This window comes from Kocuria sp. HSID17590 (assembly GCF_003989485.1).
Taxonomy (GTDB): Bacteria; Actinomycetota; Actinomycetes; order Actinomycetales; family Micrococcaceae; genus Kocuria; species Kocuria salsicia.
In genome coordinates this window covers 1-54164 of sequence record NZ_RBMB01000024.1, presented here as the reverse complement: position 1 = coordinate 54164, position 54164 = coordinate 1, and the positions used below count along the sequence as shown (strand labels likewise).

Sequence of the window (54164 nt, the reverse complement as noted above, 5' to 3'; positions counted from 1 at the left end):
CAACGGGCGACTCGAACACCTCCGCGGCTCCGCCCTCGGCTTCCGCAACCTCACCCACTACATCGCTCGGTCGCTGCTCGAAGCCGGAGGGTTCAGACCCGCGCTACACCCTCGTTCGTGAAGAGCCCTCAAATGCTGCGATTTTCTGGCCCAGTACGATGTTACCGAAATCGCAATGATTGCTGTAGCTATTAACAGGACCACAAACGGCCCCCCATTTGAAAGCGTCAGAGCCAAGGCGAGGGCAACGCTGACCCAAGCTGCGATGATTGCATACATGCCAGTTCTTTGCTGGTTCACTTGCAGTCCTTCCAGGTCATCAGCAGGATGCAGCAGCGCCCACAGCGCCCACAGCGCCACCGCTGACGGCCCCGCCAATGGCGGTGCCAGTGGCCCATCCTGCAGCAGTTCCGACCCCGGGTACGACGCTACCGATGGTAGCCCCGGCAGTGCCACCTGCGATGTCCCCGGTCCCAGCACCCCCGCCGGTGCCGAGTGCGCACTTCCAGCCTCCGCTCACGGCGGCAGTCGCCATCGGATTATTGGTTGCCCTCGTCTTGGGATTCCACTGCAGGACGTTGATTGTCACAACGCCGTCTCTTTCCGCGTACTTCAAGGCGACGGTCTTGCCATTCTCGTCCTTCTCCTGAGAGGGAAGCGCCTGCTTGGTACCGTCCTTGGCGACCACAGCAGAGCCATCCTGGGCAGGCTTGTCGCCCTTGGAAAGACGGAACGCCATGTTGGAGTCATCAACCTTCTTGATGTTCCCCTGAACCTTTGCCACGTCGGCCTGGCTCGCTTGCTGTGCCTGAGGGACAGGTGCTTCGGCCGCCATTGACGCAGCGGCCATACCGCCAAGTAGTCCCAAGGAGAGAGCCGCTCCTGGTGGCGCGGTGATTAGTGTGCATCACGAGAACTTACGGAGGAGGCCGTGGTGATCGCAAACACAGGAGGGTCACCGCTGCCAAATAGTTACATAAATTGGCCGTTTGGCTAGACTTCAGAAATTTTGAAATGACCAACCGGTTTGACTTCATCCTCAAACGGGCTTACAGCTTGCAAAGCCGATACATCTTTGGTGGTGGCACGATAGCCATCATCTCGCGGGATGAGGGTGGGTGGAGGGGGAGCGGAAAAACGCTCATAACAGACATGATGTTAAATATGGGGCGTGAGGTGCAGCTCCACACCCCCCGGAATGGCCGATAATCGGGGCAGAACCTCTCCTCATGCGCTGCGTACGCGCCCGGCGGCGCCCCCTCACGCCCCCGTCAACGCGTCCACGAACACCTTCTGGATGTCCTGCGGCGTACGCGCCACATGGGACGAGCCACCGGTGGCTTCCGCGATCTGCTGCAGCACCGTGGCGTCCGCGTCCTTCGAGACCCCCACGGTGATGATCCGCACCGGGTTCTCGGTGTCCTGCTCGGCCTTCAGCGTGCTCAGCAGCTCGTCCAGCGCAATGGAACCGGGGTCGTGGTTCATGCCGTCGGAGAGCACGATCACCGTGCGCAGGTGATCTGGGGCGTCGTCGTGGAGTACCTGGCGGTAGGCAGCCAGGGTGGTGTCGTACAGCCCCGTGTAGCCGTCCGGGGAGAACGTCAGGGACTGCGCGTCCCGGGAGAGCTGGTCCCGCTGGGTACCGCCGCCCACCGGTGCGGAGAGCTCGCGCACGGGGGTCACCGACCGGTAGTCCTTGTCTCTGTCCAGGTGCCGCTCGAACGTCCAGAGCCCAAGCGCATCGTGCTCGGGGAACAGTCCCACGGCAGTGGCGGCTGCGGCCTTGGTGAGGTCCATGCGCGTGGAGCCGTCGGGCAGTGCCGTGGTGCCCATGGAACCTGAGATGTCGATGGCCACGAGCGCGTGGAAAGGCTCCGCGAGGTGCTGCCACTGCTCCAGGGCATGCGTGAGAGCGGCGTCATCCGCGGTGGGAGCCTCCGAGACGGGGCGGCTGCCCGGGGTGCTGGCCACGAGCGAGGTGTCCGCGTGCTGGGCGCGGTAGTCCTGCCACTCGCCGCGCGTGACCACGGTGGCCGAGGGGTGCTCTGCACCCGCGGCGTAGGCGGGGGCGCTCGGGTCTGCAGGCGCCGGAGAGCTCGGTGCAGGGTCCTCCGCGATCTGCTGCAGGCGCTGTGCTGCGTCCTGGACGGGGGCGGCATCCCCCTCGGAGCGGGCCCGCCGTTTCAGTGCCTGCTCGGTGACCGACCGGTCCGCCTGGCCGACCTGCACCTCGCCCAGCGCGCGCGAGATCAGCTCGCGGGTCCCGGTGTCCTCGCCCGGGGCGCCCAGCTCCACGGCAGGGTCCTGCAGCACGGCGGACCAGGTCTTCGCGTCCGTCTCGGAGCCGGCGACGACGACGGGCTCGTCACCGCCCCCACTCGTCTCCCCGGAGGCGCCGGACGCCGTCGGAGAGCCGCCGTCCGTGGGATCGCCGCTCGCGTCGTTGTCCCCCCGTGGGATCAAGAAGATCGCGGCGAGCAGGAGCAGCACGGCCACCACCCCGAGGGCCAGCCAGATCAGAAGTGTGCGGCTCAGCCCCCGGCGTTCGGCGCGGTGCGCCCCGCGGTCTCGGTGCATTCCAGGCTCGGTCATCGTCTCGGTCCCCCATCCCAGGCGGCAGGCCTGCGCCGAGGCGCTACCGGGCCCCGACACCCACTCGGAAACCACACTACGTGGCCGGGACCCGGTGCGGGGTCATCCGGGTATCGGCACAGATGGGGACAACGCGTCGGCCACCTGCGGTCCCGGGTCCGCGAGACGGATCAGCTCCGTCATGAGCCGTGACCCGATGCCCTTCCACTGCCGCTCGGGTGCGACCGAGACCGGTCCGATCCCGCACACGGGGGTTTGTCCGCACGTCCCCCCGTGGTCTTGAGGCGGCCCACGAATTCCGGGCCGTCGTCGTCGGGGAGCACACGGCGGATGTCGAGGTTCATGGCGCCACTGCGCGCAGGGTGGCGAAGGGTTCGCCCAACCTTCATTCGAGGGTGCGATGAGAATCGTTCACAGCGCGTTGGAGAATGGTTCTCACGGAGGCGGCCGTTCCGACGAATGCTGGCGCTCTCCTTGGCTCTTTGCGAGTATTAGCGCGGTGCTACCGATTGGCGGCACCGTCACCTATGGCCCGCGCGCTCCACGATGCGGCGGGCCCAAAGGAGCGAAGACGATGGCAAATGGCAATCGCGCAGTAGTGTTCCACGGCACCGGCAACATGCAGGTGGACACGGTGGATTACCCAAAGCTCGTCATGCCGAACGGGAAGAAGGCCCCGCACGGCGTCATCCTCAGGATCGTGGCCACGAACATTTGCGGTAGCGACCTGCACATCTACCGCGGCTCGTTCCCCGTGCCTGAGGGCATGCGCATGGGCCACGAGATGACCGGGGAGGTCGTGGAAGTAGGCTCGGACGTCGAGTTCTTGAGCGAGGGAGACCTCGTCTCCGTGCCGTTCAACGTGGCGTGCGGCCGTTGCCGTAACTGTCGTGCCGGACGCACCGAAGTGTGCGAGACCACCAACCCGGACACCGCGTGCGCCGCGTACGGGTTCAACCTGGGCAACTGGGACGGCGGACAGTCTGAGTACATGTTCGTGCCGTACGCGGACTTCCAGCTGCTGCGCTTCCCGGACCGGGACCAGGCCATGGAGAAGATCCGGGACCTCGCTCTCCTCTCCGACATCCTGCCCACCGCATTCCACGGCCTCATGGAGGCGGGCGCCAAGCCCGGTTCTACGGTCTACATCGCGGGCGCCGGGCCCGTGGGCCGCTGCGGGGCCGCCGCGGCACGGCTGCTCGGGGCGTCCTGCATCATTGTGGGCGACTACAGCAAGGAGCGGCTGGATCTCGTGCGGCAGAACGGCTGCGAGACCATCGACCTCTCCGAAGACGTCCCGCTGACCGAGCAGATCGAGGCGATCCTGGGCGAGCCCATGGTCGACTGCGCGGTGGACTACGTGGGCACCGAGGCCCACGGCATCGGCTCCGAGGCGGAGAAGACGGATCCCGCGTATGCCGTGAACCAGGTCCTGGACGCCACCCGCGCGGGCGGTGCCACGGGTATCATCGGCGTCTACGGCCCGGATCCGCTGGCGTCCTCGAAGGCGGAGCAGGAGGGTACGTACCCCATCGACTTCGGCAAGGCATGGATCAAGTCCCCGCGCATCTCTGCTGGCCAGGCGCCCATCATGCACTACAACCGTGAGCTCATGATGTCGATCCTCTGGGACCGCATGCCGTACCTGAGCAAGATGCTCAACACCAAGGTCATCAGCCTCGACGAGGTGCCTGAGGCCTACGCGGCCTTCGACGCGGGCTCGGATGACAAGTACATCATCGACCCGCACGGCATGATCAAGGCCTGAGCAGCCACCGTCTGACCGGACCGAGTCCGGACAGACGGAGGAACCGCGGACGACGACGAGCCCCACCGTACGGCACTCACGGTGGGGCTCGTCGCTGCTTGAGAAGGTCTCCGTCAAGCCATGACGGCCTTCAGGTACGGTGCCGTGGCGCTGTCCGCGTGCGCGGCGACGTCGTGCGGCGTGCCCGCCGCGACCACATGGCCGCCGTCGGCTCCCGCACCGGGGCCCATGTCCACCACGTGGTCCGCCTGGGCGACCATGCGCATGTCCAGCTCGGCCATGACCACCGTGTTGCCCGCGTCCGCGAGCCCCTGCAGATGGTTCATGAGCCGGTCGCTGTCCGAGGGATGCAACCCGGCGGTGGGCTCGTCCAGCACGTAGAGGGTGTCCCCGCGCGAGGCCCGCTGCAGCTCGGAGGCGAGCTTGACCCGCTGCGCCTCACCGCCGGAGAGCTCCGTGGCGGGCTGGCCCAGCCGGAGGTAGCCGAGTCCCACGTCCCGAAGCACGCCCAGGGTGTGGTGGATGGCGTCCTCGCCCTCGAAGAACGTGTGCGCCTCGTCCACGCTCATGGCCAGCACATCCGCCACGGAGCGCTCCCGCCACAGCACCTCCAGAGTCTCGGCCTTGTAGCGGGTGCCGTGGCAGTCCGGGCAGGGTGCGTAGATGCTCGGCAGGAACAGCAGCTCCACCATCACGCTGCCCTCGCCCTCGCACGTGGGGCAGCGACCGCCGGCCACGTTGAACGAGAACCGCCCGGCCTTGTAGCCGCGCCGTTTCGCCTCGTCGGTTGCCGCGTAGAGCTTGCGGACGGCGTCGAACAGCCCGGTGTAGGTGGCCACGTTGGAGCGCGGGGTGCGCCCGATGGGCTTCTGGTCGATCACGACGACGCGCCGCACGCTCCCCGGCAGGGAGACGACGTGCCCGCGCACCTCGTCCGCGGCGTCGTCGGCGGTCAGCAGGTCCGCCTCCGGGTCCCCGGTGATCTCCGTGTCCTCCTGGCCGCCGTGGCCCAGCCGCTCGCGCACCAGCACCGGCAGCGCCTGACTGACCAGGCTGGACTTGCCCGAGCCGGAGATGCCGGTGACGGCGGTGAGGCACCCAGCGGGGAGGCTCACGTCCAGGCCGCGCAGGTTGTTGCGCGTGACGCCTTCGAGCTGCAGCCACCCCTGCGGCGTGCGGGGCTCGCGCGCCTCGGCCGACGGCGCATGCTCGGCGAAGAGGTAGCGGCGTGTCGCGGACTCGGGAACGTCCGCGAGACCGCTCGGCTTACCGCTGTAGAGCACCCGCCCGCCGCGCTCGCCGGCGTCCGGGCCGATGTCCACGAGCCAGTCCGCCTCGTGGATCACGGTCAGGGAGTGCTCCACCACGAACAGACTGTTGCCGCGATCCTTGAGCCCGTGCAGGATCCCGATGAGCGCGTCCAGATCCCGGGGGTGCAGGCCCGCGGAGGGCTCGTCGAGCACGTAGACCACCCCGAAGAGCTGGGAGGAGAGCTGGGTGGCCAGCCGCAACCGCTGCCGCTCACCACCGGAGAGTGTGGGCGTGGTGCGGTCCAGGGAGAGGTAGCCCAGGCCCAGGTCGATCATGGGCTCCAGCCGCGCCACGAGGTCCGCCGCGAGGCGCTGCGCGGCGGCACGTTTCTCCACCGAGAGGTTCGGGGTGCGCCGGACGTCCGGTGCGGCGTCGTGCGAGGCACCTCCCTCCGCGACCCGCGAGGCGGTGGAGGCGGCGCGGGCCTCGGCGTCGAGCAGGTGGTCCTCCAGGTGCTGGGCCTCACCCGGGGTCCAGTCCTCCGCGGTCACCGAGCGCGCGATCTCCGCCACGCGTGCGAGCGGCAGGTGCGAGAACTCCGCGATGTCCAGGCCCTCGAACGTCACGGACAGGGACTCGTGCTTGATCTTCTTGCCGTGGCACTCCGGGCACAGTTCGCTCGTGAGGTACTGGGCCGCGCGCTTCTTGGTGCTCGGGCTCTTCGCGTTGGCGAAGGTGTCCAGCACGTAGCGCCGCGCCCCGATGAACGTGCCCTGGTACGTGGCCTCCGCACCTTCCTCCTGGGCCTTGCGCGTCTGGTTCGGGGTGAGCCCGCGGTACACGCCCACCGTGGGACGGTCCTCGGTGTAGAGGATCCAGTCCCGGTCCTTCTTCGGCAGGTCCTTCCAGGGAGTGTCCACGTCGTAGCCCAGGGAGACCAGGATGTCCCGCTGGTTCTGCCCCGCCCACGCCACGGGCCAGGAGGCGACAGCGCGCTCGCGGATGGTCAGCGACGGGTCCGGGACCATGGTGTCCTCGGTAACCTCGTAGACCCGCCCGATCCCGTGGCAGGTGGGGCAGGCGCCCTGCACGGTGTTCGCGGAGAAGTCCTCCGCGTAGAGCATGGCCTGATCCGGCGGGTACCAGCCGGCGCGAGAGTACAGCATCCGGACCAGGCTCGACAGCGTGGTCACCGTGGCCACGTCCGAGCGCGCTCCACCCCCGCCGCGCTGCTGCTGGAGCGCGACGGCGGGCGGCAGCCCCTCAATCACGTCAACGTCCGGGACACCCGCCTGGTCGATCAGCCGGCGCGCGTACGGCGCCACGGACTCCAGGTAGCGTCGCTGCGACTCCGCGAACAGCGTGCCGAAGGCGAGGGAGGACTTCCCCGAGCCGGACACCCCCGTGAACACCACGATGGCGTCCCGGGGCAGGTCCAGGGAGACGTCCCGGAGGTTGTTCTGGCGCGCGCCGCGCACCACCACGCTGTGCTGCCAGGATGCGGTGTCGTTCTGTTCAATAGTCACCTGATCCACGCTACCCGGGGGTTCCGTCAGGCGGAGCGGGCCTGCCCTTCGGCGGTGTCCGGCATGGGGGACAACCAGCCATACAGCGTCCTCAACACCGTCGACATCCCCGCGGGCGCCGCACGACCGCCGACCACGGGGCGCAGTCGAGTGCTGCTCGAACACACCGCAGAGCGGCCCGGACCGCGGGCGCGCTCGCCCCGATTGAGCACCATGGGAAGGACGTGGAATTCGAGCGCACGGGTAATCTCAACCTGGCCGCGGAGCCTCACCAGGTGCGGTGGCTGAACGAGCCCACTGCCGAGGACGGTTCCAGCGTCTTCCTGGATGAGCGCGCAGTGCGTGGGCAGGTTCGCCCCCACGCACCCCGCCGGCGGTGGAGGAAGCGAACGTGTGCCATGGTCCAACCCCGCCAAACTGGCCCGGGTGGTCACGGAGCTGGGTGGCGAGATCCACGAATACAGCCGCGCGACCGACCTGGACACCTCGGTGACGGCGTGGTGGCCCACACCGACGCCGGGCTCGTGCGGGCGCCTCGCGCCGTGCTGGCCACCAACGTGTTCTCGTCCTGCTCAAGCACAACAGGCTCAAGTCCGCACCGGTCTACGACTACGCGCTGATGACCGAGCCGCTCACCGACGGGCAGCTGGACCCGATCGGGTGGCGCAACAGGCAGAGCCTGGCGGATCTGGCCAACCAACCGGCTCGGCGGGGGTCGGCGGTCCTACCGTGGTCAGAACAGCAGCACCAGCACCACGATGACCGCCACGATCACTGCGAACACGATGGCCCAGTTGCGGGCCACGTGGCGGTCCTCGGCCCGGGTCTGCTCGCTGTCCGGGTCCCGGTCCGCGTACCGGTCGCTGCCCACCCCGTAGTACAGCTCGTTGGTGGACGGCTCGCGCGGGGGTACCGGCGGTCCGTGGCGGTCGGGTGAGCCCGCAGGACCGGCCGGGCGGGCGGCGTCGTCCCCGTCCCGGGACTCGCCGTCCGCGGGACGTCCCGAGAGGCTGCCCGGCTCCCAGGTCTGCAGCGGTGCGTTGGCGCCAGGGCCTGCGATCGAGTCGCGCACGGGCACGCCCTCACCCGGGTAGCGGTGTCCGGGCCGGGAGGGCTCGTCCAGCTCGTCCTCGCCCAGCATCTCGGAGGCCGGGATGCCGGTGGTCGTGACCGCGGGGCCCTGCGAGCCGACGGGAGCCTGCGGCGTCGGCATCGAACCGGGCGCGGACGCCGCCGCCCCACCGTCCCGGGGGTTGTGCGCCGCCGCGCGCAGCACCTCCGAGAAACGGGCCAGTGGCTCCCGCTGTGCGGGTGCCACGTCGTGGGCGACCTGGTCCGCGCGATCCGCGACGGAACGCAGCACTGCGACGTCGGACAGCCCGAGATCCCGGGCCGCCATGGCGAGTTCGAGGGGCGGGTGAGAAGGGTCCGCGGTGGTGGCCCACTCCAGCAGGCCGGTGCGGACGGGGGAGGACAGGGATTCCCGCAGGGCGGGCTGGAGCGCCGGGACGTCCGCGAGCGCGAGCAGTTCGAGTGGCGGGGTGCTGCCGTAGCCGTGGGCGGCCTGGTCCAGCGGGCCGCGGTGGCCGAAGAGGGCGGCGAGCATGGCGGCCGCCGCGTACCGGTCCTCCACAGTGCGCACGTCCGAAACGCGGCGCATCAGTTCCGCCTGGGCAGGGGAACCCGCCTGGCGGACCGTGTCCAGCAGTGCAGGGTCCGTGCGCACCAGCCGCGCCGGTTCCTGCAGGGCCCGGGCGAGCTCCGGATCCAGTGAGTCACTCATGACGTCCGCCTTTCTCAGTCGTGGGGAAAGCCTACGGGAGGTCGAGGGCGCGGTGCGGGTCTAGGGTGATCGACTGTGACCCGCACCCCATCCGCGCCGACGCGCACGGCCCCCGGAATCCTGCTGGCGGTGCTCATGGCCGCAATGGCCGCAATGGCCGCCGGGCCGGTGTTCAACTACGGGGTGGGTGCGCTGAGCGCCACCATCGTGGAGAGCTACGGGATCACCGAGGGGCAGTATGGGTTCATCATCACGGCGGTGTTCGTGGTAGCGGGTCTCGCGGCGCCACTGCTGGGAGTGCTCGCGGACCGCATCGACACCCGCGTGCAGCTCACCCTGATCTTCGGGGGTGTGCTGGTGGCGTTCCTGCTCAGCGCCACGTGGCAGTCCTACGCCATGCTGCTGGTCGCGGGCCTCACGTTCCCGGTGGCGGGCGCGGCGTTCGGCTGGCGGGGTGCCGCGCTGTTCGGCGCGCTGCTGTGCGTTCCCCTGCTCGTCACGGGGTGGACCGTGGTCACCCGGCTGCAGCGCCGCGCCCGCGAGAACACCCCGACGACGCCGCCCGCTCCCTCTCCCGCCGCACCCTCCGCCGCGGGGCGCGCTCCCGCACCACCGCGCGACCGCCCTTCCGCCGGTCTGCCCGGGCCGACCCATGGGGGACCGTTCGAGTCCGCCCACGTGGAACTGTCCGACGCCGCGGCCGACGGCGTGAACCCGGGCCCCGGCCAGGTCTCTCAGGAACGAACGGGGGAAAGGTCCGGGCTGCGCGCGGCGGGTGCGGGAGCCCCGGGAAGGGGTGCCGCGGCGTCGTCGGGCGCGCTGCCGACGGCGGTGTGGCTGCTGACGCTGACGTCCTTCCTCAACGCGGTGGGTACGCAGGGCGTGAACGTGTACGCGTCCCTGTTCGCGGTGCGGGCCATGGGGTACACCGTCACGGTGGCCGGGCTGCTGCTGGGCGTGATGGGTGTGATCGGGATCGGAAGCCGGATCGGGTGGGGTCGGGTGACCGGCAGACTGGGCAGGCCCGCGCCGCTGATCCAGGTCATGAGCGTGGGCGGGGTCGTGGGGCTCGGGCTGCTCGTGCTCGCGGAGACCACGCAGCAGCACTGGCTCATGTGGCTGGGCGTCGCCTTCCACGCAGCACTGCCTCTGGCTGCGAACGTGGTGATCAACTCGGGCATCGTGGCCGCCGTGCCCAAGGAACGGATCGGTGTGGCGTCCGGACTGGTGGCCACCGGGATGTACCTGGGCTTCGCGCTGGGGCCCGTGGTGGTGGGCCAGCTCGTGGACCTCACGGAGGCGTTCACCGCCGGATGGGCCGCCGTCGCTGGGGCATACGTGCTGTGCTTTGTGGCCGCGCTGGTGCTCGGGCGGGTGCAGGCACGCAGAGCCTGAGATGTGAACGGGGCCCGGGGCGCGCAGCGCTCGCTTGGGCCTGGTCCCCCGGCCCGTTGCTTGTGGGAAACCGCACGGGGAGGCGGCCCTGCCGCGTGCCCCGGCCCTCGCACATGTGGTGCGATGGACCCATGAGCACACCGCGCACGGACCTCGCCCAGACCCTCCGCCGCCTGGACGGCGGCAGCTACGGCGCCTACAAGCAGCTCAAGGGCTCGTGGCGGCTGGGTGATGCGGAGCTGATCGTGGACCGGGTGCAGTCGGACCCGTACGCCCCGCCGTCCCTGGCCCGGATCCGGCTCTCCCTGTCCGACACCGGGATCCCCCGCGATCTGATCGCCACCCGGGACGCCCGCGTGGCCGCCGGGGACTTCCTCACCCGTGAGTTCGCCCGGGCCGCCCGGGACCTGGGCCCGCGCGGCGGCAAGGACTCCGGTGGCATCTCGATCCAGCGCACGGGCCAGGAGATCCTCGAGCGCTCCTCCGTGATCGTGCCGGATCCAGGGAGCGCGGTGGATCCCGCCCCGGCACGCGAGTCCGGGATGCACCGGGCGGGGGACGCCGGGGCGGTGGACCGGGGGCGCGGAGCCGGCCGTCCGGCGTCGTCGACCGCTGAGGCGGGAGCCGTGGAGGTGCGCTGCGAGATCGCCCTGCCCGCCGCAGGGCGGCGCATCAAGGGCCACGCCGCGCACCGGCTGCTCACGGAGGTGCTGCCGGGCATCGTCGAGCGCTCGCTGCGCTGGGAGAACCTGGACCCCGCCGCGTTCGAGGCGCACGTGATCTCCCACCTGGACGCCCAGCACCTGCGCGCGCAGCTGCCCCAGCGCGGCCTCGTGGCGTTCGTGGCCGACGGCGCCGTGCTGCCCCGCGCCTCCGGTCACCGGGACGAGCCGCTCGCCCGCGGGGCGGTGCCGTTCGAGACCCCGCCGCGGCTGCGGGTGGAGCTGGAGCTCGAGGACGGCTCCACCGTGAGCGGCATGGGCGTGCCGGAGGGCGTCACGGTGGTCGTGGGCGGCGGCTACCACGGCAAGTCCACGCTGCTGCAGGCCCTGGAGCGCGGGGTCTACAGCCACGTGCCCGGGGACGGCCGCGAGCGCGTGGTCACCCTGCCGAGTGCCGTGTCCGTGCGCGCGGAGGACGGTCGGGCGGTGTCCCACACGGACGTCTCCCCGTTCATCACCAACCTGCCCACCGGCGCCGACACCCGCGACTTCAGCACGTCCAACGCGTCCGGCTCCACGTCCCAGGCGGCCGCCACGGTCGAGGCGGTCGAGGCGGAGGCCGGAGTGCTGCTGCTCGACGAGGACACGTGCGCCACCAACCTCATGGTCCGGGACGAGCGCATGCGCGCCATGGTTCCGGGCGAGCGCGAGCCCATCACGCCGTTCGTGGACCGGGTGGGCGCCCTCTACGCCGAGCGCGGGGTGTCCTCGATCCTGGTCACGGGCGGCTCCGGGGCGTTCCTGGACGTCGCGGACCTGGTGATCGCGATGTACGCCTACCGCGCCCTGGACGTCACCGACCGCGCCCGGCAGGTGGTCCGCGAGTTCCCGCGCCCCGAGGACATGCGTCCCGCGGAGTCCTTCGGGCAGATCCGTCCGCACGTTCCCGGTGGCGTCCCGGGTGACGCCGCGTCCCGGGCCTCGGGGCACGACGCCGCCCGGCCCGGTCCGGGGGCGGGTCCCGGCGCAGCGCCCGGAGCCCACGGTGGTCACGGCGGTGGGGTGACCGAGCGCGTGGCGGGTGCCCGGGACGATTCCCGTGGACGCAGCGAGCACCGCGGCGGTGGCCGGGGACAGCATGGCCGGGGAGGATCGGACCGCAGCTCCGGCCGCCCCGGGGGCCGGGACAAACCGGCACGCGCTCGCGGCCTCGACACCATCCAGCTGGGTCGCGAGGACGTGGACCTCTCCGCCCTGAGCCAGCTCGTGGACCCCTCGCAGACGGAGGCGATCGCGCGGCTTCTGGAGGAGGTCGAGCGCACGGCGGACGGTCGCACGCCCCTCACCGAGCTCGTGGACGCCGCCCTGGAACGGGTGGTCCGTGAGGGCCTTGATGCCCTCGCGCACCACCGCGGCCACCCGGGCCACCTGGCGTTGCCCAGGGCGCAGGACGTGGCGGCGGCCTACCACCGGGTCCGCCGCTGACGGGAGCTGTGCCGCGCCGCCGGGTGCGTTGCTGACGGGAGCTGTGCCGCTGACGCGGGGCGTGAACCACGGCCAGCGCTCGCGGCACGTCCGCCCCGGCCCGTGCCTGCCCCCGCCGCCACGTGCGCGCGCGTGCATTTACTCCGCCAGTGCAGATTTCCGGGCCGATTTCTGCACCAACGGAGCAGTGGCAGGCACCGACGTCGCTCGCGGACGGGGGCGGGCGGCGTCGTCCGGGGCTAGTTGCCCACGGCGCGGCGGATGTCCTCGAGCGAGGTGAGCTCGCCCGCGCTGATGCGCTCGCGCACGGACTCGTACTGCTCCTGGGAGGTGGCGAAGGGAACCTCCCGGCCCTGGGCGTCCAGCAGGCGGCCGTCCACGAACTGGTCGCCGTCCTGCAGGGCCCCGGCCTCCCGCGGTGAGAGCACCCGCAGACCCACGGTGCCCAGGCCCATGGCCTCGGTGGAGCTCTTGTGGACGCTGAGCTCGTTGAAGAAGAAGTTCATCACCAGGGCCACCACGGCGGCGGAGGAGATGCCGGAGGAGAAGATGATGCCCACCCAGGACGGGAACGCCGCGTAGAAGGTGGGGGCCACGATCGGCACCATCCCGAAGGACAGGGACACCGCCACGATGATCAGGTTCATCCCGCCCCGGTAGTCCACGCGCGCCAGGGTGCGGATGCCCGAGGACATCACGGTGCCGAACAGCACGAACCCGGCGCCGCCCATCACGGGCAGCGGAATCGCGGCGATCACCTGACCCAGCACGGGCAGCATGCCCAGCAGCACCATGAACACGCCGCCCAGTGCCACCACGTAGCGGCTCTTGACCTTGGTGATCGCCACCAGCCCCACGTTCTGCACGAACGCCGTCTGCGTGAACGAGTTGAACACGGGTGCTACGGCGGAGGAGAGCATGTCCGCGCGCAGCCCGTCCGCGATGCGTGCGGAGTCGATCCGCGAGCCCGTGATCTCGGACAGGGCCAGGATGTCAGCGGTGGTCTCCGCCATGTTCACCAGGATCACAATGCCCATGGCCACGATCGCCGCCATGTGGAACGTGGGCGCACCGAAGTGGAACGGCGAGGGCAGTGCGACCCACGGCCCCTGACCCACCTGCGAAAAGTCCGCCATCCCCGTGGCCCACGCGAGCACTGTGCCGGCCACGATGGCCACAAGGATGGCCAGACGCGAGAGCACGGCACCCCCGAACTTCGAGAGCAGCAGCACGGCGAGCAGGGTGAACCCGGCCAGGCCGATGTTGGCGAGGGAGCCGTAGTCCGGTGCGGCGGCGTCGTCGCCCATGGACCACCCGGCCGCCACCGGGACCAGGGTGACGCCGATGGTCGTGATGATGGAGCCCGTGACCACGGGTGGGAAGAAGCGCAGCACGCGGGCGAAGAACGGTGCCACCAGGAAGCCGAACGCGGAGGCCACCATGATGGAGCCCATCACCGACTGGATGCCGCCGCCCGTGGCCAGCACGGACAGCATGGTGGCGATACCGGTGAAGGAAACCCCCTGCACCAGCGGCAGCTGGGAACCGATCCGCGGCAGCCCCCACGCCTGCAGGAACGTGGCGAACCCGCCCACGAACAGGGCGGCCGCCACGAGCAGGGCGGTGGTGGCGGCGTCGTACCCCGCGGCGCTGGCCACCACGAGCGGCACGGCGATGAGACCGCCGTACATGGTGAGGATGTGCTGCACGGCGTACACCACGGTGCGCCCGGTGCCCAGCCGTTCGTCCTCGGGGCGTGCCACCCGCTCGTCGGACAGGACGGACGGCGCGCTGCTGGGCATAGAGATCCTCGGTGGGGATGGAGACGTGGACTCACAAAAAGTGTAGGCGGGCGGGCGCCCAGGCCGGTACGGGCAACAACCGCCCAGGTCATCAGCAGGTCGAGGCTGAAATTTGCAGGAGAAAAGTCCACACTGGGAGAAGCGCAAAACGGTGGGTCAACCGGAGGACAGGTGACACCGCTCCAGGGGGAAGGGGATGGTCTTGACGTCGATCAGGGAGTACGTGGCTCACATGCCGGTTCACCAGCGGGAGCTCCTCGCCGCGCCGGCGCGACTGTTGCCGCCCGCGCGCCGGTACGGGCCGGTGTACGAGAGCACACGGCGGGAGATCCTCAAGGCGCGCACCACTCCGTGGTGGGCCAGGCGCACGGTGAACGAGCGGCTGCTGCAGGCCATGGACACTGCCCACAGGGCGCCGTACTACATGCGCGATCCCCGATACCGTGCCCTGGCGGATGCTCTGCGTTCCCGCCTCATGCCACGCGATGCCTTGCGGCAGCTGCCGATCATGACTCGCCAGGACCTCTCGGCGAACTACCGCGACATGCTGGCGGTGGAGGAGTCGCGGGTGGAGCTCTCGGCGAGCTCGGGCACGTCGGGGGAACCGATCTTCTTTCTTCTGGATCGTGATCGGGGAGCGCGTGAGTGGGCGTTCGTGGTGGATGCGTGGTCGTCCACAGGGTACCGGTTGGGGGACTGGCGTGTCTTCTTCCGCGGTCTGGACCTTCCCGGCGGGCGGCCGTACTTCGTGATGGGCAGCACCGGAGAGATTGTCATCCGGATCCAAACCGTCACTGCGGACTCCATCCACCTGTACTGGCGGCTGATCCGTTCGCGTGGCATCAGGTTCCTGCACGGCTACCCGTCCATCCTGGCGTACCTCGCCCGTCTGCTGGATGACGCCGAGTTCGACACGTCGTGGCGGGAGGAGATCCGCGGGATCCTGCCCGTGTCGGAGCAGTTCACGCCCGCGCAGGAGCAGATCCTGCGCCGGGCCTTCCCGAACGCCGAGATCTCGGTGTTCTACGGGCTGAGTGAGAAGACCGTGCTGGCGCACATGGACGAGGACCACGTCTACCACCCCTATCCCACCTATGGTCACGTGGAACTCGTGGACCCCCACGGCGCACCCGTGGACGTGGGCGAGCGTGGGCGGATCGTGACCACCACTCTGGACGGGCGCGGGATGCCGCTGCTGCGCTACGACACGGGGGACTCCGGTCTCCTGGTGGGGCACGACGACGCCGGCACTTCCCTTTTCCGCGACATTCTCGCCCGCCGGGGCCGGGAGGGTCTGGTGCGGGCTGACGGCGAGCTCTTCTCCACCACCTGCTTCAACGTGCACGGGAAGGAGTTCGAGTGCGTCTACCGCTTCAAGTTGCGCCAGGAGGTCCCGGGGAGGGCGACGCTCGTGGTGCAACCCGCTGCAGGGGCCGGGCAGGAGGACCTCGCGAGGTTCTACCACCTCATGATGAATCGTGCCGAGAACCAGGTGAAGCTGGATCTGGAGGTCGTGAACGAGCTGCCGACGTCCGCCAGCGGGAAGTTCACACTGCTCGACCAGCGGATCCCGAACGCGCCCACCACCTGGGCCTAGCGGCAAGCACGACGAGGCCCTGTCACACCATGCGACAGGGCCTCGTCGTGCTGCTGGGGCAGTGCGCCGCCGAACGCTGCTCACTGGCCCTGAGCGGCGGCGGGCCGTCCTGGGCCGCTTTCCCGGCGCTCGGAGGTGGCCGTCAGGAAAGTTCCGGCGAGCGAGCTCTTCGACAACCTGTTCGGGGGAGCATCTTCCCAGGTCATGGCGGGATTGACCGTGCAAGAAATGGGAAAACAGGTCACACTGAGGACGCACACGTGACGTGGCTCGCCCAGGGGATGCGCGGTCACACGGGGGAAGGGAAACGCATTGACGTCGCTCAGAGAATTCGTGGCACACATGCCCGTCGAGCAACGGGAGCTGCTCGCGGCGCCGGTGCGACTCGTGCCACCACGGCTTCGGTACGGTCCCGTGTACGAGGCGACGCGGCGCGAGATCCTCAAGGCCCGGACGACGCCGTGGTGGGCTCGGATGATCGTCGAGGAACGTCTGACGGCGGCGATGCGCACCGCCGGACAGGCGCCGTACTTCGCAGGGGACGATCGTTACCGCCCCCTGAAGGGGGTCCTCGACTCCACTCTGCCGGTGCGGGAAGTGCTGCAGAGGCTGCCCATCATGACCCGCCGGGACCTGTCGGAGAACTACCGCGACATGCTCGCGGTGGACGATTCAGAGGTGGAGCTCTCGGCGAGTTCCGGGACCTCTGGGGAGCCCATCTTCTTTCTGATGAACCGCAACCGTGGGGCGCGGGAGTGGGCGTTCGTGGTGGATGCGTGGTCGTCCACGGGCTACCGGTTGGGGGACTGGCGGATGTTCTTCCGCGGGGTGGAACTGCCGGGAGACCGCCCGTACATGGTGATGCGAACGGTGGGCGAGATCGTGGTCCGTGTTGCGGCTGTCGGCCCGGAGTCACTCGGTGAGCACTGGGGTCTCATCCGTAAGCACCGGATCAAGTATCTGCACGGCTCCCCGTCAACGCTCACGTACCTGGCACGTCTGCTGGATGATGCGGAGTTCGACACCTCGTGGTGCGAGGAGATCCGAGGTCTGCTGCCCGTCTCGGAGCAGTTCACGGAAGCGCAGGAGGAGATCTTGCGGGACGTCTTCCCGAACGCGACGATCTCGGTGTTCTACGGCTTGAGTGAGAAGACCGTCCTGGCGCGGATGGATGAGGAGCACATCTACCATCCGTATCCCACATACGGGCACGTGGAGTTGGTGGATCCCGCGGGGGCGCCCGTGGCCGTGGGGGAGAGGGGAAGGATTGTGACGACGTCGCTGGACGGCCGCGGGATGCCGCTGCTGCGCTACGACACCGGGGACTCCGGTCTCCTGGTGGGCCACGACGACGCCGGCACCCCTCTTTTCCGCGACATCCTCGCCCGCCGCGGCAGGGAGGGGCTGGTGCGGGCCGACGGCAGCCTGTTCGCCACCACGAGCCTGACCGCGCACGGGGAAGAACTCGAGTGCGTCTACCGTTTCAAGCTGCGGCAGGAAGTCCCGGGAAGAGCCACGCTGCTGGTGCAACCGGCGGCAGGCGCCCGTCGGGAAGACCTTGAGAACTTCCACCGGCTGATGTCCGGTCGTGCCGAGAACCAGGTGGAACTGGATCTGGAAGTTGTTGCTGAGCTGCCTTCGGCCGTGAACGGGAAGTTCACGCTCCTGGACCAGCAGATTCCGGACGCCCCCACCACCTGGGCCTAGAAGATGATCGCGCAAGGGCCCGGTCGCCAGCAGCGACCGGGCCCTTGTCGTGGTCTTGGTTCGTGGCCGGGCTTCCACCCCTCGCGCGGTGTGCCGCACAACTGCCGTGCGCGTGAGCGCGCGGTCCGACTCGCCTGTCCTCAGGCCTGCCTGCCCGTGGAGATCGAGACACCAGTGGCCCGGTTGCGGTGCTCTCGTGCGATGGCCAGCAGGATCCCTGCCAGTAGCCCCAGCAGCGCACCCACGGAGATCAGCAGCCCGGGCGACACGGAGGATGGGTTCTGCGGCGTGTAGGCCTCCCCCACCTTGGCCATCTGGACTTTCACGCCCTCGGACTGTGTGGCGGACTCGAGTTCTCCCACCTGCTTGCTGAGCTCGTCCACCCAAGCGTTGGCGAGGTCGCGGGCGGCCTCGGGTGACCCGGCCGTGGCGGCCACCCGGACCTCACTGGTGTCCGTGGGGACCGAGGTCTTGACGTTCTGGAGAACTGCTTCGGGCGTGGTGTCCAGGTGCAGACGTTCAATGACGGCAGAAGCAGTGGAGCTGTTCTCCGAGATGCTGCTGAAGGTGACGGCCCGGGATTTGGCCAGGTTTTCACCGGCGAAGGCCTCTGTGGCGTCCGTGCCACCGTCCGAGACGACGACTCCGGAGGTCGTGGACGTGTAGGAGGTGCCCACCGCAACGGATCCGAGCCACCCCAGGAGACCTCCGATGAGCGCCAGGACGAGCGGCAGCCACCAGCCGCGGCGCAGTGCCCGGCCCATGTCGTACGTGCTGACTTCCCCGCGCTCGTAGTTCTTTCGCGGCATGCGTGTTGCTTGGCTCATGGCGTGTGCGGATCCCCTCGCGCCGGTGACGGTGTGACCGCCCCGTGTTCATGATGTCCACCCGACTCGTGCGTTCCCCCCGGGCGCTCTGTCCCCCACAGTGTAGGCGAGGCGAGTGCGTGATTTCGTTCCGAGACGTCCGCCCAGCGGGGGTGTCCTCGGACGGCCCCGCGCGTCATCATCCAGCGGGCGACTGTGCACATCCGCCCCCGGTCGCTAGAGTGAATCCGCAGGTCAGTCGGGGGGCGGCCGCATTTCACGACTTCGGGGGACGGAATCAGTGGGGATCATCATCGCGGCGCTAGTGTGCGTTGTTTCAGCGGTGGGCGCATTCGTGGTCATGGGTTTGTGGCCCAAGACCGCGTGCGTCCTGCTCCTGGTGATGACCCTGATCTCGCAGACCCTCGCCACCGCGACGGGGGTCTCCGTCCTGGGCAACGTTGACGAGGCGGCGGTGGTGATTGCCCTGCTGGTCTTCACGACCCGCCGGATCGTGGTGCACGGCTCGGTGCGATGTCTTCCCGCGTACTGGTTCTTCGGGGCCTTCTTCGCGCTGGGAGCCGTGTCTGCGGTGGTGAACGCCGTTCCGCTGAGTGTGTGGGGGCTCGGCGCGTTCCTGATCCTCAAGGGCCCGCTGCTCGCGCTCGGGGTCATGCAGCTGGACTGGACGCGGGAGGATGTCCGCCGCATCGTGCGAGCGGGCACCGTGGTGCTGGTGGTCGTTCTGCTGTCTGCGGTCGCCAATGCCGTGGCCCCTCAGGCCTGGAACGCCATGGTGGGCCGTCAGGCAGTGAGCTACCGGCTCGGCATCCCCAGCCTGACCGGCATCTTCGACCACCCCGTGGGGCTGGGGTCCACCATGGGCATGGCGTTCCTCGCCGTGCTCGCGTACCACCGCATCGTGGCGCGTTCGGTGGGGACGTACATTCTCATGGTCGCCACGGGGCTCGCGGGACTTCTCACGTTCCGTCGCAAGTCCGTGGCGTCCACCGCGCTGGTGGCCATCGCTGGACGGCTGTGGATGCCGGGGCACAAGGCCAGGGCCACGGTGACGATCGCGATTCTCGTTCCGACACTCCTCATCGTGGGCTGGGAGCCGCTCACTCAGGTAGTCGCGACCTCGTACCACGAGTACTTCGACAATGTCGGGGTCACGGCGCGGACGCTCATGACTGCCGATTCCGTGAAACTGGCGGTCGGGGCGTTCCCGCTAGGGGTGGGCTTCGGCCGCTACGGTTCGGCGGTGGCCTCGTCCACCTACAGCCCCCTCTACGTGGACCTCGGCTACCAGCGGATCTACGGCATGGGGGAGGGCAAGCGGGGCGGCTTCCTGACGGACACGTTCTGGCCCTCCGTCTTGGCGGAATCGGGCGTGCTGGGCATGGTCTGCTACGTGGTGGCTCTGCTGCTGCTGCTGATTCCGGCATGGCGACTGATGCGCCGTCACACCCTTCCGCACGTGCGCTGGCTGGGCATGGTGGCTGTCAGCTGGATGGCTCAGATGTTCATCGAGTCCCTGGCCGCCCCCGTCTTCACCGGCCCGCCCATGTTCGGCCCCGTCTTCATGGCTGCGGGCATCGCCGCTGCGCTCTACCTGCGGGAAGTTTCCCTGGACGCCGTGTCGCCCACTGCGGTCGAATCTCCCCCCGCACCCGTGCGGGAGGCACCCTGGGGGCGGTCTGCCTCCGGCGCCACCGGGGGGCCGATGCGCCGTGACGGCGCAGGGGCAGCCACGAGCTCTCCGGATGACGGGAGACCTCGGCACACTGCGCGGGGCGAGTCACGGACGGAGCGCACACGATGACTCACGTGATCGTTCTCGGTCCGGTTCCGGACGCCGCGGGAGGGATCGGCGTGCTCATGGGCCACCTCTCCCGGTCGGAGCATCCCGGGATGGACCTGACCTTCGTGGACTCCGGGGGGACACCCGGGCAGCCTGTTCGCCGTTTGGTTCGTTTCCTGAAAGCGCTGCGCGTGTGTGCGGCGCCCGTCCGGGAGAACACGGTGTTCCACGTGAACCTGGCCTCCGGCCTGAGCACATGGCGCAAGCTCGCTCTCACCACGGTTCTGCGATGGAGACGCCGGTCCTACGTGCTGCATCTGCACGGCGGGAAATTCGACACCTTCGTCGCGCAGTCACGTCCTCTCGTTCGAAAGCTCATCCGTGGCATGTTCCACGGGGCAGCTGCTGTGATCGTGCTGGGGCAGTTCTGGCGGGACGAGCTCGTGCGGGGTCTCGGGGTGGACCCGGCGCGCATCGTCGTGGTCCCGAACGCGGTTCCCGGCCCTCATGAGGTCCCGTACGGAACAGGCGCGTCGGTTGTTCTGTTCAGCGGTCAGATCGGCCGCCGTAAGGGCGTCCACGACCTCCTGGAGGCCTGGTCCGCCCTGCCTCCCGAGGTCCGCACCACCCTCGTCCTCGCGGGTGACGCCCCGGAGGGTGAAGGCCTCGCGGAGCTGCTCGCCCGCACCCCGGACGTGGAGCTCACCGGCTGGTTGGGGGCGGCAGAGCTCGAGGAGCGCCTCGCGCAGGCCTCCGTGCTCGTGCTGCCCAGCTACGGGGAGAACCTGCCCATGTCCCTGCTGGACGCGATGGCCTGGGGTCTTGCCCCGGTGGTCACGGACGTGGGCGCGGTGGGTGAGGTGGTCGAGGACGGTCGCAGCGCCGTCGTGGTGCCGGTGGGGAACCCGCGCGCACTGTCGGATGCCCTGCGGAGCCTGCTCGCGGACCCGCAACGCGTCTCCCGCACGGGGCGCGAGGCCCGCCGGCGGTGGCAGGAGGGATACCGGATCGAGGACTACGCGGCACGTTTGGGTGCCGTCTACGAACGGGTGGCCGGACCCGGCGCCTGAGCAACCACGAATCACCGCCGTTCTCAAGATCGGCGCCGTCACACGCACACGTTGGGGGAACACATGAGTGCTGGGGTATCGCAGGAGCGCACGGACGCGCTGGGGAGTCAGGTCACGAGCGCCGCGGAGCGCGCGCTGGAGTTCGCGCGCGTCCGCGACTTCACGGGGACGGACCCGTACGACGGGCTACTCTCCCCGCTGGCGCCCGCGCTGCGGGGTCGGGTGCCGCGTCAGGTGTGGGTCCAGGCCCACAAACGGCTGGGGACCACGCTGCGCCGCGCCACCCGGGTTCCGGGGGTGACCATGACCAAGGCGCTCGCGCTGTTCTCCTCCGCTGAGCAGTTCCTGGGCCGTGGCGAGGCGGCGGACGCGCTGGTGGAGCGGATCTTCGACACTCGGGGGCACGGCCCGTGGGGGTACGAGTTCGACGTCCAGACCCGCTGGGCGCACTACCTGGCAGGCTCCCCCAACGTGGTGGCCACCGTGTTCGCGCTGCGGGCCCTGGCGGCCACGGGCCGGCTGGAGGCCGTCTCCGCCGAGACCACCCGCTGGCTCGAGGGCCTCGCCCACCCGGACGGTCACTTCCGCTACACGGACGCCTCGGATCGGCTCGTGCACAACGGCTCGCTGCTGGCCGCGGAGTCCCTCGCCCTCCTGGGCGGTGACAGGGAGCTCGTGCAGCGCGCCGTCGACAGGACCGTGGCGGCACAGGCTGCGGACGGCTCCTGGGCCTACGGCGAGGGTGAGGGCCTCGAATGGGTCGACTCGTTCCACACCATCTACGTGCTCGACTCCCTGAACAGCCTCCGCGAGGACGGCTTCGAGATCGGCACCGCCTACGAGCGCGGCCTCAACTACTGGTACGCCCACTGCCTCACGTGGGAGCTGCTGCCGGTCTACACCGCGGACGAGAAGAAGCCCTCGGACGACGTCCACAACATCGCCACCACCGTGGGCTTCCTGGCCGCCCTGGCGCAGCGGGGCCAGCTCGAGGTGGACCCGGCGCCGGCCATCCTGCACCTGCTCTCCCACCAGGGCCCCGACGGCGGGTTCCGCAACAGCCCCCGCGCGCTGCCCCACATGCGCTGGAACCAGGCGCACGCCTCGCTCGCGCTCGCCCGCTGGGCGCGCCTCGCCCAGGACCGTGACATCTCCGACCTCGGGAAGGACGTCTCGTGACGGACCTCGACCAGACCAGCCCCACCCTCGCCAGGGAGCCCCGCCGCCCCCACGGCGACGACGCCGCCGCGCCGTCGCCGTCGACGCCCCCGCGGTGCGAGCTCCTCGGCGCGGCAGTGGACTCCCTCACCATGGACCAGACCGTGGAGGCCATCGAGGAGCTCCTGCGGGAGGGCGGCAGCGGGTACAACCACCTGGCCATGAATGCCGCGAAGCTCGTGTCGGTGAGCAACGATCCCGAGCTGGTGGAGAAGTTCTCCACCGCCACCCTGGTGACCGCGGACGGCCAGGCGCTCGTGTGGGCGTCCAGGCTGCTGGGCGATCCGCTGCCGGAACGGGTGGCGGGGATCGACCTCATGGACCGGCTCGTGGAACTCAGCGCCCACAACGGGCGGCGGATCTACCTGCTGGGCGCCACCGAGGAGGTGGTGCGCCGGGTGCGGTGGCGCTTCCTCGCCCGCGGCGCGAACGTCGTCGGCTTCCACAACGGCTACTGGCGCCGGGACGGGATGAGCGACGAGCAGATGGCGGAGCTCGTCTCCCGCTCGACCCCGGACATCGTGCTGGTGGGGGTGCCGTCCCCGCTGAAGGAGGACTTCGTCTTCGGGCAGAAGGAGCTCACGGGCGCGGGCATCTGCGTGGGTGTGGGCGGCTCCTTCGACGTCGTCGCCGGCCGGACCTCCCGGGCGCCCCGGTGGATGCAGCGCTCCGGCATGGAGTGGTTCTGGCGTCTCGTCCAGGAACCGCGCCGCATGTTCAAGCGCTACCTCGTGGGCAACACCAAGTTCATCTGGCTGGTGATGAGGGCTCGCTGGCACCGTGGCTGAGCGCAACTCGACGCTGCCGTGCACCCCGTCAGTCCTGACCGCCGGTGGCGCCCGGCTGGCCGCGGCCTCCCGCAGCGCGGCCGCGCAGTCCGCGGTGGTGCTGGGCATCCGGGTGGGCGGCGCCGTCCTCCAGATGCTGCTGGTGGGGGCCGTGGCCCTGCGCTTCTCCGTGGAGGACGTGGGCCTGAACGGTGTGCTGTGGTCCGTGGCGCTGGTCGCGCGCATGGCAGGCACGGTGGGCGTGGACGTGATCGGTCTGCGCACCGCCTCGCCCCTGTGGACCGGTGGGCAGGCCCGCGCCGCCCGGGCGGTGGCCAGGCGTGACCTGCGGGCCGTCAGCACCCTGTGGGGGTGGGGGCTGGCAGCCCTGGCCCTCGCCTGCGCGGGGATGGCCCTGGCGCGGCGACCGTGGGAGCTGCTGCTCGCCCTGGGGGTGGTGGCCGCCGCGTCCGCGTTCGAGCGGCTGTTCGTGGTGCAGCGCCAGGCGCGCGGCTGGCCCGTGCTCGGCCAGTTCCTGGAGTCCGTCGCGCTGCCCGGCCTGGGGCTGCTGGGGGCCCTCCTCGCGGCCGCCTTCGCACCGGATCTGCTCGTGCTCTCGCAGGTCGCGGCGTTCGTGCTGGTGGCCGTCGCGCTGTGGTTCGCCTCGCCCGCGGGGCCCCTTGCGCCCGGGGGGCAGCTCCAGCGCCCTCGCGCGCCCCGTCACCGGGTGACGGCTCGCCACCGGAGTGAGGGGACGACGGCGTTCGGCGCCGTCCGCCGGCCCGCTCGCCGCGCGGCGTCCTCCGGCCTGCCCGACGTCGACTGCTGCCGGAGCCCGGAGATCGGCCCCGTTCCGTGGCGCGCCGCGCTCACCGTGGGCGCCGGCAACGCCCTGACCGCGCTGTGCGTGCGGGGGCCCATGTTCGTGCTGGGCGGGCACTCGCTGGCCACCGCCGGCGTGTACGAGGTCGCCCAGAAGGTGCAGAGCGGCGGCGCCATGGGGACCTCCGCCGTGGCCACGGTGTTCTCCTCCAGGATCGCGACGACGCTGCGGGACCTCCGCGGGCTGGCACGGCTGCTCGCACAGGCCGCCGCGAGCTCGCTGGTGCTGCCCGTGGGGCTGCTCGCCTTCCTGTTCGTGGTGGGCCAGGACGGGCTCGTCCGGCTGCTCGGCACGGACTACCAGGGCGCGTGGACCGCCGCGACCGTGCTGGTCGCCGCCACCGTGGTCAACGCGGTGACCTCCGCCTTCTCGACCGTCCTGATGCTGGGCGGACGCGAACGCGTGTTCACGGTGATCTCCGCCCTGCAGATGGTGCTCGTGGTGGGCGGGGCGCTGCTAACCGGCTCACGCACCGCCGAGACCATGGCCGCGTGGGTCCTCGTGGGCGAGTTCTTCCGCTCCGCGTGCATGGCCGGAGGCCTGTGGCTGCACGTGCGGGCCGTGAAAACCGACTAACCTACGGGAATGGCCTTTCACGCGGACTCCACAGAACTGGACAACAAGGAAATCCTGACCTGGGAGGGGTTCGGCGCCGCCAGCCGTGAGCTCGCCCAGCAGATCGTGGACTCGGAGTTCGCCCCGGACATCATCATCGCCGTCGCGCGCGGTGGTCTGCTGCCCGCTGGCGCCCTGTCCTACGCGATGGGAGTGAAGCTCTCGGACGCCGTGAACGTCGAGTTCTACACGGACGTCCACGAGACCCTCCCGGACCCGGTGCTGCTCGCCCCCATGCTGGACACGGACTCCATCAGCGACAAGAAGGTGCTGGTGGTGGACGACGTCGTGGACTCCGGCCGCACCCTCGCCCTCGTGCTGGAGCTGCTGCGCGGCTACGGTGCCGAGTGCCGCTCCGCCGTGGTCTACGAGAAGCCCCGCTCGGAGGTCCGCCCGGACTTCTCCTGGAAGTCCACCGACGAGTGGATCGTCTTCCCGTGGTCCGCGCAGGAGCCGGTGACCAAGCAGGGCTGACCCGCCCGCGCCCGGCCCGCGCCGCGCCGTCGCCCCCTCGGGCCCGGGCTCCGGCGCACATGAAGTGCAGAAAACGACGCCTACCAGGCGGCAGACGTCGTTTTCTGCACTATTTTCGTACGGGCCGGGCCGGGCCGGGCCGGGGCGCCCGCCCGCTACTTCTTGACCCGCTCCCACACCAGTGCGGCGGTGGCCTCCGCGATGGCCCGCTCCTCGTCCGTGGCCACCACGAGGACCTCGATCGCGGAGGTCTCCGCGCTGATGCGGGCCACGTCCCCCTGCGGGTCCTCGTTGAGCGCGGGGTCCAGGGTGATGCCGAGTGCCCCCAGCTGGTCGCACACCAGGGCCCGGAACTCGGGGGAGTTCTCCCCGATGCCGGCGGTGAAGATCAGCGCCTGCGCCCCGCCGACCGCCACGTGGTACCCGCCCACGTACTTCGCCAGGCGGTAGGCGGCCATGTCCAGTGCGAGCTGCGCCCGCTGGTCCCCGGCGTCGGCCCGCTGCTGCACGGCGCGCATGTCCGAGTCCCCGCAGATGCCCTCCAGGCCGGACTCGTTGTTGAGGACCCGGTTCATCTCCTGTGTGCCCATGGCGGGGTTGCGGTCCATCATGGCGGTGACCACGGAGGGGTCCAGGTCCCCGCTGCGGGTGCCCATGACGAGCCCTGCCAGGGGGGTGTAGCCCATGGAGGTGTCGAACGAGCGCCCGCCGCGGATCGCGGTGGCGGACGCGCCGTTGCCCAGGTGGGCGACCACCGCGTTGAACTGCTCGCGGGGGATGCCCAGGCACTCGCAGGCCTTGCCCGTCACGTAGTCGTGGGAGGTGCCGTGGAAGCCGTAGCGGCGCATGCCGTGCATCTCGTACCAGTCGTCCGGGATGGCGTAGCGCCAGGCCTTCTCGGGCATGGAGCGGTGGAACGCGGTGTCGAACACGCACACCTGGGGCATGCCCGGGTAGGTCTTCTGGATGGCGCGCAGCCCGAGCGCGTGGGCGGGGTTGTGCAGCGGGGCGAGCGGGGCGAGGCGCTCGATCGCGCGGATGATCTCGTTGTTGACCAGCACGGGCGCGGAGAAGCGCTCGCCGCCGTGGACCACGCGGTGCCCGGCGGCGTCGATCGTGCGCCCGCCGAGCTCCTCGTCCAGGCGCCGCGAGAGGATCTCGAGGGCCTGGGTGTGGTCCTGGACGTCCGAGGTGCCGATGTTCTCGATGAGGCCCTTGGTGATGACCTCCCCACCCTCCACGCCGGCGGTGGCCCGGTCCAGGGTCACGTTCTCGTTGATGGCGGGCATCGAGGAGGTGTACGCCTGCGGCTCCTCACCGGCCGTGGTGACCTCGCGGACCTGGTACTTGATGGAGGACGAACCGCAGTTGACGACGAGTACGAGCATGGTGCTGTCCCTTCAGCGGCACGGTGGCCGCGGGTTGTGGCGGAGCCGGTTCGAGTCGGGTGGGGCAGGTGGTACAGGCGGTGCGGTGGGACGACGACGGCGCTCGCGGCGGCGTCGTCGTCCCTCGCGGTCCCTGCCCGCGCCCAGCCTGCCTGGAAAGCTCAGAGCGTCTGCGCCTGGATGGCCGTGATGGCCACGGTGTTGACGATGTCGTCCACGGTGCAGCCGCGGGAGAGGTCGTTCACGGGCTTGCGCAGACCCTGCAGCACGGGTCCCACCGCGACGGCCCCGGCGGACTGCTGGACGGCCTTGTAGGTGTTGTTGCCGGTGTTCAGGTCCGGGAAGACGAACACGGTGGCCTGGCCGGCCACGTGCGAGCCCGGGAGCTTGGACTTGGCGATCGAGGCGTCCACGGCGGCGTCGTACTGGATGGGGCCCTCCACCTCGAAGTCCGGGTGGGCCTCCCGCACGAGCTCTGTGGCGGCGCGCACCCGCTCGACGTCCTCCCCGGAGCCCGAGCCGCCGGTGGAGTAGGAGAGCATGGCCACGCGGGGGTCCACCCCGAACTCGCGGGCGGTCTGGGCGGAGGCCAGCGCGATGTCCGCGAGCTGCTGCTCGTCCGGGTTGGGGTTCACGGCGCAGTCGCCGTAGACGAGCACGCGGTCCGCGAGCAGCATGAAGAACACCGAGGAGACGATGTTCACGCCCTCGCGCGTCTTCACGAACTCCAGGGCGGGCCGAATGGTGTTCGCGGTGGTGTGGGCGGCGCCGGAGACCATGCCGTCCACGTCCCCCATCTGCACCATCATGGTGCCGAAGTAGGAGCCGTCCGCCATGCGCTCCAGGGCCTGCTCCCTGCTCACGCCCTTGTGGGAGCGCAGCCGCACGTACTCGTCCGCGTACTTCTCGCGCAGGGCGTCGTCGTGCTGGAAGTCCACGAGGTTCAGGCCATCGGAGTCGAAGTCCAGGTCGATGCCCTCGGACTGGGCGAGCGTCCGCACCGCCTCGGGCTCGCCGAGCACGGTGAGGTCGCAGAAGTTGCGGCGGTGGATCATCTCCGCCGCGCGCAGGATGCGGGGGTCGTCCCCCTCCGGCAGCACCACGTGCTTGCGGTCCGCGCGCGCGGACTCCACGAGCTCGTGCAGGAACCGCAGGGGCGTGCGCCTGACCGGGCGGGGCAGGGTGAGCCGGCCCGCGAGCTCGTCGCTGTCGACGTACTCGGCCCACGCGCCGCGCGCCGCGGCGATCTTGCGGGAGTGCGCGCCGGCCAGCGTGCCGCGGGTGGAGGCCACGGACTGCGCGGTGGAGAAGGTGTCCTGCTCGGTCACCAGCACCGGGAACGGCGCGGCGCCGAGCAGGGATCCCACGGCGCCCGCGGGCCGGAACCCGCCCGTGAGCAGCATCCCGGCGGGCGCCGGAAGGGTGGGGGCCAACGACGACGCCAGGGTCGCGGAGACCACGTCCGTCCGGTCCCCGGGGGTGATCACCAGGTCCCCGTCCGCGATCTGGTCCAGGAAGTTGCCCGCGGTCATGGCGGCCACCTTCACGGCCTTGATGTCACGGTCCAGGGAGCTCTCGTTGAAGTCCGTGGCGTAGCCCTGGGCGTCCACGAGCTCGGCCACGGTGGGGTTGGAGATCGCGGGCAGCTCCGGGATCACGTAGGCCGGGAGGTTGTGGTCCCCGGGCTTGGCGTTGCGGCGGATCTCCTCGACGTGCGCGGGGTCCGCGCGGTTGACGACCACCGCGTAGATGTCGCACCCGGCCTGGCGCAGCTCGGTGCGGGTCACGTCGATCGCGTTCAGGACGTCCTTGACCCGCTCGGAGTCGTGCGCGCTGATCACGGCGGCCACCGAGCAGCCCATGTTGTTGGCCAGGCGGGCGTTGAGGTCGAACTCCGCGGTGGCGGCGTTGTGCGCCACCAGGTCCGTGCCGTCCACCAGGATCACGTCGCACTCGCGGGCCATCTCGGAGTACACGGCCATGGCGGCGGAGTCGAGCTCGTCGTGGTCCCCGGAAGCGAGGATCTCGCGGCAGCGCTCCAGGGAGACCGCACCCCGGCAGCGGGAGTCGGGCAGGTCGAACGTGCGCTTCATCAGCTGCAGGACGGAGTCGTCCTCCGGCGCCGCACCGTCGAACACCGGGCGGAAGAAGCCCAGGGCGTCCGTGCGCTTGAACATGGTGTCCGCGAGGCCCAGCGCCACCAGCGTCTTGCCGCTCCGCGGTGTCATGGCGGAAATGTAGATGCCCTGCGTCATGGAACGTGCTCCCTCGCGATCGGTCGGCTGTGCCTCCAGTCTATGGACCGGGGCGGGGGTCGCGCCCGCGCAGTGCCGGTGCCACACTGGTCACATGCTGGTTGCCTTCTCAGTCTCCCCGAGCGGTGGGGACAATCCCGATGCCTCCGTCCACGACGCCGTCGCCGCGGCCGTCCACGTGGTGCGCGAGTCCGGGCTGCCCAACCGCACCGACTCCATGTTCACCACCATCGAGGGTGAGTGGGACGAGTGCATGGCGGTGGTCAAGGAGGCCACCGCCGCCGTGGCCGAGTACGGCCCGCGCGTCTCGCTCGTGCTCAAGGCGGACATCCGCCCCGGCCACACCGGTGAGCTCACGGGCAAGCTCGAGCGCCTGGAGTCCGCGCTGCACAGCCACGAACTTGGCCGCTCGAAGGAGCGCCGCGGCATCACCTCCGGCGGTTCCGACGGCGCCGCAGGACAGAGCGGCGGACAGACGGCAGGCAAGCACGCCGCCGGGCGGAGCGAGCCGTCCGCGGACGGCCGACAGTGACCCCTCGCCGCGCTCTGTGAGCAGGAAGGGCCAGAAGAAGAACCGGAAGCAGGCTGCTGAACCCGCGCGGGTGACGTCGTCGGACGCCCCCGGTCTCGTGGAGCGCACCTGGGTCACGGACACCGGCACTGTGGAGCTGCAGCAGGACACGTACGTGCCCGGCGCGTGGGTGCTGCGCGTGAACGGGGTGCCGTCCTCGCACATCGTTCCGGACCACCCGGAGCAGCTGGAGTTCGAGTACATGCGCTGGTTCTCCACGGTGGCCGAGGAGCACGTCTCTTCCCGCCTGGATCCCACCGCGCTACGCGTGCTGCACCTGGGCGGCGGCGCGTGCTCGATGGCCCGCTACCTCGCGTGGCGCTACCCGCAGGCGCGGCAGGTGGTCGTGGAACTCGACGCCGCCCTCGCCCGCCTGGTGCGCGAGTGGCTGGACCTGGCCCGCGCGCCCCTGCTGCGGATCCGGGTGGGAGAGGCCCGCGCGGTGACCGAGTCCCTCACTGAGGGGTCACGGGACCTGGTGATCCGCGACGTCTTCGCCGGTGAGCAGACGCCTGGGCACCTGCGCACACTGGAGTTCGCGCACCACGTGGACCGGGTGATGGCCCCGGCCGGTCTCTACCTGCTCAACGTGGGGGACACCCGCAACCTCAAGGGGACGCGCGCGGAGATCGCGGCGCTGCTGGAGGTCTTCGAGCACGTGGCCGCCGTGGCGGACGCCGCGATGCTCAAGGGGCGCCGCTACGGCAACGTGGTGCTCGCCGCCTCCCACGCGCCCCTGCCGCGGGCCGGTTCGGCGGACGCGGCCGCCCTGGCCCGCGAGCTGCTCGGCGGATCCCTGCCCGCGCAGTACAAGGACACCGCGTGGTGCCGTGAGCTCGCGGCCGGCACGCAGCCGTGGCACGACAAGCCCGCGGACCCGGTCCCCGAGGGCCCGGTGGCGGGCGGCGACGACGCCGCGTAGCGCCGTCGCCGCCGGAGCCCGGGCGACGGGCGCGGGGAGGCCGCGAGCGGCGTCGTCGTCAGGGAACGGGCGTCAGGCCGCCCAGCCCTCGATGACGCCCACGCCGAAGAACATCACGAAGGCCAGTGCCACCACGTACATCAGCGGGTGGATGTCCTTCGCGCGGCCCTGGACGAGGCGGATGAAGACGTAGGAGACGAAGCCCGCGCCGATGCCGTCCGCAATGGAGTAGGTGAACGGCATGACGGCGAAGGTCAGGAAGGAGGGCACGGCCACGCCCCAGTCCTGCCAGTCGATGTCGACGACGTTGCGGGCCATCAGGAAACCCACGACCACCATGGCGGGGGCCACGGCCTCGAACGGGACCAGGCTGACCAGTGGCGTCAGGAACATCGCAGCCAGGAACAGTGCGCCCGTGACGACGTTCGCGAGACCCGTGCGGGCGCCGTCGGCGATGCCCGTGGAGGACTCCACGAAGATCTGGTTGGAGGACGCGGACCCGGCGCCACCGGCAACGGCACCCAGCGCGTCCACGAGCAGCACGCGGTCCACGTGCTCGATCTGACCGTCCTCGGCCACGAGACCGGCCTGCTGGGAGAGCCCGACCATCGTGCCCATCGCGTCGAAGAACACGGACAGCAGGATGGTGAAGATCAGCAGCAGGCAGGAGATCGCCCCGAGCTGCTTGAACGCCTCCAGGGGCGCCGCCGCACCGAGCAGCGAGAGGTCCGGGAGGCCGAAGAACCCGTCCGGGGTGGACGGCACCACGAGTGACCAGCCGTGCGCGCTCTCGGTGGAGGAACCGGAGGGCGCCACCGCCTCCAGCACGTGCGCCAGGACGGTGGTGAGCACCACCGAGATCAGGATTCCGCCCTTCACGTTGCGCACCATCAGCGCCACCGTCAGCAGCAGCCCCACCACGAAGGTCAGGGTGGGCCAGCCGAAGAGCTGGCCCCCGCTGCCCAGCTGGACCGGCACGGTGGTCCCGGCGGCGTCCGGCATGCGGCGCACGAACCCGGCGTTGACGAAGCCGATCAGGGCGATGAACAGTCCGATGCCCACCACGATGGCCGTCTTCAGCGACGCCGGCACCGCGTTGAACACGGCGGTGCGGAAACCGGTGAGCACCAGCACCACCATGATCACGCCGGCCCAGATCACCAGGCCCATCACCTCGGGCCACGTGAGCCCCGGGTTGGTGGCGATGGTGACGGCGAGGAACGCGTTTACGCCCAGCCCCGCGGCCATGCCGAACGGGGACCGGGCCCACACGCCCATGACGATGGTCATCACGCCGGCCACCAGGGCCGTCACGGCGGCCACGCGCGCGCCGCCCAGGGTGTTGCCGGCGGCGTCCTGGCCGTAGCCGAGCACCAGCGGGTTGAGCACCACGATGTAGCTCATGGCGATGAAGGTGGCCACGCCGCCGCGCACCTCCCGTCCCACGGTGGAGCCGCGCCGCGTGATGGAGAAGAAACGGTCCAGCCCGCCGCGGGGCTCGGCGCGAGTGGCTGGTGGCGTGGCTGACGGCATGGGGATCCTCACTGGCGTGCGGGTGAGCGCGGACGTGACCCACCGTACGGAGACGACGGCGGATTTTGTGTAGAAATACTACGTCGGCCCCGCGCCCACACCCCGCAGATGGGCGCCGTTGCGGCCCCGCGGGGGCACAGGTTAGGCAACACTCACCACGATTCACTACCGTGGATCGAAGACCCCAGCAAGCACGTGAGACCCGCGTGCGTGTCGAAAGGACAGCGCCACCGTGACAACACCCACCACCCGCCGCCCGCTCCGCGTGGCCGTGATCGGTGCAGGCCCCGCCGGCATCTACGCCGCGGACATGATCACCAAGACCGAGGCGGTGCGCGAGGGTGAGCTCGAGGTGAGCGTTGACCTCTTCGACCGCTACCCCACCCCCTTCGGCCTCATCCGCTACGGGGTGGCACCGGACCACCCCCGCATCAAGGGGATCGTCACCGCGCTGCGCTCGATCCTCAGCCGCGGGGACATCCGTTTCTTCGGCAACGTGGAGTACGGCCGGGACATCACCCTGGGCGAGTTCCTGACCCACTACGACGCCGTCATCTTCGCCACCGGCGCCGTCAACGACGCCCCGCTGGACATTCCCGGCGCGGACCTGGACGGCTCCTACGGCGCCGCCCGCTTCGTCGCCTGGTACGACGGGCACCCGGACTACCCCCGCACCTGGCCGCTGGAGGCCAAGGAGATCGCGGTGATCGGCAACGGCAACGTGGCCCTGGACGTGGCCCGTGTGCTGTCCAAGCACGCCGAGGACATGCTCGTCACCGAGATCCCAGAGAACGTGTACGAGGGGCTGCGCAAGTCTCCCGTCACGGACGTGCACATCTTCGGCCGCCGCGGTCCCGCGCAGATCAAGTTCACGCCCCTGGAGCTGCGGGAGCTGGCCAAGTCCCGTGACGTGGACATCGTGGTCTACGACGAGGACTTCCAGTTCGACGAGGCCTCCGAGAAGGCCATGGCGGAGAACAACCAGACCAAGGTCATGATGAAGACCCTGCAGAAGTGGCGCGAGGACGGCTCGCCCAAGACGGCCTCCCGCCGGCTGCACCTGCACTTCCTGCAGACCCCGGAGGAGATCCTCGGGGACGAGAACGGCAAGGTGCGGGCCATCCGCATGGAGCGCACCCGCCTCAACGGGGACGCCTCCGTCACGGGCACCGGCGAGTACACGGAGTACCCGGTGCAGGCCGTCTACCACGCGATCGGCTACCTGGGCTCGCCGCTGCCCGAGCTGCCCTTCGACCCCGAGCGCGGAGTGATCCTCAACGAGGAGGGCCGCGTGGTGGACGCCGACGGCGCCCCGTTGCCCGGCGTGTACGCCACCGGCTGGATCAAGCGCGGACCGGTGGGCCTGATCGGTGCCACCAAGTCGGACGCGCTGGAGACCGTGAACCACCTGATCGAGGACCACGCCTCCCTGGCGGACCCCGAGAACCCCGAGCCCGAGGCCGTGGTGGGGCTGCTCGAGGAGAAGGGCGTGCCCTACACCACGTGGGAGGGCTGGCTCACCCTCGACGAGCACGAGCAGGGGCTCGGCCAGGCCTCGCAGGACGCCCAGGGCAACCCGCGCGAACGCGTGAAGGTCGTGGAGCGCGACGAGATGGTTGCGGTCTCCCGCGGGGAGTCCGCGGGGAAGTAGCCGCTTCCGCACCGTCCGTGGACCGGGCGGGGTGGGTGCCGGATCGGGATGGCCCGACGGCGCTCGCCCCGCCCGGTTGCGCACGTCCGGGCCCGTGGGCGCGCGGTCTGTGCCACGCGGCGTCGTCGTCCCAGGCGAAACCCGAACTCAGCGCCCCGCGCTCAGAGAACTGGGCTCAGGGGCCCGGGCTCAGACGCCCAGCAGCGCGCGCGTGTGGTCGTTGAGCAGCAGGCCCTGCGGGTCGAGCTCGGCGCGCAGCGCGAGGAACTCGTCCCAGCGGGGGTACTGCGGTGCGAGGTCCGCGGCGGTGCGGGTGTGCAGCGTGCCCCAGTGGGGACGGCCGCCGTGGTCCACCAGGATCTGCTCCGCGGCGGTGAGGAAGGTCTGGCTGGGGCGCCGGCCGTACTGGCGCAGGTTGATCCACCCCGTGTACCGGCCTCCCGCGGGGGAGAGGTGCCCCTGGTCCGGCGGGGAGCAGCGCACGGTCATGGGGAACGCGAGGTCGTACACGTGCGCGTCCACCAGGGTGCGCAGCTCCCGCACCGCGGAGGCGGTGGCCTCCAGCGGCAGGGCGTACTCGGCGGCCACGTAGCGCACCGGGCGGGCCACCGTGAACACACGGTAGGACACGTCCGTGTAGCGCCGGGAGCTCTCCGCGAGGGACTCGATCCGGTTGAGCCGGCCCACCGCGCGCGGGATCAGGTTCCCCACGCGGCCCAGCCCGGCGGTCAGGGAGGTGCGCAGGACGGCGTCGTCCGCGCGGCGCAGCGCCCGGGAGATGGGCGAGGCGGGGCGCGTGTAGGTGTCCGGGAGGCGGTGCAGCCGGCTCAGGATGCGGGTGTGGGCCACGGTGGTGCCCGGCATCCACGAGAACTCGAAGTGGTCCGCGGCGGACATCCGCTCCTGCATGGTGTCCAGCAGGGATCCGATCGGCTCGCGGAACTCGGCGCAGTGCAGCCGGAAGGCGTTGACGCACTGGAACGTCACGGAGACCACCACGCCCAGCACGCCCAGGTTCACCCGGGCGGCGTCGAGCAGCTCGGGGCGGTGGGTCTCGGAGCAGGAGATCAGCTCGCCCTCCGGGGTCGCGAGGCTCAGCCCGATCACCTGCCCACCCAGGGACGGCTGGCCCAGCCCGGTGCCGTGGGTGCCCGTGGCCAGCGCCCCGCCCACGCTCATGTGCGAGGAGTCCGGGAGGTTGGCCAGCGCCAGCCCGTGCTGCTCCAGGACCACGTTCAGCTCCTGCAGGGTGGTCCCGGCGAACACGGTGACCCGCTGGCGGTCCTCGTCCACGGACACCAGACCCTTGAGCGCGGAGGTGTCCAGCAGCACGCCCCCGGTGGGGACCAGCGGGGAGCAGCTGTGCCCGGACCCGGCGGGGCGCACCGCCACGCCCTGCGAGGCGGCCTCCTGGAGAACCTGCAGCACCTGGTCCGAGTCCGTGGGGCGCACGGTCACGGCCGGCTCGATGCTGAGGTTGCCGCCCCACGACCGCCACGTGCCGCCCCTGACCTGCGCCGTCATGGTGGGTTGCTCGGATCTTGCGCTCACGGTTCGCCTCCGTTCCGGGGGTTCGGCCCCTCGATGTCGTCCTCCGGGGCGCGCTGCGCGGAGCACGCCCGGGGCGCGTCCATCATCTCACCGCCTCCGCGGTGCGGGGGAGCACGCGACTAGGCTGGAACCAGGACATCCTGCCCAGGGAGGGAGCACCATGAACGCACGTGAGGCCGAGATCGTCGTGGGTGTGGACGGTTCCGAGCAGAGCCTGGCCGCCCTGCACTGGGCCGCCCGGGAGGCCCACCGCCGCGGGGCGCCGCTGCACGTGGTGACCGCCTACTCGGTGCCGATGGTCGGGGGCTCCACCTTCGACGTCGGCTACGCCGCGTTCGACGACGCCGCCATGAACCGCGCCGTGCAGGAGCTCGTGGACGACGCCCGACGCCGCGTGGCAGAGCTGGACGTGGACGTCCGGTCCACGGTCGAGGCCGGGGACCCCTCCGGCGTGCTCGTGGAGCTGAGCAGGGACGCGCAGCTGCTGGTGCTGGGCTCCCGAGGCCGGGGGGGCCTGATCGGACGGCTGCTGGGCTCGGTCTCCACGGCCGTTCCCGCGCACGCGCACTGCCCCGTGGGGATCATCCCCCTGCAGTGGGGCACCGAGTACCGGCTCCACGAGAACGTGAGCCGCCACGGAGCGTTCGTGGACGGCGTGACCGTGGGCTCGGACGGCTCCGAGCGGGCCAGCGCCGCCATGCTGTGGGCCGCGGAGGAGGCCGAGCAGCTCGGTGTGCCGCTGACCGTGGTGTGCGCCGCGCCCTCCGAGTCCGGGTCCTCGGTGTGGCTGCCCTCCCCGGTGGACTTCGACGACCTGCGCGGACAGGTCCAGAACGCGGTGGACGCCAGCGTCGAGTGGCTGCGCGGGCACTTCCCGGATCTGGAGATCACCGGCGTGCTCGCGGACGGATCTCCCATCCACGTGCTCGTGGAGCGTTCCGCGCAGAACCAGCTGGTGGTCACCGGAACCCGCGGGCGCGGCGGCTTCGCCGGGATGCTGCTGGGCTCCACGTCCCAGGGCGTGCTGCACAACTGTGTGGGCCCGGCCATGATCGTCCCGTGCTTCGAGGACCCCCGGCTGCAGGACCGCCCGGACCTGGGCATCTGAACCGTCCGCGGCCGGGCAGGGAGCCGGAGCGCGCGGTCGTCACAGGGCTCCCGCTGCGGGCTCCGCAGGCTCACGGCCCGTTTGTGAAAGACGGCACCTTCCCTCTAAGCTACTGACGGTCCATCGTCCGAGGGGTGGCCTGTCACCACTCGGAGGAGGTTCTGGCCCCCATCGTCTAGCGGCCTAGGACACCGCCCTTTCACGGCGGCGGCACGGGTTCGAATCCCGTTGGGGGTACGTTTTCCCACGGGGGCTCCCGCGGGGGCGCCGATTTGCACAGTGAGTCGGTTGTCCTGGTAAGATCTTCTCTCGTTGGAAACAATCAAGGCCCTGTAGCGCAGTTGGTTAGCGCGCCGCCCTGTCACGGCGGAGGTCGCGGGTTCAAGTCCCGTCAGGGTCGCTCAGGCGGCGATGAAAAGGCAACTTTTCGCGCCGTCGCGGCATATCACCGTGGGTTTCACCCCGGCGTGTGCCTGGCTCTGTAGCTCAGTTGGTAGAGCGTACGACTGAAAATCGTAAGGTCACCGGATCGACGCCGGTCGGAGCCACTGAACCCTCGCGTGGCTTCTACACGCGGGGGTTCTTCTCACTCCCGGGCACATCTGCCGGCCACCCCACCCCCAGCCTGCACGGAGGTTCGCGCCCTAGCGTGGGGCCCACCGGACCCCGCTCCGTCGCCGAACCTGGCGGACGTGAACGAGCGGGCCTCCGGGCAGCGGGGAACGTGGGAAGGGACCGGGCATGGACCAGCGAGCGCGAGCGCTGTGCGCGGGAGCGACGGCACTCGTCGTCGCCGCCCTGGTGAGCGGGTGCAGCGTCCACAGGACCCAGGCCACGACCATCGACCTGGTCCCCGCTTCCTCCTCGCCCTCTCCCTCGGCCGCGGCGGCGACCCCCCAGGGGCACACGGACACCACCACCTGCTTCGACGTGGCCGAGGCCTACAGCGGGCTGGAGCTGCTGCCCCTCACGGACCAGGACGGCGACGGGGACGAGGGGGACGACGGCGCCCTCGGCCAGGCGCGCGACTCTCTCACCTCCGTGCGTGACCACCTCCCGGACGCCGTGCGACCGGCGTTCGACGACGTCCAGTCCATCCTCGACGACGCCGGCGACACCCTCCAGCCCCGCGAGGCCGTACGGCTGCACCGGGCCCTGGACCCCGCGGAGTCGTGGCTGCAGGCCAACTGCGCGAGCACGCCGTCCGGCTGAGCCGCACAGGTGCCCGCCGAGCGCTTCGCCTCGGAACCCCCGTCCGCGTGGGGGAGGGTCACGAGCCCCCTCTGCGCCGTGGGCAGGTACACGCGCCGTGTGCGTACGGTGCAGGTCCGGCACGGGTCCTGCGCATGAGTGCGGCCGGGCGGAGGGGTTGCCTTCCGCCCGGCCGTGCGCGCCGCGTCAGCCGCTCAGAGCTTGAGCCACACCGCGCTGTCCACGCTCAGGCGGTCACCCACCACGGCGTCCTGACCGCTTGCGAGCAGCAGCTCGCCGCGGGAGAGCTCCTCGAAGCCCACGGCGGACTCGCCCAGGTTGGCGGCCACCAGGATGTCGCCCTCAGCGCGCGGGAGCACGTAGGCGAGGATGCCCTGCTCGTCCTCGCTCAGCGGATGCCATGCGAAGCCGGTGGCCCCCAGGCCGAGCTCGTGGCGCAGCCGCAGGGCCCTCCGGTAGAGGTTCAGGGTGGACTGCGGATCACCGAGCTGGTGGTCCACCGTGATCTCGGCGAAGGACTCCGGCTGGGGCAGCCACGGAGCGGGACCGAAACCCAGCCCCTCGCCCACGGGGGACCAGGGAAGAGGCACGCGAGCGCCGTCGCGCCCCAGCTCCGCGCCCAGGGTGCGGTGGAACGTGGGGTCCTGGCGGGCCTCGTCGGGAAGCTCGGTGTGTTCCGGCAGGCCCAGCTCGTCCCCCTGGTACACGTACGCCGACCCCGGCAGGGACAGCTCCACGAGCGCGGCGGCCCGGGCCCTGCGCAGGCCCTGCCCGTGGTGGGGCTGCTCGTCCTGCGCGCCGATGCCGTTGGGGTATGCGGTGCGCGAGCTCAGGCCGTAGCGGGAGGGGTGGCGGACCGTGTCGTGGTTGGAGAGCACCCACGTGCACGGCGCGCCCACCTCGGCGTTCGCGCGCAGAGAGGTCTCGATGGTGTCCCGCATGCGGTCCCGGTGCCACCCGGCCACCAGGAAGTCGAAGTTGAACGCCTGCTGCGCCTCGTCCTCCCGCACGTAGCGTGCCAGCCGCGACGCCGGGCCCACCCACGCCTCCACCACCAGCATCCGCTCGCCCGGGTACTCCTGCAGCACACGGTTCCAGTCGCGGTAGATCTCGTGGACGCCGTCCTGGTCGAAGTACGGGCCGGTGTCCATCGTCTTGGCGGGGGCGTCCTCCTCGGCGTCGGCTGCGGGGGCGACGGCGCCCCCGGCGCTACCAGCCGCGGGGTCGCCCTGTGCGGGGACACCCTGTTCGGCGCCGACCGTCTCAGGACCGGGCTCAGCGGCGTCGTCGTTCCCGGAATCCGCGGACGACGCCGAGGCGACGTCCGTGGGGCGGGTGGCCGCGGCGTCGTCGTCCTCGGAGGCGTCCGTGCCCTCGACCATGTGGACCTGCTCGTCCCAGTCCGGCAGGCCGTCCGCCTTGATCATGCCGTGGGCCACGTCCACGCGGAAGCCGTCCGCGCCGCGGTCCAGCCAGAAGCGCAGGATGGCGCGGAACTCCTCCCAGACCTCCGGGTTCTCCCAGTTCAGGTCAGGCTGCGAGGAGTCGAAGAGGTGCAGGTACCACTGCCCGTCCGGCACGCGGGACCACGCGGCGCCGCCGAAGAGGGACTTCCAGTTGTTGGGCGGCAGCTCGCCGTTCTCGCCGGTGCCCTCGCGGAACATGTAGCGCTCGCGCTCGGGTGAGCCCGAGCCGGCGGCGAGAGCGGCCTGGAACCACTCGTGGTCCTCGGAGGTGTGGTTGGGGACCAGGTCCACGATGATCTTCAGACCCAGCCGGTGGGCCTCCTCGCGCATGCGGTCGAAGTCCTCGAGGGAGCCGAAGCGCGGATCGACGGTGCGGTAGTCCGCGACGTCGTAGCCGGCGTCGTGCTGCGGCGAGAGGTAGAAGGGGGAGAGCCAGACGGCGTCCACCCCCAGGTCCTTGAGGTACGGCAGCTTCTCGGTGACACCGCCGAGATCACCCATGCCATCCCCGTTGGAGTCCTTGAAGGAGCGGGGATACACCTGGTAGATGACGGCGTCGCGCCACCACTCTGAACCGGCCGGGGCTGAGAAAACTGCTCGCGAAGAAGACACGTGCCCCAGGCTACGCCGGGCCCCGCCCCCGCTGTCGCCCTCTGCCCGCCCGCCCCCTCTGCTGCCACCCTCTGTCGAAAGTGCAGCTTCTGACGTTTGAGGTCCCGCATCTGTCAGAAGCTGCACTAAAAACGGCAGGCGTCCTCACCAGACTGTGGACAACCGGTCTGAGCGCACGCGGTAGCACCTACAGTCCGGACATGCTGTACCACCAGAGGCCCCTCCTGTTCGGCCCGGAACCCACCGTGATCACCACCCTTGAAGCTGGTGGCGTCGCATCCCGCGTGGCGAAGAAACCACACATGCACCAGCTGGCGAGGGGGTTGTGGGTGGTCCGGGAAACTCCGCCGTCTCCGATGGAACGAGCCGTGCTGCTGCAAAAGCACCTGGGTCGTCCCGGCGCACGGCTGGCCGTGGGCGGGGTCCACGGGCTCGAGCTGCTGCAACTTCCGGTCGGGGGAACCGACCCCTGGATCGAACGCCTGCTGGGGAGCACGGCACCGGTGTCACCGGCCGGGTTGGCCGCCCAGCGCCAGCGCGTGCACCTCTTCTGGCGGGATGCGCGTGTGCAGACACGTCAGGAGGGCATCAGGATAGGCGCATCGAAGGGGCTCGCACTCCTGCCCGGGCCGTGGTCGAGCGCTGTGGCTCATCCCGTGGAATCCTTGGCGGTGATCTCCCGGGATCTGGCACCCTGGCGCATCACCGCGTGTTTGGACGCGCTCATCTCCACGGAGTTCGGTTGTCCTGGTACCGCGAAACGGTGTGTCTTCCCGCCGGAGCGCGTCCAGGAATGTCTCGACCAGCTGCCCCCGCGCTCCTACGGCGCGGTGCGGCTGCGCCGAGCCTGGGAGGACGCGCGGTCCCCGTGCTGGTCCCCGGCTGAAACGCTCACTCGTCTGATCGCGGTGCGCAGCGGATTGCCTGAACCGATCCTCAACCACGAGGTCGAGGTTGCGGGGCAGAGATTCGTCCTGGACCTGGCCTGGCCCGGCGTGGGGGACGGTGCAGGGGTTGCCCTGGAGTACAACGGCGCCGTCCACGCCCGAGAAGTCCAGCAGTACCGGGACGAGATGCACAGGCTCACGCTGCTCCGCGACGCCGGGTGGGATGTACGGGTGATCACCTGGGATGACCTGAAGATGCCTCTGCGTCGAGAGATGTGGCTGGGTCATCTGAAGCGGGTCTGTGGCTGAGAGGGCACACATTTAGTGCAGCAATCGACACTTCGGGGCCGATTTGTGTCAAAAGCTGCACTTTGACGGGGTAGAGGGGCGGTGACGACGTCGCTTCGCCGCCTCTCGCGCGTCAGTTCGCCTGCTGCAGGTGGGCGAGCGGGGCCCAGCGCACGAAGATGCGGCGCAGCGCCGCGGTGGCGGAGCCGAAGTCGCCGTCGCGCAGCAGCTCCACGGCGTCGGACATGTCCCGGGGGCTCTCGTCCGGCTGGAGCCGGTCCGCCACGGAGCCGTAGTCCAGGCTCAGCACGGAGGCGGGGCTGAACGCCTCCAACCAGCGTCCGAGGCGGGCGAGGTCCTGGGCGAACGCGGCGGCCTGCTGCGCCTCCTCGGGGACGTCTCCGACCTCGTCGGACGGGCCCGCCCCGGAAGGATTCTCACCGGACGGATCCTCCCTGGACAGGTCCTCGCCGGCCTGGCCCCGGGCGGCCCCGGAGGAGCGTGGCATCCGCGTGACGGATCGGGCGGCGTCCTCCACGGCCCGGGCGGCCCCAGCCACCCGGGCCGCGGCGGTGTCCGCGGGGACTATCAACCGGTGCACCTCGTGGCCCGAGTGGTGGGAGGACACGTGGTCCTCGGGCTCGAACGCGGCGAACCACGCGAGGGGCACCACGTAGGCGGACTCCCGCGTGTAGACGGGCAGGAACGCCTCACGAGAAGTGGCCTTGGCGGCCGCCTCAACCTGTTTCTCGGGAACGAGCAGGGGGAGCAGCTGGGCGCTGTTCTCGTCCTCGGCGGCGGTGAACAGGCGCAGGGAGCGTCGAAGCCGCTGGGCGGGGTGGAAGACCGGGAAGTCCCCCCCACGGCCCGAGGCCACACGCCGCGCCCCGGCCGGTGCGGTGGAGAACGGCATGGTCCACAGCGGTTCGTGTGCGGGCGGAAGCAGGGGCTGGGTGGTGTCGGCGAGCCGGGCGAGCTGCTCGGAGAACTCGTGCACCCCGGCCGTGAACGGGTCCATGGCGCGGGGGATGCCAGGGGCGTAGGCCGCGTCGAGCTCCTGCTGGGGCACGTAGATCCGCAGGGCGAAGCGGATGGGTGAACCGGTGACGCTGCGGTACGCGCTGCCCACGTTGAGGAGGGGCACGGTCAGTCGATCTCGATCACGACGGGTGCGTGGTCGGACGCGCCCTTGCCCTTGCGCTCGTCACGGTCGATCCACGCGTCCGTCACCCGAGCGGCCAGGGCGGGGGAGCACAGCTGGAAGTCGATGCGCATGCCCTCTTTCTTGGGGAAGCGCAGCTGTGTGTAGTCCCAGTAGGTGTAGACACCGGGGCCGGGATGGCGGGGCCGGACTACGTCCTGGTAGCCGGCGTCCTCGACAAACGCGTTGAACGCCGCGCGTTCCGGCTCGCTGACGTGCGTGTATCCGCCGTCCTTGAAGAGCTGGATGTCCCACACGTCCTCGTCCCGCGGGGCCACGTTCCAGTCGCCCACCAGGGCGATCTGCGCGTCCGGATCGTCCTGCACCCACTGCCTGGCGTGGCCCTCGAGCACCCGCAGCCACTCGAGCTTGTACGGCATGTGGGGATCCTCCAGCCCGCGCCCGTTGGGCACGTAGAGGGACCAGATCCGCACGCCGTCGCACGTGGCGGCGATCGCCCGGGCCTCCTGGGCGGGCTCCTGGCCGGGCTTGCCGAACGTGGGCTGGTCAGGGAAGGTTCGCTCCACGTCCTTGAGCCCCACGCGGGAGGCGATGGCGACGCCGTTCCACTGGTTCACGCCGAAGTGCGCCACCTCGTAGCCCGCGAACTCGAAGAGCTCCCACGGGAAGTTCTCGTCCTTGGCCTTGGTCTCCTGGATGGCCAGGACGTCCACGTCCGAACGGTCGAGCCACGCCTCGATGCGGTCGGCGCGGGCACGGATGGAGTTCACGTTCCACGTGGCGATTCTCATGCTCCCCACGGTAGCCACCCGCGCGGGCCCTGAGAAACCGGCCGTGCGACGTCGTCGTCGGGAGGGCCGCGCACCCTCGGATCCAGGACGACTTCCAGGCGGCGCCCCCGAAACCGTGGTGGCTGCGGGGTGAGCGGCACTACTGTGGCGTCATGAACGCAATGCGGGCGCTAGCCGAGATCAGGGAACGTCGGATCATCCTCAAGGCCGCGGGAGTGGGGGCGGCCTCGCTGCTCGGGGCGCAGGCCGTGGTGGTTGCGTCCCTCGCGGGCGTCGACTGGTGGAAGCAGCGCGGGCGCAAGCAGCGTGATGCTCCTCGCCCGGGCACGTACACCGCGCAGGTGCAGGACTCCGCAATGACCGTCTACACCTCCGGTGAGGACGTGTACGAGGACATGCTCGAGGCGATCGACGGTGCCGAGCGCTCGATCCACATGGAGACGTTCATCTGGAAGGGCGACGAGATCGGGCAGCGCTTCCTCGACGGCATGAACCGTGCGGCCGAGCGGGGCGTGAAGGTCTTCGTGATCTACGACGGGTTCGCGAACACCGTGGTGCCGCACTCGTTCTACCGGTTCTCCGAGAAGGTGGACGTCTTCCGCGTCCCCGCGGTGCGGCGTCCGTTCTGGAAGGGCCCCCTGCGCTTCTCGGGGCTGTGCCACTCGAAGATCCTGGTGGTGGACGACAACATCGGCTTCGTGGGCGGCTTCAACATCGGCTCGATGTACTCCCGGCGCTGGCGCGACACCCACATCCGGGAGATCGGCCCGGCGGTGTGGGGACTGCGCAACGCCATCGCTGCCGTGTGGAACGAGGACCGCGCCCCGGAGCACGCGATCGAGTGGATCCCGCCCAAGAACTGGGATCCGGAGGTGCGCGTCTCGCCGAACCTCCCCATCCAGCTGGTGTATCCCATCCGCGGCATGTACTTGAGCGCGATCGAGCGGGCCAGGGACCACATCTGGATCAACACCCCGTACTTCGTGCCGGACCAGCAGATCCTGGACACGCTCCTGGCCGCCGCCCGCCGCGGTGTGGACGTGCGGATCATGGTGCCCAAGGACTCGAACCACATCGTGGCGGACTGGGTCTCCCGGGGCTTCTACGGCCAGCTGCTGGAGGCCGGGGTGACCATCCTGCTGTATGCGGCGTGCATGATCCACTCCAAGACCGCCACGATCGACGGCGAGTGGTCCACCGTGGGCACCGCCAACCTGGACCGGCTCTCCCTGTCCTTCAACTACGAGACCAACGTGGAGATCGTGGACAAGGACTTCGCCGCGGAGATGGAGAAGGTCTTCCTCTCGGACAGCACACACTGCGACGAGCTGACCTCGCCGGCGTGGCGTGACCGCCACCCCATGGCGCGGGTGGCCGAGGTGGTGCTCGCGCCGCTGCGGCCCCTGATGTGATCCGGGAGACCTGAGGGGACGACGCCGCCGCGTTCCGGCACCCACGCCGGTCGCCTCGTCGCCGGGGCCCGATCTGCGCCTCCACCCGGGCCTCCACCCGGAGCCAGGATCCGCCTGCTCGTCTCCGCACGACGCCGCCGCGCCCCACGAACGGGGCGCGGCGGCGTCGTCCTGCCCGGCTCAGACCTGCGAGAGGTGACCGCGCAGCGTGGTGGCGGTGTACTGGGTGCGGAACAGGCCGCGGCGCTGCAGCTCCGGGACCACGAGGTCCACGAAATCGGCGAGGGAGTCCGGCTGCACGGGCGGCATGAGGTTGAAGCCGTCCGCACCACCCTTCTCCAGCCACTCCTGCATCTGGTCGGCGATGCTCTGCGGCGTGCCCACCATGGTGCAGTGCCCGCCGCCGGCGGCCAGGCGCCCGAGCAGCTGCCGGACGGTGGGGTTCTCGGCCTCGACGATGCGCAGGATGGTGCCGTAGCGCCCCTGCGGACCGGTGAACTTCTCCAGGGGCGGCAGCGGGGGAACGGGCGCGTCCAGCTCCCACTGGGAGCAGTCCTGCTCCACGAACGTGGAGAGCTGCGCGAGGGACTGCTCCACGGGCAGCAGCCGGTCCACGCGGTCCTGCTTGGCGAGGGCCTCCTCGTGGGTGCGGCCCACGTAGGTCACGAGTCCCGGCATCACGACGACGGCGTCCGGGTCCCTCCCCGCCCTGCTCACCTCGGCCTTCACGGCCGCGTAGTACTCCTGCGCGGCAGGGAGGTCGTACGCCACCGCGTATATGCCTTCAGCAACATCTCCGGCCAGAGCCTTGCCCGGTCCGGACGCGCCCGCCTGGAACAGCACCGGCTCGCCCTGCGGGCACGGCGGGACGGTCAGCGGGCCGTCCACCAGGAAGTGGCGACCCTCGTGGTTCACGGGGTGCAGCTTGGCGGGGTCCGCCCACTGGCCCTCCCGGTCCGCGGTGACGGCGTCCGTGTCCCAGCTGGCCCACAGCGCGCGGGCCACCTCCACGAACTCACGCGCCCGCTCGTAGCGCTCGTCCTTGGGCGGCATGGCCGCGTAGCCGTGGTTGCGGGCCTCTGCGTCCCACATGGAGGTCACCACGTTCCACCCGGCTCGACCGCCGGAGATGTGGTCCAGGGATGCGAGCATCCGTGCGGCGTGGAACGGGGTGAAGAACGTGGAGGACACCGTGCACACCAGGCCGATGCGCTCGGTGGCCCGCGCCATCGCGGACAGCGTGGTCAGCGGTTCCAGCGCCCAGTGCGGGCCGTCCGCCACGGGTCCCACGCTGTGCCCGTCCGCGAAGAACACGGCGTCGAACAGGCCGCGCTCGGCGAGCTGCGCGAGCTCCTCGTAGTAGGTGATGTCGGTGAGGCGCTCCACCGAGGAGTCCGGCGCACGCCACGCGGCCTGGTGGTGGCCCGCGCCGTAGAGGAACGCGTTGAGATGCAGCTGGCGGCCGGGCCTGCCCGCGGACGACGCCGCAGCCGCTGTCTCCGGCGCCGGATCGGATTCGTGGGTGGTTGCCGACGGCTCGTCTCCCGCGGGTGCGGTACGAGCGGGACCGGGCGAAGCGGCGTCGTCGTGCTCGGAAGGTGCCGCCATGTCAGTCCACCACCAGCCCGCCGTCGACCACCAGGTTCTGCCCGGTGACGCCGCGGGACCAGTCCGAGGCGAAGAACAGGGCGGTGTCCGCGAACTCCTCCGGGGTGGTCACGCGGCCCAGGGGAGTGCCGGCGGCGATGAAGTCGAAGACCTCGTCCGGGGTGGCCGCACTCGCGTCCGTGGTGCGCAGCAGACCGCCGGAGATCATGTTCACGGTGATGCCCTGCGGGCCGAGGTCCTTCGCGGCGGTGCGCGTGAGGGAGAGCAGGGCCGCCTTGGCCGCGGTGTAGTCGTGGTAGGGGACCACCGGGTTCTGGAAGAGGTTGGTGCCGATGTTGATGATCCGGCCCTCGCCCGCCTCCGCCATGCCCGGGACCACCGCCTGCATCACGTTCAGACCGCCCACCACGGCGCCCTCGAACTGCTGGGTCAGGTTCTCGGCGGTGAGGGTGTCCAGGGTGGGGCGGGCGTCCCCGTTGAAGCTGAAGTCCACCAGCGCGTTGTTCACCGCCACCGTGATGGGTGCGCCGAAGTGCTCCCGCGCCCGCGCGACCATGTCCCGGACCTGCTGGGCGTCGGTCACGTCCGCGCAGACGGCCAGGGCCCAGTCCTCCCCGAGTTCCTGGACGAGCGCGTTCGCCCGCTCCTCGCTCGAGTGGTAGTTCACGACGACGCGCGCGCCCTCCCGGGCGAAGGCCCGGCTGAGGTGCTCCCCCAGCCCGCGGGCTCCGCCGGTGACCAGGACGATGGTGTTCTCGATCCGCATGCTCACTCCTGTGGCTCACGGCGAAGAAAGCGGTGCGCCACTGCTGCGGGCCCCGTGACATCCCTTCGCCAGTACTAACTGGACAGGTTCGACGGGTGTCATCTCAGCCGCTGCGGTCCTTGCTCCGAACGCCTCGACGGGCGGACGGAGCGGGACGGGCAACGGCACCCCGTGTCACTGGGGCCAGTGTAGCCAGAGGGCGCTCCGGCGGGAACGGGCGCGCCGCGACTGCTACCCTTGCTGGCTGGTGTGCCGGGAAGTCTGGTCGGCGAAGTGCAAGTGATGCCCGTCGACAGTGGAGACCTCCATGCCCTCGCACCACCCCCGTACACATGACACCCCTGCCACGGCTCTGCCCGAGACCGCCGGAACGAGCGACTCCGCAGTGCAGGACCCGTTGACGCACGACCCCGCGTCCGGCGGCCCCTTCTCCCGCCTCCAGACCGCTCTCCGCAGGGAGACCGTCGCGGGAATCCTCCTGGTCGCCGCTGCGGCCCTCGCCATTGTCTGGGCCAACTCACCCTTTGCGGAGAGCTACTTCGCCCTGCGGGACCTCGAGGTCGGCTACGAGCCCTGGCACCTGCGCCTGAGCCTCGGGGCGTGGGCCGCTGACGGTCTGCTCGCGATCTTCTTCTTCCTGGTGGGGCTGGAGCTCAAGCGGGAGTCCGTCTCGGGGGATCTGCGGGACCTCGGGAAGGCGGCGGTGCCGATCGCGGCGGCCGTGGGCGGCGTCGTCGTCCCCGCCCTGATCTACGCGGCGGTGAACCTGGCGAGCCCCGAGACCCTGGGCGGCTGGGCGATCCCCACCGCCACGGACATTGCCTTCGCGGTGGCCGTGCTCGCGATCGTGGGCTCGCACCTGCCGCCCGCGCTGCGGCTGTTCCTGCTCACGCTCGCCGTGGTGGACGACCTCCTGGCGATCACCATCATCGCGGTCTTCTACACGGAGGGGGTCAGCGTCCCGCCGCTGCTCCTGGCGCTCGTCCCGCTCGCGGTGTTCGCCGTCCTCACGCACCGGTTCCCTCGCTTCTTCGCGCACCGCGCGTGGGCCGCGTGGGTGATCCTGGTGCCGCTGGCCGTGGTCACGTGGGCGCTCGTCCACGAGGCCGGGATCCACGCCACGGTTGCCGGCGTGCTGCTGGGTTTCGCGGTGCCGGTCATGGCGGCCAAGAACTCCGCGGAGCCCGTGGAGCTGGCCGAGCACCTGGAGCACCGGGTCCGCCCGCTGTCCGCGGGGTTCGCGGTGCCCGTCTTCGCGTTCTTCTCCGCGGGTGTCGCGGTGGGCGGCTGGGGCGGGCTGACGACGGCGCTCGCGGCCCCCGTCACGCTCGGCATCGTCGCGGGGCTCGTGCTGGGCAAGCCGCTGGGCATCATGGGTGCCACGTGGCTCACCACCAGGCTCACGGGCGGCAGGCTGGACCCCTCGATCCGGTGGATCGACCTGCTCGGGATCGCGCTGCTCGCGGGCATCGGGTTCACGGTGTCCCTGCTGATCTCGGAACTCAGCTTCGACCCCGCCGCGGACGCGGGTGACCAGGCGAAGGTGGCGATCCTGACGGCGTCGGTCCTGGCCGCCGTCCTGGCGGGTGCGCTGCTGGCGTGGCGCAACCGGCGCTACCGCCAGGCACCTCTGCCTGTGCCCGGGAAGGACGCCGTCCAGGCGTAGGCACCCAAGCCACGGCGGCGTACGACGAGGGCCCCGGAAAGCCGGAGCCCTCGTCGGGCGATGCGTCGTGGCGAACGCGCCCGGCGTCGTCGGCACCGGTCACGAACGGTCTCAGCCCTCGCGCCACCACGAGTCCGCCGGGGTGACCGGCACGGTGCGCTTGTGGCGGGAGCGCAGGTAGATCTGCTCGAGCTTCTCCGCGACCTCCGCGGGGACGTCCTTGCCCTCGAGGTAGTCGTCGATGTTCTCGTACGTGAGCCCCAGCTCGTCCTCGTCCGTGCGTCCGGGGCTGTCGTTGAGCAGGTCCGCGGTGGGGACCTTGCCCACGAGCTGCTCGGAGGCCCCCAGGTACTCCAGGACCTGCCGGTTCTGCCGCTTGTTCAGCCCGGCCAGGGGCAGCAGGTCCGCGCCGCCGTCCCCGAACTTGGTGAAGAACCCGGTGATGGACTCGGCGGCGTGGTCCGTGCCGATCACGAGCAGGCTGTGGTCCCCGCCCACCGCGTACTGGGCGGTCATCCGCACGCGCGCCTTGGTGTTGCCGCGCGTGAAGTCGGTGAGCTGCTCGCCGGTTGCCGCGGCGTAGGCGGCCTCGAACCCGTCGACGGCCGGAGCGACGTCGTACGTGACCACCCTGTCCGGTTCGATGAAGGCGAGCGCGGCCTGGGCATCGGCCTCGTCGTGCTGCGTGCGGTAGGGCAGGCGCATGGCCACGAACTCCGCGGGCACCTCGTCCTCGCGCAGCTTCTCCACGGCCAGCTGCGCGAGCCGGCCCGCCAGCGTGGAGTCCACACCGCCGCTGATGCCCAGCACGAACCCCTTGGTGTGCGTCGCCCGGAGGTAGTCCGCCAGGAAGTCCACGCGCCGCGCCGCCTCCCGCTCCGGGTCGATCCGCGGGGAGACGCCGAGCTCGGCAATGATCTGTGCCTGCAATTCACGCATGCGGCCATGCTAGCGAGCGCGTGTTTCCGGCGCGTGACGGTTTCGCCCCGGCTCTGGGGGTTGACGACGACGCCGCCCGCGCCCTGCCACACGCCGGTTGCCCTGGCGGCGGGCCGCGGCACCGGGCCCGCGTCTCCCGGGCAGGCTGGTGAGGGGTGGAGGCTCTCGCCGGGCGGGCCCCGCCCGCGAACCGGACCGGCCGCACACGGCGGGCGAACGGCGTCGTCGTGAGATGCTGACCACATGAGCGAAAACACCTACGAAACCATCCTGGTCCGCCGCGAGGGGCGCGTGGGCGTCATCACCCTGAACCGCCCCAAGGCGTTGAACGCGCTGAACGAGCAGACCATGAACGACGTCGTCGCCGCGGCCACCGAGCTGGACCGCGATTCCGCGATCGGGGCGATCGTGCTGACCGGGTCCGAGAAGGCCTTCGCCGCCGGCGCGGACATCAAGGAGATGGGCTCCAAGACCGCCTCGGACATGTACCGCGAGGACTACTTCGCCGCGTGGGACGGCTTCGCGCGGCTGCGGACGCCGAAGATCGCGGCGGTCGCGGGCTACGCACTCGGCGGCGGCTGCGAGCTCGCAATGATGTGCGACATCATCCTCGCCGCGGACACCGCCAAGTTCGGGCAGCCGGAGATCACCCTGGGCGTCATCCCGGGGATGGGCGGCACGCAGCGGCTCACCCGCGCGGTGGGCAAGGCCAAGGCCATGGACCTGATCCTCACCGGCCGCCAGATGGACGCCGAGGAGGCCGAGCGCTCCGGACTCGTCTCCCGCGTGGTCCCCGCCGACTCCCTGCTGGACACCGCACTGGAGGTCGCCGCGAAGATCGGCGGCATGTCCAAGCCCGCCACGCAGCACGCCGTGGAAACGGTCAGCGCCGCGTACGAGACCACCCTCGCCGCCGGCCTGCAGTACGAGCGCAGGGTCTTCCACGGGCTGTTCTCCACGAAGGACCAGAAGGAGGGCATGGCGGCCTTCGCCGAGAAGCGCAAGGCGAACTTCTCGCACGAGTGAGGTGCTGACCTCGGACGCGTGAGCCCCGTCCTGGGCGGGTGAGCCGCGCCGGCTGGGCCCGTGGGTGGACACGCGCCAGGCCCTACCCGTCGACGACGCCGCGCCCCGGTGAGCTGCCGCGCTCGCCGGGGCGCGGCGTCGTCGTCATCCCCGAGGCGCTGCAACAACGGAGCAAGCGCGGAAATCGGGCGCTCCTGGTGCGTTTGCTCAGTTTTTACAGGGCCGCAGCGGGGGCGACGGCGGGGCTGGCGTTCCAGGGGGATGAGCCTGTTCCGCAGACGCGGCTGCATTCCCCGGATCGATCCGCATCTGCGCCTAGCATGGCGGCATGACGTTTCTCCGTGTAGCCCAGGCCGCCTCGTTCATGGGTGTCAGCGACGACACCGTGCGGCGGTGGATCGAGCAGGGGACGCTCACCGGGCAGAAGAACGAGGCCGGGCACACCGTGGTGGACGGGGCGGAGCTCGCCCAGTACGCGCGCCGCAGTGCGGTTCAGCCGCAGGACCCCGCGAACGTGCGCAGCTCGGCCCGCAACCGTCTGGTGGGGCTGGTGACGGCCGTGAAGTCGGACCCTGTGATGTCCCAGGTGGAGATGCAGTGCGGCCCGCACCGGATCGTGTCGCTGATGAGCACGGAGGCGGTGGAGGACCTCGGGCTGGCACCGGGGTCCGTGGCCACGGCCGTGGTGAAGTCCACCGCGGTGATCGTCGAGACGGAGGGAAAGAACTGATGGGACGGTTCACCAGGAGTGCTGTGTCGAAGCTCGGGGCGGTCACCGCGGTGGCCGCGGCGGGTCTGCTGGTGCTGACGGGCTGCGGCGGGGGATCGGGCAGCGGGGAGGCGTCGTCGTCCTCGGGGGAGCACAAGAAGCTCACTGTCTCCGCGGCGGCGTCGTTGACGGACTCGTTCGACGAGCTGTCCAAGGACTTCGAGAAGGACCACCCGGGCGTGGACGTGACCGTGAACTACGGCGGGTCCTCGAGTCTGGTGCAGCAGCTGATCGAGGGCGCGCCCGCTGACGTGTTCGCCTCCGCGGACGAGAAGAACATGAAGAAGCTGACGGACAAGGACCTCGCGGCGGGTGAGCCGAGCATCTTCGCCACGAACGTGCTGACCCTGGTCGTCCCCAAGGACAACCCCGCCGGGATCACCTCGTTCCAGGACGTGGTGGACAAGGACGTCAAGCTGGTCACGTGCGCCTCCGAGGTGCCGTGCGGCTCCGCCACCGAGAAGGTGGAGAAGGCCAACGACGTCACGCTGAAGCCGGTCAGCCAGGAGAACGCGGTCACGGACGTCCTCGGCAAGGTGACCTCCGGTCAGGCGGACGCCGGGATCGTGTACGTGACGGACGCGAAGTCCGCGGGGGACAAGGTCACGTCCATCGACATCCCCAAGACGGACGAGGCGGTCAACAAGTACCCCGTCGTGGCTCTGAAGGACGCTCCCCAGAAGGAGCTCGCGGACGAGTTCGTGGAGCTGGTGAAGGGTGAGCGCGGCCAGGAGGTCCTGAAGAACGCGGGCTTCGGCACCCCGTGACCCGCGGGTTCTCCGCGACCCCCCGGTGGGTTCTCGTGCCGGCCACGGCAGGGGCGCTGCTCGTGCTCCTGCCGGTGGTCGGCATGCTGCTGCGCATCGACTGGCTCCACCTGGGCGAGCTGCTCACGAGCGAGTCCTCGATCGAGGCCCTCTCCCTGAGCCTGCGCACCGCCGTGGTCTCCACCGGGCTGTGCCTGGTGCTGGGGTGTCCGCTCGCACTCGTGCTGGCTCGCTCCACCGCCCGCGGGTTCACGCTGCTGCGCTCGCTGGTGCTGCTGCCGCTCGTCCTCCCGCCGGTGGTGGGCGGCATCGCGCTGCTCTCCACGTTCGGCCGCATGGGTTTCCTGGGCCGCCCGCTGGGGCTGCTGGGCGTGGACATCGCCTTCTCCACGGTGGCGGTGGTGCTCGCGCAGACGTTCGTGGCGCTGCCGTTCCTGGTCGTCTCGCTCGAGGGGGCCCTGCGCACCACCGGCACGCGCTACGAACAGGTCGCGGCCGGTCTCGGCGCCTCCCCCACACGTACGCTCTTCCGCGTCACCCTGCCCCTCACGCTGCCCGCGGTGCTCTCGGGCGCCGCGCTGTCCTTCGCGCGCTGCCTGGGCGAGTTCGGCGCCACCCTCACCTTCGCCGGCAGCCTGCAGGGCGTCACCCGCACGCTCCCGCTCGAGATCTACCTCCAGCGCGAGACGGATCCGGACGCCGCCGTCGCCCTCTCCCTGCTGCTCGTCCTGGTCGCGCTGCTCGTGGTCGGTCTCAGTGCTCCCTCACGACGACGCCGCGGCGCCGGCTTCCGCACCCACCTCACCCACTGGTTCGGGCGGGATGAGACGTCGGAGGTGGGCGGTTCGCACGCGGCACCGACCGGCACCGAGCCTCAGAAGCCGACCGCAGAACTGGGTGGTTCGCAGCCCGCGGTGGCGGGCGAGGGCCGGAGCGCTGCGGAAGTGCCCGGTGTGCCGTGGGATGGTGCGGATATTGAGCTGGCCGCTGGGGACGCCGCCCCCGAGCCGTATGGGTTGCGGGTCGATGTGGCTCACGAGGAACGGCGCGTGACCGCGGAGTTCACCGTGGCGCCCGGTGCCACCGCGGCGCTCATCGGGGCGAACGGCGTCGGCAAGTCCACGGTCTTCGGGATCGTCGCCGGACTGCTCGCCCCGGACCGCGGATCCGTGACGGTGGGGGACCACCGCGTGGTGGACGCCCCCGCCTCCGGACGGGCCGCGTGGGTGCCCGCGCACCGCCGCGGCGTCGCCCTCATGGCGCAGGAACCGCTGCTCTTCCCGCACCTGAGCATGCTGGAGAACGTGGCGTTCGGGCCCCGGGCGAGGGGCGCGGGGAAGGCGACGGCGCGGCGTCGTGCCCTGGCGTGGCTCAGCGAGGTGGGGGCGCAGGAGTTCGCCGAGCGCACCCCGGCGCAGCTCTCCGGCGGCCAGGCGCAGCGGGTGGCGATCGCCCGCGTGCTCGCGGCGGACCCGCGCGTGATCCTGCTGGACGAGCCCATGAGCGCGCTGGACGTGGCCGCCCGGCCGCACATGCGGGAGGTGCTTCGCAGGGTCCTCGAAGGTCGCACGGCGGTGCTCATCACCCACGACGACGAGGACGTGGCGGAGCTCGCGGACCAGGTGGTGCGGATGGAGCGGGCGGGGTCCGTCGCGGCCCGCTGACCGTCCGGGAGACCACGGACCGCGGACAGACCCGACGAGAAGGACCGGTCCCCACCCTGAGCAGGGCGGGAGCCGGTCCTCGTCGGTGCAGTGAGAGGGCGCGGCGCCCTACTTCACCTCGCGCGTGAGCACACGCCAGATCCCGATCAGCAGGGGCACCCCGATCCACAGCAGGCTCGCGGTGCCGAGCTGGGACCACTGGGCGCCGGTCAGGTCCAGGCCCTCCGCGAGCGGCGCGGAGGCCACCGTGATGTTGATCCCCGGGCCGAGGTTCGCCAGGGTGTGCGACAGCATGGTGACGCTGGTGAACAGGATGGGCAGGACGAAGTAGGCCACGATCGCCAGCGGCACGGACAGCAGCGCCAGACCGAACGCCACACCCATCAGGATTGCGAGCATCTGCGAGAGCCACGCGCCGCCCAGCTGGCTCCACGTCATGTCGAGGGACACGGGCTGACCCGCCATGCCCATCGAGACGACGTGGGCCAGCGGAGCGAGCACACACGCGAGCGCGACCGCCACGGTGCCGAGCACCATGGCCGCGAGGAGCTTGGCGAGGACCACCCGGAACCTGCGGGGCTCCTGGGTGAACGTGATCAGGGCGGTGCGCTGGCTCCACTCGTTGCACGCCGTGATGATGCCGAGCACGGGCAGCAGCAGTCCCTGGGGGCTCATGGTGGCGGTGAACAGTCCATACAGTTCGGCCCCGGTGCCCGCGGTCGCCCACAAGATCGCGACGAGCGCCAGGACGGTCAGCCCCGCGATCACGGTCAGCAGACCCCGGCCGGCGCGGGTGTCCACCTGCTTGCGGATCTCCACGCGCAGCAGGGTCAGGAAGGAGAGCCCCCGGCCCTGCACGGTCGTGTGCTCCCAGGGGGCGGTGGTGGTGGTTGCGCTGCTCATGCGTGGGGCTCCTCTCGGACGGACGTGTCCCGGGCTGGTACA

General features: G+C 70.6%; 40 protein-coding genes, 3 tRNA genes, 1 pseudogene and 1 riboswitch. Of the genes and pseudogenes, 26 read left to right on the top strand and 18 right to left on the bottom strand.

Annotated elements, in window-relative coordinates; genetic code table 11:
- Nucleotides 1-319: 319 nt before the first annotated feature.
- The 3 genes from D8M39_RS09450 to D8M39_RS13240 form a co-directional block, all read right to left on the bottom strand.
- Complete coding sequence (locus D8M39_RS09450) at nucleotides 320-784, bottom strand: Pathogenicity island protein (protein ID WP_126874891.1); 465 nt, start codon at nucleotides 782-784, stop codon at nucleotides 320-322.
- 476 nt (nucleotides 785-1260) lie between these two features.
- Nucleotides 1261-2592, bottom strand: coding sequence for a VWA domain-containing protein (locus D8M39_RS09445; RefSeq protein ID WP_126874890.1), 1332 nt, complete (start codon nucleotides 2590-2592; stop codon nucleotides 1261-1263).
- A 102-nt stretch (nucleotides 2593-2694) separates the two neighbouring features.
- On the bottom strand, nucleotides 2695-2889 hold the full coding sequence (locus tag D8M39_RS13240; RefSeq protein ID WP_371413777.1) for a GNAT family N-acetyltransferase: 195 nt from the start codon (nucleotides 2887-2889) through the stop codon (nucleotides 2695-2697).
- 277 nt (nucleotides 2890-3166) lie between these two features.
- Here D8M39_RS13240 and D8M39_RS09435 point away from each other — a divergent pair, with 277 nt between their 5' ends.
- Nucleotides 3167-4360, top strand: coding sequence for a glutathione-independent formaldehyde dehydrogenase (locus tag D8M39_RS09435; protein WP_126874889.1), 1194 nt, complete (start codon nucleotides 3167-3169; stop codon nucleotides 4358-4360).
- Nucleotides 4361-4473: 113 nt separating this feature from the next.
- Here the strand turns inward: D8M39_RS09435 and D8M39_RS09430 are convergent, their stop codons facing one another.
- On the bottom strand, nucleotides 4474-7137 hold the full coding sequence (locus D8M39_RS09430) for an excinuclease ABC subunit UvrA (RefSeq protein ID WP_126874888.1): 2664 nt from the start codon (nucleotides 7135-7137) through the stop codon (nucleotides 4474-4476).
- Nucleotides 7138-7870: 733 nt separating this feature from the next.
- On the bottom strand, nucleotides 7871-8920 hold the full coding sequence (locus D8M39_RS09425) for a hypothetical protein (RefSeq protein ID WP_055083553.1): 1050 nt from the start codon (nucleotides 8918-8920) through the stop codon (nucleotides 7871-7873).
- A gap of 75 nt (nucleotides 8921-8995) precedes the next feature.
- Here D8M39_RS09425 and D8M39_RS09420 point away from each other — a divergent pair, with 75 nt between their 5' ends.
- Together D8M39_RS09420 and D8M39_RS09415 are read left to right on the top strand one after the other, a co-directional pair.
- Nucleotides 8996-10315 (top strand): MFS transporter, encoded by a 1320-nt coding sequence (locus D8M39_RS09420; RefSeq protein ID WP_126874887.1) that lies wholly within the window; start codon nucleotides 8996-8998, stop codon nucleotides 10313-10315.
- 131 nt (nucleotides 10316-10446) lie between these two features.
- Nucleotides 10447-12462 carry an ABC-ATPase domain-containing protein gene (locus tag D8M39_RS09415; RefSeq protein ID WP_126874886.1) on the top strand — a complete coding sequence of 672 codons (2016 nt, stop codon included), beginning with the start codon at nucleotides 10447-10449 and terminating at the stop codon, nucleotides 12460-12462.
- A 239-nt stretch (nucleotides 12463-12701) separates the two neighbouring features.
- Here D8M39_RS09415 and D8M39_RS09410 read toward each other — a convergent pair whose 3' ends face one another.
- Nucleotides 12702-14264 carry a nucleobase:cation symporter-2 family protein gene (locus D8M39_RS09410; protein WP_126874885.1) on the bottom strand — a complete coding sequence of 521 codons (1563 nt, stop codon included), beginning with the start codon at nucleotides 14262-14264 and terminating at the stop codon, nucleotides 12702-12704.
- A 202-nt stretch (nucleotides 14265-14466) separates the two neighbouring features.
- Here D8M39_RS09410 and D8M39_RS09405 point away from each other — a divergent pair, with 202 nt between their 5' ends.
- Nucleotides 14467-15861, top strand: coding sequence for an AMP-binding protein (locus tag D8M39_RS09405; protein ID WP_126874884.1), 1395 nt, complete (start codon nucleotides 14467-14469; stop codon nucleotides 15859-15861).
- A gap of 342 nt (nucleotides 15862-16203) precedes the next feature.
- Nucleotides 16204-17568 (top strand): AMP-binding protein, encoded by a 1365-nt coding sequence (locus D8M39_RS09400; protein WP_238694036.1) that lies wholly within the window; start codon nucleotides 16204-16206, stop codon nucleotides 17566-17568.
- Between the two features lie 140 nt (nucleotides 17569-17708).
- Here D8M39_RS09400 and D8M39_RS09395 read toward each other — a convergent pair whose 3' ends face one another.
- Nucleotides 17709-18395 (bottom strand): YveK family protein, encoded by a 687-nt coding sequence (locus D8M39_RS09395; RefSeq protein WP_126874882.1) that lies wholly within the window; start codon nucleotides 18393-18395, stop codon nucleotides 17709-17711.
- Nucleotides 18396-18675: 280 nt separating this feature from the next.
- Between D8M39_RS09395 and D8M39_RS09390 the strand changes: the two genes are divergently transcribed.
- The 6 genes from D8M39_RS09390 (at nucleotide 18676) to D8M39_RS09365 (ending at nucleotide 25205) form a co-directional block, all read left to right on the top strand.
- On the top strand, nucleotides 18676-20199 hold the full coding sequence (locus D8M39_RS09390; protein WP_126874881.1) for a hypothetical protein: 1524 nt from the start codon (nucleotides 18676-18678) through the stop codon (nucleotides 20197-20199).
- Between the two features lie 5 nt (nucleotides 20200-20204).
- Entirely contained in the window at nucleotides 20205-21248 is a 1044-nt protein-coding gene (locus D8M39_RS09385; RefSeq protein ID WP_161971387.1) for a glycosyltransferase family 4 protein, read from the top strand.
- A gap of 63 nt (nucleotides 21249-21311) precedes the next feature.
- A complete protein-coding gene (locus D8M39_RS09380) occupies nucleotides 21312-22427 on the top strand; it encodes a hypothetical protein (RefSeq protein WP_126874880.1) in 1116 nt (371 codons plus the stop codon).
- Complete coding sequence (locus D8M39_RS09375) at nucleotides 22424-23254, top strand: WecB/TagA/CpsF family glycosyltransferase (RefSeq protein WP_126874879.1); 831 nt, start codon at nucleotides 22424-22426, stop codon at nucleotides 23252-23254. Before D8M39_RS09380 ends, D8M39_RS09375 begins: the two co-directional genes overlap by 4 nt.
- Nucleotides 23247-24692 carry a hypothetical protein gene (locus D8M39_RS09370; RefSeq protein ID WP_126874878.1) on the top strand — a complete coding sequence of 482 codons (1446 nt, stop codon included), beginning with the start codon at nucleotides 23247-23249 and terminating at the stop codon, nucleotides 24690-24692. The genes D8M39_RS09375 and D8M39_RS09370 overlap by 8 nt, the downstream gene beginning before the upstream one ends.
- A 9-nt stretch (nucleotides 24693-24701) precedes the next feature.
- A complete protein-coding gene (locus D8M39_RS09365) occupies nucleotides 24702-25205 on the top strand; it encodes a phosphoribosyltransferase (RefSeq protein ID WP_126874877.1) in 504 nt (167 codons plus the stop codon).
- A 155-nt stretch (nucleotides 25206-25360) separates the two neighbouring features.
- On the opposite strand, the gene D8M39_RS09360 is transcribed toward D8M39_RS09365, so the two are convergent.
- The gene (locus D8M39_RS09360) at nucleotides 25361-26593 is read right to left on the bottom strand and encodes an acetate/propionate family kinase (protein ID WP_126874876.1); all 1233 of its coding nucleotides are present in this window, start codon (nucleotides 26591-26593) and stop codon (nucleotides 25361-25363) included.
- Nucleotides 26594-26754: 161 nt separating this feature from the next.
- Nucleotides 26755-28848, bottom strand: a complete 2094-nt coding sequence (gene pta, locus D8M39_RS09355) for a phosphate acetyltransferase (RefSeq protein WP_126874875.1) — start codon at nucleotides 28846-28848, stop codon at nucleotides 26755-26757.
- Between the two features lie 94 nt (nucleotides 28849-28942).
- Between pta and D8M39_RS09350 the strand changes: the two are divergent.
- Nucleotides 28943-29236, top strand: a pseudogene (locus D8M39_RS09350) (MTH1187 family thiamine-binding protein); the annotation flags it as partial.
- Nucleotides 29237-29396: 160 nt separating this feature from the next.
- Entirely contained in the window at nucleotides 29397-30341 is a 945-nt protein-coding gene (locus D8M39_RS09345) for a spermidine synthase (RefSeq protein WP_126874874.1), read from the top strand.
- Between the two features lie 72 nt (nucleotides 30342-30413).
- Here the strand turns inward: D8M39_RS09345 and D8M39_RS09340 are convergent, their stop codons facing one another.
- The gene (locus tag D8M39_RS09340; protein ID WP_174233414.1) at nucleotides 30414-31874 is read right to left on the bottom strand and encodes an NCS2 family permease; all 1461 of its coding nucleotides are present in this window, start codon (nucleotides 31872-31874) and stop codon (nucleotides 30414-30416) included.
- Between the two features lie 232 nt (nucleotides 31875-32106).
- Between D8M39_RS09340 and D8M39_RS09335 the strand changes: the two genes are divergently transcribed.
- Nucleotides 32107-33525: an FAD-dependent oxidoreductase gene (locus D8M39_RS09335; protein ID WP_094393194.1), complete on the top strand. Its 1419-nt coding sequence runs from the start codon at nucleotides 32107-32109 to the stop codon at nucleotides 33523-33525.
- Between the two features lie 189 nt (nucleotides 33526-33714).
- Here the strand turns inward: D8M39_RS09335 and D8M39_RS09330 are convergent, their stop codons facing one another.
- Nucleotides 33715-35076, bottom strand: coding sequence for a D-arabinono-1,4-lactone oxidase (locus D8M39_RS09330; RefSeq protein WP_238694035.1), 1362 nt, complete (start codon nucleotides 35074-35076; stop codon nucleotides 33715-33717).
- Between the two features lie 160 nt (nucleotides 35077-35236).
- Between D8M39_RS09330 and D8M39_RS09325 the strand changes: the two genes are divergently transcribed.
- The 5 genes from D8M39_RS09325 to D8M39_RS09305 all read left to right on the top strand — a co-directional run bounded on the left by D8M39_RS09325 (nucleotide 35237) and on the right by D8M39_RS09305 (nucleotide 37396).
- Nucleotides 35237-36184, top strand: a complete 948-nt coding sequence (locus D8M39_RS09325; RefSeq protein WP_055083578.1) for a universal stress protein — start codon at nucleotides 35237-35239, stop codon at nucleotides 36182-36184.
- Nucleotides 36185-36348: 164 nt separating this feature from the next.
- Nucleotides 36349-36421 (top strand) — tRNA-Glu (locus tag D8M39_RS09320).
- A gap of 89 nt (nucleotides 36422-36510) precedes the next feature.
- A tRNA-Asp gene (locus tag D8M39_RS09315) sits at nucleotides 36511-36584 on the top strand.
- A gap of 75 nt (nucleotides 36585-36659) precedes the next feature.
- Nucleotides 36660-36732: transfer RNA gene (locus tag D8M39_RS09310), tRNA-Phe, on the top strand.
- A gap of 193 nt (nucleotides 36733-36925) precedes the next feature.
- Nucleotides 36926-37396 (top strand): hypothetical protein, encoded by a 471-nt coding sequence (locus D8M39_RS09305; protein WP_055083580.1) that lies wholly within the window; start codon nucleotides 36926-36928, stop codon nucleotides 37394-37396.
- Nucleotides 37397-37590: 194 nt separating this feature from the next.
- Here the strand turns inward: D8M39_RS09305 and D8M39_RS09300 are convergent, their stop codons facing one another.
- Complete coding sequence (locus D8M39_RS09300; RefSeq protein ID WP_055083582.1) at nucleotides 37591-39474, bottom strand: glycoside hydrolase family 13 protein; 1884 nt, start codon at nucleotides 39472-39474, stop codon at nucleotides 37591-37593.
- A 200-nt stretch (nucleotides 39475-39674) separates the two neighbouring features.
- Here D8M39_RS09300 and D8M39_RS09295 point away from each other — a divergent pair, with 200 nt between their 5' ends.
- The gene (locus D8M39_RS09295) at nucleotides 39675-40670 is read left to right on the top strand and encodes a hypothetical protein (protein WP_055086006.1); all 996 of its coding nucleotides are present in this window, start codon (nucleotides 39675-39677) and stop codon (nucleotides 40668-40670) included.
- A gap of 112 nt (nucleotides 40671-40782) precedes the next feature.
- Here D8M39_RS09295 and D8M39_RS09290 read toward each other — a convergent pair whose 3' ends face one another.
- Entirely contained in the window at nucleotides 40783-41793 is a 1011-nt protein-coding gene (locus tag D8M39_RS09290; RefSeq protein ID WP_055086004.1) for a hypothetical protein, read from the bottom strand.
- 2 nt (nucleotides 41794-41795) lie between these two features.
- The gene (locus D8M39_RS09285; RefSeq protein WP_055086002.1) at nucleotides 41796-42602 is read right to left on the bottom strand and encodes an exodeoxyribonuclease III; all 807 of its coding nucleotides are present in this window, start codon (nucleotides 42600-42602) and stop codon (nucleotides 41796-41798) included.
- Nucleotides 42603-42754: 152 nt separating this feature from the next.
- On the opposite strand from D8M39_RS09285, the gene D8M39_RS09280 reads away from it, so the two are divergent.
- Entirely contained in the window at nucleotides 42755-44014 is a 1260-nt protein-coding gene (locus D8M39_RS09280; RefSeq protein ID WP_126874873.1) for a phosphatidylserine/phosphatidylglycerophosphate/cardiolipin synthase family protein, read from the top strand.
- Between the two features lie 180 nt (nucleotides 44015-44194).
- Here D8M39_RS09280 and D8M39_RS09275 read toward each other — a convergent pair whose 3' ends face one another.
- Both D8M39_RS09275 and D8M39_RS09270 read right to left on the bottom strand, forming a co-directional pair.
- Complete coding sequence (locus D8M39_RS09275) at nucleotides 44195-45622, bottom strand: LLM class flavin-dependent oxidoreductase (protein WP_238694034.1); 1428 nt, start codon at nucleotides 45620-45622, stop codon at nucleotides 44195-44197.
- Nucleotide 45623: 1 nt separating this feature from the next.
- Nucleotides 45624-46388, bottom strand: a complete 765-nt coding sequence (locus tag D8M39_RS09270) for a 3-oxoacyl-ACP reductase (RefSeq protein ID WP_094393187.1) — start codon at nucleotides 46386-46388, stop codon at nucleotides 45624-45626.
- Nucleotides 46389-46431: 43 nt separating this feature from the next.
- Nucleotides 46432-46570, bottom strand: a riboswitch (TPP riboswitch).
- A gap of 125 nt (nucleotides 46571-46695) precedes the next feature.
- On the opposite strand from D8M39_RS09270, the gene nhaA reads away from it, so the two are divergent.
- Nucleotides 46696-48054 (top strand): Na+/H+ antiporter NhaA, encoded by a 1359-nt coding sequence (nhaA, locus tag D8M39_RS09265; RefSeq protein WP_083482546.1) that lies wholly within the window; start codon nucleotides 46696-46698, stop codon nucleotides 48052-48054.
- A gap of 111 nt (nucleotides 48055-48165) precedes the next feature.
- Here the strand turns inward: nhaA and nadE are convergent, their stop codons facing one another.
- Entirely contained in the window at nucleotides 48166-48993 is an 828-nt protein-coding gene (nadE, locus tag D8M39_RS09260) for an ammonia-dependent NAD(+) synthetase (RefSeq protein ID WP_055085994.1), read from the bottom strand.
- 243 nt (nucleotides 48994-49236) lie between these two features.
- Between nadE and D8M39_RS09255 the strand changes: the two genes are divergently transcribed.
- From D8M39_RS09255 to D8M39_RS13235, 4 genes are all read left to right on the top strand, one after another.
- Nucleotides 49237-50019, top strand: coding sequence for an enoyl-CoA hydratase (locus D8M39_RS09255; RefSeq protein ID WP_055085992.1), 783 nt, complete (start codon nucleotides 49237-49239; stop codon nucleotides 50017-50019).
- Nucleotides 50020-50347: 328 nt separating this feature from the next.
- Nucleotides 50348-50749, top strand: coding sequence for a molybdopterin-binding protein (locus D8M39_RS09250; RefSeq protein ID WP_055085990.1), 402 nt, complete (start codon nucleotides 50348-50350; stop codon nucleotides 50747-50749).
- Nucleotides 50749-51555: a molybdate ABC transporter substrate-binding protein gene (modA, locus tag D8M39_RS09245; protein WP_055085988.1), complete on the top strand. Its 807-nt coding sequence runs from the start codon at nucleotides 50749-50751 to the stop codon at nucleotides 51553-51555. The genes D8M39_RS09250 and modA overlap by 1 nt, the downstream gene beginning before the upstream one ends.
- Nucleotides 51556-51590: 35 nt before the next feature.
- Entirely contained in the window at nucleotides 51591-53219 is a 1629-nt protein-coding gene (locus tag D8M39_RS13235) for an ABC transporter permease (protein WP_238694033.1), read from the top strand.
- A gap of 108 nt (nucleotides 53220-53327) precedes the next feature.
- Here the strand turns inward: D8M39_RS13235 and D8M39_RS09235 are convergent, their stop codons facing one another.
- Nucleotides 53328-54122: an ABC transporter permease gene (locus D8M39_RS09235; RefSeq protein WP_055085984.1), complete on the bottom strand. Its 795-nt coding sequence runs from the start codon at nucleotides 54120-54122 to the stop codon at nucleotides 53328-53330.
- Nucleotides 54123-54164 lie beyond the last annotated feature (42 nt).

Coding starts and splice junctions, on each gene's coding strand:
- D8M39_RS09445 (WP_126874890.1), bottom strand. CDS start 2,592: ATGACCGAGCCTGGAATGCACCGAGACCGCGGGGCGCACCGCGCCGAA.
- D8M39_RS09435 (WP_126874889.1), top strand. CDS start 3,167: ATGGCAAATGGCAATCGCGCAGTAGTGTTCCACGGCACCGGCAACATG.
- D8M39_RS09425 (WP_055083553.1), bottom strand. CDS start 8,920: ATGAGTGACTCACTGGATCCGGAGCTCGCCCGGGCCCTGCAGGAACCG.
- D8M39_RS09415 (WP_126874886.1), top strand. CDS start 10,447: ATGAGCACACCGCGCACGGACCTCGCCCAGACCCTCCGCCGCCTGGAC.
- D8M39_RS09410 (WP_126874885.1), bottom strand. CDS start 14,264: ATGCCCAGCAGCGCGCCGTCCGTCCTGTCCGACGAGCGGGTGGCACGC.
- D8M39_RS09400 (WP_238694036.1), top strand. CDS start 16,204: ATGCCCGTCGAGCAACGGGAGCTGCTCGCGGCGCCGGTGCGACTCGTG.
- D8M39_RS09395 (WP_126874882.1), bottom strand. CDS start 18,395: ATGAGCCAAGCAACACGCATGCCGCGAAAGAACTACGAGCGCGGGGAA.
- D8M39_RS09380 (WP_126874880.1), top strand. CDS start 21,312: ATGAGTGCTGGGGTATCGCAGGAGCGCACGGACGCGCTGGGGAGTCAG.
- D8M39_RS09365 (WP_126874877.1), top strand. CDS start 24,702: ATGGCCTTTCACGCGGACTCCACAGAACTGGACAACAAGGAAATCCTG.
- D8M39_RS09360 (WP_126874876.1), bottom strand. CDS start 26,593: ATGCTCGTACTCGTCGTCAACTGCGGTTCGTCCTCCATCAAGTACCAG.
- pta (WP_126874875.1), bottom strand. CDS start 28,848: ATGACGCAGGGCATCTACATTTCCGCCATGACACCGCGGAGCGGCAAG.
- D8M39_RS09340 (WP_174233414.1), bottom strand. CDS start 31,874: ATGCCGTCAGCCACGCCACCAGCCACTCGCGCCGAGCCCCGCGGCGGG.
- D8M39_RS09325 (WP_055083578.1), top strand. CDS start 35,237: ATGAACGCACGTGAGGCCGAGATCGTCGTGGGTGTGGACGGTTCCGAG.
- D8M39_RS09305 (WP_055083580.1), top strand. CDS start 36,926: ATGGACCAGCGAGCGCGAGCGCTGTGCGCGGGAGCGACGGCACTCGTC.
- D8M39_RS09295 (WP_055086006.1), top strand. CDS start 39,675: ATGCTGTACCACCAGAGGCCCCTCCTGTTCGGCCCGGAACCCACCGTG.
- D8M39_RS09285 (WP_055086002.1), bottom strand. CDS start 42,602: ATGAGAATCGCCACGTGGAACGTGAACTCCATCCGTGCCCGCGCCGAC.
- D8M39_RS09280 (WP_126874873.1), top strand. CDS start 42,755: ATGAACGCAATGCGGGCGCTAGCCGAGATCAGGGAACGTCGGATCATC.
- D8M39_RS09275 (WP_238694034.1), bottom strand. CDS start 45,622: ATGGCGGCACCTTCCGAGCACGACGACGCCGCTTCGCCCGGTCCCGCT.
- D8M39_RS09270 (WP_094393187.1), bottom strand. CDS start 46,388: ATGCGGATCGAGAACACCATCGTCCTGGTCACCGGCGGAGCCCGCGGG.
- nhaA (WP_083482546.1), top strand. CDS start 46,696: ATGCCCTCGCACCACCCCCGTACACATGACACCCCTGCCACGGCTCTG.
- nadE (WP_055085994.1), bottom strand. CDS start 48,993: ATGCGTGAATTGCAGGCACAGATCATTGCCGAGCTCGGCGTCTCCCCG.
- D8M39_RS09255 (WP_055085992.1), top strand. CDS start 49,237: ATGAGCGAAAACACCTACGAAACCATCCTGGTCCGCCGCGAGGGGCGC.
- D8M39_RS09250 (WP_055085990.1), top strand. CDS start 50,348: ATGACGTTTCTCCGTGTAGCCCAGGCCGCCTCGTTCATGGGTGTCAGC.
- modA (WP_055085988.1), top strand. CDS start 50,749: ATGGGACGGTTCACCAGGAGTGCTGTGTCGAAGCTCGGGGCGGTCACC.
- D8M39_RS09235 (WP_055085984.1), bottom strand. CDS start 54,122: ATGAGCAGCGCAACCACCACCACCGCCCCCTGGGAGCACACGACCGTG.